55 protein-coding genes and 18 pseudogenes (1 of these 73 cut by a window edge) are annotated in these 57,671 nt (G+C 47.1%); 46 read left to right on the forward strand and 27 right to left on the reverse strand.

The window, feature by feature from the left end; genetic code table 11:
• Positions 1–5: 5 nt before the first annotated feature.
• Together JCM16161_RS04310 and trxA are read left to right on the forward strand one after the other, a co-directional pair.
• Positions 6–879, forward strand: a pseudogene (locus JCM16161_RS04310) (TatD family hydrolase).
• A 60-nt stretch (positions 880–939) separates the two neighbouring features.
• Positions 940–1,362, forward strand: a complete 423-nt coding sequence (trxA, locus tag JCM16161_RS04315) for a thioredoxin (RefSeq protein WP_054855105.1) — start codon at positions 940–942, stop codon at positions 1,360–1,362.
• On the opposite strand, the gene JCM16161_RS04320 is transcribed toward trxA, so the two are convergent.
• Complete coding sequence (locus JCM16161_RS04320) at positions 1,359–1,883, reverse strand: hypothetical protein (protein ID WP_054855106.1); 525 nt, start codon at positions 1,881–1,883, stop codon at positions 1,359–1,361. The genes trxA and JCM16161_RS04320 overlap by 4 nt on opposite strands.
• A gap of 270 nt (positions 1,884–2,153) precedes the next feature.
• Here JCM16161_RS04320 and JCM16161_RS04325 point away from each other — a divergent pair.
• Positions 2,154–3,442, forward strand: a pseudogene (locus JCM16161_RS04325) (glutamine synthetase family protein).
• Positions 3,443–3,619: 177 nt separating this feature from the next.
• The gene (locus JCM16161_RS04330; protein WP_243669263.1) at positions 3,620–5,068 is read left to right on the forward strand and encodes an ammonium transporter; all 1,449 of its coding nucleotides are present in this window, start codon (positions 3,620–3,622) and stop codon (positions 5,066–5,068) included.
• A 117-nt stretch (positions 5,069–5,185) separates the two neighbouring features.
• On the opposite strand, the gene JCM16161_RS04335 is transcribed toward JCM16161_RS04330, so the two are convergent.
• Positions 5,186–5,548 (reverse strand): nucleotide-binding protein, encoded by a 363-nt coding sequence (locus JCM16161_RS04335; RefSeq protein ID WP_243669265.1) that lies wholly within the window; start codon positions 5,546–5,548, stop codon positions 5,186–5,188.
• A 4-nt stretch (positions 5,549–5,552) separates the two neighbouring features.
• Positions 5,553–6,798: pseudogene (locus JCM16161_RS04340) on the reverse strand (translation initiation factor IF-2 subunit gamma).
• Positions 6,799–7,600: 802 nt separating this feature from the next.
• Between JCM16161_RS04340 and JCM16161_RS04345 the strand changes: the two are divergent.
• Together JCM16161_RS04345 and JCM16161_RS04350 are read left to right on the forward strand one after the other, a co-directional pair.
• Positions 7,601–8,092 (forward strand): hypothetical protein, encoded by a 492-nt coding sequence (locus tag JCM16161_RS04345; RefSeq protein ID WP_243669266.1) that lies wholly within the window; start codon positions 7,601–7,603, stop codon positions 8,090–8,092.
• Positions 8,080–8,481, forward strand: coding sequence for a hypothetical protein (locus tag JCM16161_RS04350; RefSeq protein ID WP_054855109.1), 402 nt, complete (start codon positions 8,080–8,082; stop codon positions 8,479–8,481). Before JCM16161_RS04345 ends, JCM16161_RS04350 begins: the two co-directional genes overlap by 13 nt.
• Here JCM16161_RS04350 and JCM16161_RS15230 read toward each other — a convergent pair.
• Positions 8,471–8,689 (reverse strand): hypothetical protein, encoded by a 219-nt coding sequence (locus JCM16161_RS15230; protein ID WP_243669268.1) that lies wholly within the window; start codon positions 8,687–8,689, stop codon positions 8,471–8,473. The genes JCM16161_RS04350 and JCM16161_RS15230 overlap by 11 nt on opposite strands.
• Positions 8,679–9,775, reverse strand: a pseudogene (gene pyk, locus JCM16161_RS04355) (pyruvate kinase). The gene JCM16161_RS15230 and the pseudogene pyk overlap by 11 nt, the downstream one beginning before the upstream one ends.
• Before the next feature lie 208 nt (positions 9,776–9,983).
• On the opposite strand from pyk, the gene JCM16161_RS04360 reads away from it, so the two are divergent.
• Positions 9,984–10,847, forward strand: coding sequence for a hypothetical protein (locus tag JCM16161_RS04360; protein ID WP_243669270.1), 864 nt, complete (start codon positions 9,984–9,986; stop codon positions 10,845–10,847).
• Here the strand turns inward: JCM16161_RS04360 and JCM16161_RS15235 are convergent.
• Both JCM16161_RS15235 and JCM16161_RS15240 read right to left on the reverse strand, forming a co-directional pair.
• The gene (locus JCM16161_RS15235) at positions 10,840–11,277 is read right to left on the reverse strand and encodes a hypothetical protein (protein WP_243669272.1); all 438 of its coding nucleotides are present in this window, start codon (positions 11,275–11,277) and stop codon (positions 10,840–10,842) included. The genes JCM16161_RS04360 and JCM16161_RS15235 overlap by 8 nt on opposite strands.
• 38 nt (positions 11,278–11,315) lie before the next feature.
• Positions 11,316–11,729: a hypothetical protein gene (locus JCM16161_RS15240; RefSeq protein ID WP_243669274.1), complete on the reverse strand. Its 414-nt coding sequence runs from the start codon at positions 11,727–11,729 to the stop codon at positions 11,316–11,318.
• A 125-nt stretch (positions 11,730–11,854) separates the two neighbouring features.
• On the opposite strand from JCM16161_RS15240, the gene JCM16161_RS04370 reads away from it, so the two are divergent.
• From JCM16161_RS04370 to JCM16161_RS15260, 5 genes and pseudogenes are all read left to right on the forward strand, one after another.
• Positions 11,855–12,241, forward strand: coding sequence for a CBS domain-containing protein (locus tag JCM16161_RS04370; RefSeq protein ID WP_054855111.1), 387 nt, complete (start codon positions 11,855–11,857; stop codon positions 12,239–12,241).
• Positions 12,242–12,353: 112 nt separating this feature from the next.
• Positions 12,354–13,517 (forward strand): annotated as a pseudogene (locus JCM16161_RS15245) (class I tRNA ligase family protein).
• Positions 13,514–14,920: a class I tRNA ligase family protein gene (locus JCM16161_RS15250; RefSeq protein ID WP_243669276.1), complete on the forward strand. Its 1,407-nt coding sequence runs from the start codon at positions 13,514–13,516 to the stop codon at positions 14,918–14,920. The pseudogene JCM16161_RS15245 and the gene JCM16161_RS15250 overlap by 4 nt, the downstream one beginning before the upstream one ends.
• Before the next feature lie 23 nt (positions 14,921–14,943).
• Complete coding sequence (locus JCM16161_RS15255; RefSeq protein WP_243669278.1) at positions 14,944–15,207, forward strand: hypothetical protein; 264 nt, start codon at positions 14,944–14,946, stop codon at positions 15,205–15,207.
• The gene (locus tag JCM16161_RS15260; protein ID WP_243669280.1) at positions 15,156–15,389 is read left to right on the forward strand and encodes a hypothetical protein; all 234 of its coding nucleotides are present in this window, start codon (positions 15,156–15,158) and stop codon (positions 15,387–15,389) included. Before JCM16161_RS15255 ends, JCM16161_RS15260 begins: the two co-directional genes overlap by 52 nt.
• A 130-nt stretch (positions 15,390–15,519) precedes the next feature.
• Here the strand turns inward: JCM16161_RS15260 and JCM16161_RS15265 are convergent, their stop codons facing one another.
• From JCM16161_RS15265 to JCM16161_RS15270, 3 genes and pseudogenes are all read right to left on the reverse strand, one after another.
• A complete protein-coding gene (locus tag JCM16161_RS15265) occupies positions 15,520–15,705 on the reverse strand; it encodes a hypothetical protein (RefSeq protein ID WP_243669598.1) in 186 nt (61 codons plus the stop codon).
• 54 nt (positions 15,706–15,759) lie between these two features.
• Positions 15,760–17,291 (reverse strand): annotated as a pseudogene (locus JCM16161_RS04380) (molybdopterin-dependent oxidoreductase); the annotation flags it as partial.
• A gap of 21 nt (positions 17,292–17,312) precedes the next feature.
• The gene (locus tag JCM16161_RS15270; RefSeq protein WP_243669282.1) at positions 17,313–17,708 is read right to left on the reverse strand and encodes a hypothetical protein; all 396 of its coding nucleotides are present in this window, start codon (positions 17,706–17,708) and stop codon (positions 17,313–17,315) included.
• Positions 17,709–17,809: 101 nt separating this feature from the next.
• Between JCM16161_RS15270 and JCM16161_RS04385 the strand changes: the two genes are divergently transcribed.
• Positions 17,810–18,562, forward strand: coding sequence for a xanthine dehydrogenase family protein subunit M (locus tag JCM16161_RS04385; RefSeq protein WP_243669284.1), 753 nt, complete (start codon positions 17,810–17,812; stop codon positions 18,560–18,562).
• A gap of 103 nt (positions 18,563–18,665) precedes the next feature.
• Positions 18,666–19,189: pseudogene (locus JCM16161_RS04390) on the forward strand ((2Fe-2S)-binding protein).
• 171 nt (positions 19,190–19,360) lie between these two features.
• Here JCM16161_RS04390 and JCM16161_RS04395 read toward each other — a convergent pair.
• Positions 19,361–19,918 (reverse strand): XdhC family protein, encoded by a 558-nt coding sequence (locus tag JCM16161_RS04395; protein WP_243669287.1) that lies wholly within the window; start codon positions 19,916–19,918, stop codon positions 19,361–19,363.
• A gap of 197 nt (positions 19,919–20,115) precedes the next feature.
• Here JCM16161_RS04395 and JCM16161_RS04400 point away from each other — a divergent pair, with 197 nt between their 5' ends.
• From JCM16161_RS04400 to JCM16161_RS04460, 15 genes and pseudogenes are all read left to right on the forward strand, one after another.
• Entirely contained in the window at positions 20,116–20,643 is a 528-nt protein-coding gene (locus JCM16161_RS04400) for a MogA/MoaB family molybdenum cofactor biosynthesis protein (RefSeq protein WP_054855112.1), read from the forward strand.
• A gap of 101 nt (positions 20,644–20,744) precedes the next feature.
• Positions 20,745–21,119 (forward strand): hypothetical protein, encoded by a 375-nt coding sequence (locus JCM16161_RS04405; RefSeq protein WP_243669290.1) that lies wholly within the window; start codon positions 20,745–20,747, stop codon positions 21,117–21,119.
• A 37-nt stretch (positions 21,120–21,156) separates the two neighbouring features.
• On the forward strand, positions 21,157–21,564 hold the full coding sequence (locus tag JCM16161_RS04410) for an MFS transporter (RefSeq protein WP_054855113.1): 408 nt from the start codon (positions 21,157–21,159) through the stop codon (positions 21,562–21,564).
• 8 nt (positions 21,565–21,572) lie between these two features.
• Positions 21,573–22,256 carry a hypothetical protein gene (locus JCM16161_RS04415; RefSeq protein ID WP_054855114.1) on the forward strand — a complete coding sequence of 228 codons (684 nt, stop codon included), beginning with the start codon at positions 21,573–21,575 and terminating at the stop codon, positions 22,254–22,256.
• A gap of 46 nt (positions 22,257–22,302) precedes the next feature.
• Entirely contained in the window at positions 22,303–22,749 is a 447-nt protein-coding gene (locus JCM16161_RS04420; RefSeq protein ID WP_054855115.1) for a carbon monoxide dehydrogenase subunit G, read from the forward strand.
• A 71-nt stretch (positions 22,750–22,820) separates the two neighbouring features.
• Positions 22,821–24,154 (forward strand): annotated as a pseudogene (tuf, locus tag JCM16161_RS04425) (translation elongation factor EF-1 subunit alpha).
• 6 nt (positions 24,155–24,160) lie between these two features.
• Positions 24,161–24,472, forward strand: coding sequence for a 30S ribosomal protein S10 (rpsJ, locus tag JCM16161_RS04430; RefSeq protein ID WP_054855116.1), 312 nt, complete (start codon positions 24,161–24,163; stop codon positions 24,470–24,472).
• Positions 24,473–24,791: 319 nt separating this feature from the next.
• Entirely contained in the window at positions 24,792–25,844 is a 1,053-nt protein-coding gene (locus JCM16161_RS04435) for an insulinase family protein (RefSeq protein WP_243669292.1), read from the forward strand.
• On the forward strand, positions 25,844–26,035 hold the full coding sequence (locus tag JCM16161_RS15275) for a hypothetical protein (protein ID WP_243669295.1): 192 nt from the start codon (positions 25,844–25,846) through the stop codon (positions 26,033–26,035). Before JCM16161_RS04435 ends, JCM16161_RS15275 begins: the two co-directional genes overlap by 1 nt.
• A gap of 37 nt (positions 26,036–26,072) precedes the next feature.
• On the forward strand, positions 26,073–26,600 hold the full coding sequence (locus tag JCM16161_RS04440; protein ID WP_054855117.1) for an insulinase family protein: 528 nt from the start codon (positions 26,073–26,075) through the stop codon (positions 26,598–26,600).
• The gene (locus JCM16161_RS04445) at positions 26,591–27,148 is read left to right on the forward strand and encodes an insulinase family protein (protein WP_054855118.1); all 558 of its coding nucleotides are present in this window, start codon (positions 26,591–26,593) and stop codon (positions 27,146–27,148) included. The genes JCM16161_RS04440 and JCM16161_RS04445 overlap by 10 nt, the downstream gene beginning before the upstream one ends.
• A 133-nt stretch (positions 27,149–27,281) precedes the next feature.
• Positions 27,282–28,414, forward strand: a pseudogene (locus JCM16161_RS04450) (argininosuccinate synthase).
• Positions 28,415–28,455: 41 nt separating this feature from the next.
• Positions 28,456–28,605 carry a hypothetical protein gene (locus JCM16161_RS15280; RefSeq protein WP_243669297.1) on the forward strand — a complete coding sequence of 50 codons (150 nt, stop codon included), beginning with the start codon at positions 28,456–28,458 and terminating at the stop codon, positions 28,603–28,605.
• 183 nt (positions 28,606–28,788) lie between these two features.
• The gene (locus tag JCM16161_RS04455; protein WP_054855225.1) at positions 28,789–29,271 is read left to right on the forward strand and encodes a PaREP1 family protein; all 483 of its coding nucleotides are present in this window, start codon (positions 28,789–28,791) and stop codon (positions 29,269–29,271) included.
• Positions 29,272–29,303: 32 nt separating this feature from the next.
• Positions 29,304–30,659: a lyase family protein gene (locus tag JCM16161_RS04460; protein WP_054855119.1), complete on the forward strand. Its 1,356-nt coding sequence runs from the start codon at positions 29,304–29,306 to the stop codon at positions 30,657–30,659.
• Here the strand turns inward: JCM16161_RS04460 and carB are convergent.
• Positions 30,652–33,736 (reverse strand): annotated as a pseudogene (carB, locus tag JCM16161_RS04465) (carbamoyl-phosphate synthase (glutamine-hydrolyzing) large subunit). The gene JCM16161_RS04460 and the pseudogene carB sit on opposite strands and share 8 nt — an antisense overlap.
• A pseudogene (gene carA, locus JCM16161_RS04470) lies at positions 33,726–34,780 on the reverse strand (glutamine-hydrolyzing carbamoyl-phosphate synthase small subunit). Before carA ends, carB begins: the two co-directional pseudogenes overlap by 11 nt.
• A 133-nt stretch (positions 34,781–34,913) precedes the next feature.
• Between carA and JCM16161_RS04475 the strand changes: the two are divergent.
• The 8 genes and pseudogenes from JCM16161_RS04475 (at position 34,914) to JCM16161_RS04500 (ending at position 40,636) form a co-directional block, all read left to right on the forward strand.
• Positions 34,914–36,109 (forward strand): annotated as a pseudogene (locus JCM16161_RS04475) (pyridoxal phosphate-dependent aminotransferase).
• A 58-nt stretch (positions 36,110–36,167) separates the two neighbouring features.
• A pseudogene (locus JCM16161_RS04480) lies at positions 36,168–36,976 on the forward strand ([LysW]-aminoadipate/[LysW]-glutamate kinase).
• Positions 36,977–37,067: 91 nt separating this feature from the next.
• Positions 37,068–37,244, forward strand: coding sequence for a hypothetical protein (locus JCM16161_RS04485; protein ID WP_054855120.1), 177 nt, complete (start codon positions 37,068–37,070; stop codon positions 37,242–37,244).
• A 10-nt stretch (positions 37,245–37,254) separates the two neighbouring features.
• Complete coding sequence (locus JCM16161_RS15285; protein ID WP_243669299.1) at positions 37,255–37,419, forward strand: hypothetical protein; 165 nt, start codon at positions 37,255–37,257, stop codon at positions 37,417–37,419.
• Positions 37,420–37,457: 38 nt separating this feature from the next.
• The gene (locus tag JCM16161_RS04490) at positions 37,458–38,111 is read left to right on the forward strand and encodes a RimK family alpha-L-glutamate ligase (protein ID WP_243669301.1); all 654 of its coding nucleotides are present in this window, start codon (positions 37,458–37,460) and stop codon (positions 38,109–38,111) included.
• Complete coding sequence (locus tag JCM16161_RS15290; RefSeq protein ID WP_243669303.1) at positions 38,111–38,503, forward strand: M20/M25/M40 family metallo-hydrolase; 393 nt, start codon at positions 38,111–38,113, stop codon at positions 38,501–38,503. The genes JCM16161_RS04490 and JCM16161_RS15290 overlap by 1 nt, the downstream gene beginning before the upstream one ends.
• On the forward strand, positions 38,503–39,060 hold the full coding sequence (locus JCM16161_RS15295; RefSeq protein WP_243669305.1) for a peptidase dimerization domain-containing protein: 558 nt from the start codon (positions 38,503–38,505) through the stop codon (positions 39,058–39,060). Before JCM16161_RS15290 ends, JCM16161_RS15295 begins: the two co-directional genes overlap by 1 nt.
• Positions 39,061–39,244: 184 nt before the next feature.
• A complete protein-coding gene (locus JCM16161_RS04500; protein WP_243669307.1) occupies positions 39,245–40,636 on the forward strand; it encodes a 2-isopropylmalate synthase in 1,392 nt (463 codons plus the stop codon).
• Here JCM16161_RS04500 and JCM16161_RS04505 read toward each other — a convergent pair.
• The 3 genes and pseudogenes from JCM16161_RS04505 to JCM16161_RS15305 form a co-directional block, all read right to left on the reverse strand.
• Positions 40,608–41,783: pseudogene (locus JCM16161_RS04505) on the reverse strand (aspartate aminotransferase family protein). The gene JCM16161_RS04500 and the pseudogene JCM16161_RS04505 overlap by 29 nt on opposite strands.
• A 7-nt stretch (positions 41,784–41,790) precedes the next feature.
• A complete protein-coding gene (locus tag JCM16161_RS15300; RefSeq protein WP_243669309.1) occupies positions 41,791–42,195 on the reverse strand; it encodes an ATP-grasp domain-containing protein in 405 nt (134 codons plus the stop codon).
• Positions 42,196–42,221: 26 nt separating this feature from the next.
• Positions 42,222–42,608: a hypothetical protein gene (locus JCM16161_RS15305; RefSeq protein WP_243669311.1), complete on the reverse strand. Its 387-nt coding sequence runs from the start codon at positions 42,606–42,608 to the stop codon at positions 42,222–42,224.
• 184 nt (positions 42,609–42,792) lie between these two features.
• On the opposite strand from JCM16161_RS15305, the gene JCM16161_RS15310 reads away from it, so the two are divergent.
• From JCM16161_RS15310 to JCM16161_RS04535, 7 genes and pseudogenes are all read left to right on the forward strand, one after another.
• Complete coding sequence (locus JCM16161_RS15310) at positions 42,793–43,098, forward strand: hypothetical protein (protein WP_243669313.1); 306 nt, start codon at positions 42,793–42,795, stop codon at positions 43,096–43,098.
• Between the two features lie 61 nt (positions 43,099–43,159).
• Positions 43,160–43,486 carry a hypothetical protein gene (locus JCM16161_RS15315; protein WP_243669315.1) on the forward strand — a complete coding sequence of 109 codons (327 nt, stop codon included), beginning with the start codon at positions 43,160–43,162 and terminating at the stop codon, positions 43,484–43,486.
• Positions 43,473–44,547 (forward strand): annotated as a pseudogene (gene argC / locus JCM16161_RS04520) (N-acetyl-gamma-glutamyl-phosphate reductase). Before JCM16161_RS15315 ends, argC begins: the two are co-directional and overlap by 14 nt.
• Before the next feature lie 89 nt (positions 44,548–44,636).
• Positions 44,637–45,121: pseudogene (locus JCM16161_RS04525) on the forward strand (PaREP1 family protein).
• Between the two features lie 105 nt (positions 45,122–45,226).
• On the forward strand, positions 45,227–46,381 hold the full coding sequence (locus JCM16161_RS04530) for an alanine--glyoxylate aminotransferase family protein (protein WP_243669317.1): 1,155 nt from the start codon (positions 45,227–45,229) through the stop codon (positions 46,379–46,381).
• Positions 46,378–46,539, forward strand: coding sequence for a hypothetical protein (locus tag JCM16161_RS15320; protein WP_243669319.1), 162 nt, complete (start codon positions 46,378–46,380; stop codon positions 46,537–46,539). Before JCM16161_RS04530 ends, JCM16161_RS15320 begins: the two co-directional genes overlap by 4 nt.
• A 14-nt stretch (positions 46,540–46,553) precedes the next feature.
• Positions 46,554–47,891, forward strand: a complete 1,338-nt coding sequence (locus JCM16161_RS04535; RefSeq protein WP_054855121.1) for an APC family permease — start codon at positions 46,554–46,556, stop codon at positions 47,889–47,891.
• A gap of 56 nt (positions 47,892–47,947) precedes the next feature.
• Here the strand turns inward: JCM16161_RS04535 and JCM16161_RS15325 are convergent, their stop codons facing one another.
• From JCM16161_RS15325 to JCM16161_RS04545, 3 genes are all read right to left on the reverse strand, one after another.
• Positions 47,948–48,214 carry a hypothetical protein gene (locus tag JCM16161_RS15325; protein WP_243669321.1) on the reverse strand — a complete coding sequence of 89 codons (267 nt, stop codon included), beginning with the start codon at positions 48,212–48,214 and terminating at the stop codon, positions 47,948–47,950.
• A gap of 47 nt (positions 48,215–48,261) precedes the next feature.
• The gene (locus JCM16161_RS15330; RefSeq protein ID WP_243669583.1) at positions 48,262–48,648 is read right to left on the reverse strand and encodes a class I SAM-dependent methyltransferase; all 387 of its coding nucleotides are present in this window, start codon (positions 48,646–48,648) and stop codon (positions 48,262–48,264) included.
• Positions 48,649–48,730: 82 nt separating this feature from the next.
• Positions 48,731–49,285, reverse strand: a complete 555-nt coding sequence (locus tag JCM16161_RS04545; RefSeq protein ID WP_243669585.1) for a phosphoribosyltransferase — start codon at positions 49,283–49,285, stop codon at positions 48,731–48,733.
• Positions 49,286–49,532: 247 nt separating this feature from the next.
• Between JCM16161_RS04545 and JCM16161_RS04550 the strand changes: the two are divergent.
• Together JCM16161_RS04550 and JCM16161_RS04555 are read left to right on the forward strand one after the other, a co-directional pair.
• A pseudogene (locus tag JCM16161_RS04550) lies at positions 49,533–50,587 on the forward strand (formate--phosphoribosylaminoimidazolecarboxamide ligase family protein).
• Between the two features lie 17 nt (positions 50,588–50,604).
• Positions 50,605–51,607 (forward strand): annotated as a pseudogene (locus JCM16161_RS04555) (formate--phosphoribosylaminoimidazolecarboxamide ligase).
• A 116-nt stretch (positions 51,608–51,723) separates the two neighbouring features.
• Here the strand turns inward: JCM16161_RS04555 and JCM16161_RS04560 are convergent.
• From JCM16161_RS04560 to JCM16161_RS04590, 8 genes are all read right to left on the reverse strand, one after another.
• Positions 51,724–52,398: a hypothetical protein gene (locus JCM16161_RS04560; RefSeq protein ID WP_054855123.1), complete on the reverse strand. Its 675-nt coding sequence runs from the start codon at positions 52,396–52,398 to the stop codon at positions 51,724–51,726.
• Between the two features lie 162 nt (positions 52,399–52,560).
• A complete protein-coding gene (locus tag JCM16161_RS15335; protein ID WP_243669323.1) occupies positions 52,561–52,869 on the reverse strand; it encodes a hypothetical protein in 309 nt (102 codons plus the stop codon).
• A 124-nt stretch (positions 52,870–52,993) separates the two neighbouring features.
• A complete protein-coding gene (locus JCM16161_RS15340) occupies positions 52,994–54,160 on the reverse strand; it encodes an ATP-binding protein (RefSeq protein WP_243669325.1) in 1,167 nt (388 codons plus the stop codon).
• A 35-nt stretch (positions 54,161–54,195) separates the two neighbouring features.
• Positions 54,196–54,615 (reverse strand): hypothetical protein, encoded by a 420-nt coding sequence (locus JCM16161_RS15345; protein WP_243669327.1) that lies wholly within the window; start codon positions 54,613–54,615, stop codon positions 54,196–54,198.
• Positions 54,612–55,628, reverse strand: coding sequence for a cobaltochelatase subunit CobN (locus JCM16161_RS04575; protein WP_243669329.1), 1,017 nt, complete (start codon positions 55,626–55,628; stop codon positions 54,612–54,614). The genes JCM16161_RS15345 and JCM16161_RS04575 overlap by 4 nt, the downstream gene beginning before the upstream one ends.
• A gap of 22 nt (positions 55,629–55,650) precedes the next feature.
• Positions 55,651–56,511 (reverse strand): cobaltochelatase subunit CobN, encoded by an 861-nt coding sequence (locus tag JCM16161_RS04580; RefSeq protein WP_243669332.1) that lies wholly within the window; start codon positions 56,509–56,511, stop codon positions 55,651–55,653.
• A gap of 5 nt (positions 56,512–56,516) precedes the next feature.
• Positions 56,517–57,245, reverse strand: coding sequence for a cobaltochelatase subunit CobN (locus JCM16161_RS04585; protein ID WP_243669334.1), 729 nt, complete (start codon positions 57,243–57,245; stop codon positions 56,517–56,519).
• Positions 57,206–57,671, reverse strand: the 3' portion of a protein-coding gene (locus JCM16161_RS04590) for a hypothetical protein (RefSeq protein WP_054855128.1). Its footprint extends 344 nt past the window's final position; 466 of the gene's 810 nt are visible here — the last part of the coding sequence; its start codon lies beyond the right edge, outside the window; its stop codon occupies positions 57,206–57,208. Before JCM16161_RS04590 ends, JCM16161_RS04585 begins: the two co-directional genes overlap by 40 nt.

Below are 57,671 nucleotides of genomic sequence, written 5' to 3' on the forward strand. Positions count from 1 at the left end.
CCAACATGGCAATGCTGGATAAGGAATTACCACTATGCGATAACCACGCACATACAAACCCAGTAATTGGCATAGGGCCAGGGAATTAGCCAGGAGGTTTAGGAGGGAGGGTGGTAGGTTCATAGTGATAGTCGCCCTACTCACCTGGAGCCTGGGCTTAACTCCTGGGGATCTCGATAGCGTTAGGAAGATGTATGACATTACCGTGGAGTCTGCCAGGATAATTAATGAGGAGGGAGTAAAGTCCGTGGCGATCGTCGGCCTGCACCCAGCCGAGGGTTATGAATTACTCAATAGGGGTTGGTCCAGGGAGGATGTGCGTAGGTTCATGGAGAAGGGTATTGACCTAGCGGCTGAGTACGTTAAGGAGGGTAAGGCAGTGGGTATTGGTGAGGTTGGTAGGCCTCATTGGGAGGTGCCTAATGACGTTATTGACCTATTCAATGAATTGCTGGAGTATACCTTTGGCGTTGCTAAGGATGTCAATGCTGTCGTGCACCTGCACCTGGAGAGGAATGGAGTTAACACCGCGCTATCCATAATAGACATGGTCAGGAGGGTTGGCAATAGGCCCTACAGCGTTATAATGCATCATGCGGAGCCCATTACGATCAACATTACTAGTAGTAATGGTGTAATGCCGTCAATACCATGGGGAGGAAGGGTGAGTTTGAGGAGGCCGTTAAGCATGGTCCAAGGTTTGTTGTCGAGAGCGATTTCATAGATGATCCCAAGAGGCCGGGTGCCGTGATACCACCGTGGACCCTAGTTAGGAAGTTAAGGAATTACCTAGTTAATGGTTTCATAAACGAGGAGTTCCTGCAAGCAATTTGCGTTGATAATATTTATAAGGTATATGGTGTGGACGTAATGGGTTAGTTTATCCATGCATGAACAAGCACTAATGGCTTTTAAAGGCCTGGCATTTTACTCCCTGGAATGAGTGAGGAGAGGGAGTTAATTGAGAAGATTTATAGGAAGATGATAATGACACATCTTAGGGAGTCATCAGTAAGTAAGTCCATGTGCTCCAACGGCATTGTAATGCTTAATGGCAATAGCTTCACTACATCGATTAGGGAGTGCTCGGCCTCCGTGATTGATTTCTACGCTGATTGGTGCATACCCTGTAAGATAATGGAACCAATACTTAATAAACTGGCCCAGGTATTTGCGGGTAAGGTATTCTTTGGACGTATCGATGTTGATGCCTACCCTGAGGTGGCCGCCGAGTATGGTGTCATGTCAATACCAACCACGATACTATTTAGGAATGGTGAGGAGGTTTACAGAGTGATTGGTGCCGTTGATTATAACACGATGAGGAGGTATATTGAGATTCACCTAGGAGTTAAGCCCTAGGTATTTACCTCACTAATTATTAATCGCCTACCGTCCTGGGCAGGTAATATGAATGTTAACTTATAGCTATCGCCAAAGAATATCACACTGACGTCATTACCAAGATGAAACTCCCCATCAACTCCAGCCAGTATGCAATTCTCGCAGTTCTTTGCATCATCGATTATGTTCCTAAACACGTTTATTGCATCCTTACCATTCGTCATTACTGAGACGACCACGCCCGCGTGGTCCCCATGCACGTGGTGGTCAATCTTTGCATTATATTTTGTCTTTAGCATGTCCATGAAATCATTCAATTCCTCGATAACCTCCTTAGGCAATTCCGTTATGTGATGGTGATGATGCTCATGCTCCTCCTCAACCTCCTCTTCCTCATCCTCCTCACCCTCATTACCCTCAATGCCTGTAAATCCAAACGTCATACTAATGATTAACTCAAGCACATCACCCTGGGCAATCCTCTCAATCTCCTTACCTAACTTACGCCACTCTTCAAAACCAAGCTTAATCTGCATCATATCAACGACAACTGAGGGAACCCATTAATAAAACCTTTTGTCTCCATTAATATGCACAGTTATAATACGAACGTTAAATTAAGGTTAGAATTATTGATTAACTATAATCTCTATATTTTATGCGTTAATACTAGAGAATTAATATATATTAATGGCCCTAATCTATATATGATTACGAGAAAACTAAGTATAATAAGGATAAAGCTTAAAAACCTCCTTTTGCACATTATTCGTGCCTACAAAGAACCTGGAAATCGAACCGGCAGACCTATGGAGAATCCTAAAGGCCTCGGTATAAAGTATGTTAAGTTCATAATAGTTGACATAAACGGCGCACCAAGGTCTGAAATAGTACCGATAGACATGGCCAAGGACCTCTTCATCGATGGAATGCCCTTTGATGCATCATCAATACCGTCATACTCAACGGTGAATAGGAGCGACTTCGTGGCGTACGTCGACCCGAGGGCCGTATACATTGAGTATTGGCAGGATGGTAAGGTGGCTGATGTATTCACGATGGTTTCCGACATAGCCGATAAGCCATCACCTCTTGACCCAAGGAGGGTGCTTAATGACGTGTTGGAGCAAGCCAGGTCAAAAGGTTACGAGTTCCTAATGGGTGTTGAGGTCGAGTTCTTCGTGGTTAAGGAAGATGGTGGTAAGCCTATGTTTGCTGACCCCGGTATTTACTTTGATGGTTGGAACGTCACGGTGCAGTCGCAGTTCATGAAGGAGTTAATAACGGCAATAGCGACGCGGGCATTAATTATACGAAGACTCATCACGAGGTTGCGCCAAGCCAGTATGAAGTGAACATAGGCGCCACGGACCCGCTCAGGCTTGCTGACCAGATAATATACTTTAAGATAATGGCCAAGGACATAGCGAGGAAGTACGGCTTAATAGCCACATTCATGCCAAAGCCCTTCTGGGGAGTTAACGGTAGTGGTGCGCATACGCACATCAGCGTCTGGAAGGACGGCAAGAACCTATTCCAGAGCAATACTGGAAAGATAACCGAGGAGTGCGGCTACGCAATAAGCGCAATATTAAGCAACGCAAGGGCATTAAGTAGCTTCGTAGCACCACTAGTCAACTCATACAAGAGGTTAGTGCCTCATTATGAGGCCCCCACGAGGATTGTCTGGGGCTACGCGAATAGGAGCGCCATGATTAGGATACCACAGTACAAGATGAGGATTAACAGGATTGAGTATAGACACCCAGACCCAAGCATGAACCCGTACCTAGCCTTCGCGGCCATCGTGAAGACCATGATTAAGGGCCTTGAGGAAAGGAGGGAACCGCCACCACCAACTGAGGAGGTAGCGTATGAGTTGGCCAATGCCCAGGAAACACCGGCGACGCTCGAGGACACGTTAAAGGAACTATCAAAGAGCTTCCTAGCCGCTGAATTACCAAGTGAGTTAGTAAATGCCTACGTTAGGATTAAGCAAAACGAGTGGGAGGACTACTTAACAAATGTTGGCCCCTGGGAGAAGACCTGGAATGTAATAACCCAGTGGGAGTACAATAAGTACTTAATCACGGCATAAAAATTAATGATAATTTATTTAAAATTAAATCAAAAATATATAGTAATTTATATTCATTTCATGGTGCAATATTTTTACGGTGATAATATAAATAGCATAGGGAGAAAAGCTTAAAAACTACTTAGTTACATAGCTTGTGCCCGGTGACCCATTAAAACGGTAAATAGGATAAATAAGTTGGTAATACTGAGTAGAATAACCCCAGCGCTCTTAGTCATAGCGCTGGCGACCGCGATGGTTGTTAAGGCCGACACGCCGCCAAACCTATCAGGGTATCCGCCCGCCTCCGTGCCTCCATGGCTAGACACCGGCAGTAATGCGTGGATGCTCACCGCGGCAACGCTGGTTGGTCTTCAAAGCGTACCCGGCCTAATGCTCCTCTACGGTGGCATGACCAAGCGTAAGTACGCAATAAACACAATGATGATGGTACTCTACGCCTTCGCCATAGTACTGGTCGTTTGGGTACTAGCGGGTTATATGTTTGCATTTGGACCTACGTTGGTGAAGATAGGCGGCTTTAACATACTGGGCACGCCAATGCCGGCATTAACAAGTAATATCATTGCGTCGCAGGCCAGCGTACCCGCCGCGCAGCAGTACCCTAACATAGCCATGTCGACATTGATATTCTTCCAATTCGTCTTCGCCGCAATAACGCCGGCGCTGATTGTTGGTGCCTTGATAGAGAGGATGAACTTTAAGGCTTGGATGCTCTTCGTACCACTATGGTCACTGCTCGTTTACAGCCCAGTGGCCTTTTGGCTTTGGGGCGGTGGTTGGCTTAGTCAACTTGGTGTTGTGGATTTCTCAGGTGGTTACGTAATACATGTTGATGCGGGTATAGCAGCCTTCATAGCTGCTGCCATGGTCGGTGAGAGGTTGGTTGAGGAAAGGAAGTTGCAACCACATAACCTAACCCAGGTCGCGGCGGGTCTCGGTCTCGTCTGGCTTGGTTGGAATGGCTTTAACGGCGGTGATCCGTATGGATCAACAATAGACGCCGCAATAGCGGTGATAAACACTAACCTGGCCACGGCGATCGCGGTTGTGGTATGGATGCTACTTGACATGACCTATTTCGAGAAACCCACGCTTACGGGCGCCGCATCCGGCGCGGTGGCCGGCTTAGTCGGTATAACGCCGGCTGCGGGTTACGTAAATGGCGTTGGCGCAATAATAATAGGCGCTGTATCGAGTGCCGCCGCGTGGTACTCGTTAAATATGTTCCAATTTAAGTCTAGGTTAACAAGGCATATAGATGATGCATTGGGTGTGTTTTCGGACCACGCGGTTCCGGGTATAGTCGGTGGTATCCTTACGGGAGTATTCGCCGACCCAAATATAACGAAGTACATTGACCCAGGCCTTAGGGGTGCGCTTTATGGTAATCCATTCCAGGTGGTTCTTCAGTTATTAGGCGTTGCGGTGGTGATAGCCTACGACGCCCTAATGACATACCTAATCCTAAAACTAATAAGTAAGATAACGCCGTTAAAGGCGCCATTAGAGACTCTGAGAATTGGTGATAGGGAAATGCACGGTGAGGTTGCGTACGACGAATTCGCCTTTGCGACTCAGCGATGCCGAGAGGATGGCCGCAGGCATTGTTGTCTCCGTAATTAATACAATAAATAAGAGCAATAAGGAAGATAGGGAAATGCGGACTTAAGCAATGAAGGAACTCTAATTAGAAATCAAATTAAGAATCAAAATCAGCCTCAAGTTTACCTGCACTGGCCCTTAGGTATATAGCCTTATACCCGCCTGCCTTAATCTCCTCAGTAATTTCATGTCGCACGTTACGGCAACACAGCCGTACCTACTAGACACCTTAACCACCGAGTCATCTGGCGAGTCCGTGGCGTTAGCTATTGAGAAATTATTAATAACGTAATTAAGGGCGTTACTCGAAGCCCTAGCGACCCTAGGCCTACCTAACCTGCTTAACTTTATTAATTCATTAAGTATTGGGTATGGAACCACGGGTATCACAGGAGAACTGACAAGCTCTATGACCTGGTCAACCACGCGTAAACCCTCTGTGAACATGAGTAATAATGCGCTCGTGTCGAATACCACGCACTCTACCTTTATGTTCCTCATTGCCTCACTCAAGGACCGCATTACCACCCTTCAGAATTCCATAACCAACAATCCTCCACCTATTATTCACCTGCTTAGTAATAACGGCCTTGGAGTTCTCCTCAGCAGACACGGCCTTCCTAAGCATTACGTCAAGTTTATCGCCATGGAATCCCTTAATAATGCCCATCACCGCTGCGAACCCACGTGAACCATGACCACATCCTTAGGCTTAAACGTGACCTCCCTCAATGATTGATCGCCTGGTCTCTCGATCTTATGAAACTCGAGGGTTAACTCGCTCCATACGGGTGGTAATGTGCCTGGCTTACCAACAACACTGCCAACGAGGGAGTCGGCCTTCGTTAATGCTGGGTCAAGCTCCGTGCCAATGCCCACCAAACCACCTGGTCTCGCTTCCTCAATGTACTCATTCCCAATGGCTATGCTAACTATCTTCGTAATTATCGGCTCATACTTATTACCCAACTTAAGGCCCGGCCTTATCTCAATCTCATCCCCAACCTTCGCTGAGCCTCTGATGACGGTGCCGCCCAGTACACCACCAACCAACTTATCCGGTGGTGTACCAGGCTTATTAACATTGAAGCTCCTCAGAACTAGCATTCTGAAATCACCACCCGCTACCTCCTTAGGTGGCACTAACCTATCGATTAATGTTGATACAGCCTCAATATTGACCTTATGCAGTGATGATACGGGTACCACTGGCGAGTTCTTGGCCCAGGTATTACTGAGGAATTGTCTAATCTGTTTGTAATTCTCGAGGGCCTGCTCCTTATTCACCAGGTCAAGCTTATTCTGGACGACTATTAACTTGCTAAGGCCCATTATTGTCAACGCCATGAAGTGCTCCTCAGTTTGTGGTTGGGGCACGGGCATGGAGGCGTCAATAACAAGTAAGGCGGCGTCGATGTACGATATGCCGGATATCATCGTACTTATTAAGACCTCATGACCCGGAACATCGAGTATCGAAACCTTCCTCTTCAGTACTGGTTCATCACCATTGGGCACTTACCATCCTTAAGTAAGCCATCGCTTATAATCCTAAACTCGTCCTCCATTGATGGGCATTCATAGAGGCCTATGGTTATGTAGCCAAGCTTAACGGTCATGGCCCTCTTAATCTCCTCACTATACCTAGCAACCCAAACACCGCTAAGTGCGTGTACTAACGTCGTCTTACCGTGATCCACATGACCAGCAGTCGCAATAATCGCATTTGGATACACGTATTTATTACTCATTCAAACCGAACTGGCATTAAGGGTTTAATAAGATTTCAGCACATGGGAAGAATAAGGCAAATGACGGAATAAGCTTTATATCAAGCATAATGAAACAATAAACTGCGGCTGTGCATCCAGCCACGGCGGGCAACCGGGCGAGCCCGGCAACGGCTCGCCTGAGGAAACTTCCCCACAACGCCGTGGGTCCCCGCGGGGCAACCCGCCGACCGAGAGGTCGCAGGGGGACGATGGCCCAAATAGGGACCTGTGATCTCCACGGGTGAGGTCCGGGTAGGGCCTTAGACGAATGATACAGAAGGGGAGTTATGCCGTGGCTGGGTGCACAGCCGGCCAGCCATATTTGTCAGGGTTGGGTAAGGATATTGAATAATTGAGAAATAGAAAAATAATTATTTTTAATTTTAAGGTAATGATCCACGATGAATCACAAACTTACTTCTTCTTCTCTGCCTTCTCCTCCTTCTTTTCCTCAGTCTTCTTGGACTTCTTAGGCATACATTCGCTTTTATATTGCGGTTTCTTATAAAGGTTGTAATTTAATTTACAATGTAAAAGTTAGATTATGAAAGGTGCTTAGCTACGTTGCTTCATAACATACTTAATAAAGCACTTATTCGCGTATTCCGTAAAAGGCCACGTAGATTTATATGCACTTAAGTTCATTAACCCGCATCTAATGATGTTTCTCTCTCAATGCTTCTCTCTCTTTTTATCCAATTAATTAATTAGGTTTTCGAGCATTAAATACTTAAGGTAATCATGATTAGTGATTTTTTTAAGGAGGAATTGGTATTGGGTTTTGGGTATCTTAGTCTCTTTCCTGCTCTTCATAATAAGCCCCATACTATTTATCACCGTATTAATTATCATATTGATTATTTACCTCATTTTTATAAGGCGTAGAAGGGATAGGAGGGGTACGGAGGAATCCATGGTTACTAAGGTTAAGTTACTGAGGAGCGTGTCTTCCCAGGGGGTTAACGATCTGAGGATGAGTAGGGTATGCCTTAGCATTGGTGTTGGTGATGGTATAGTGCGTATTGGCGATAGGTGGGTTTCGGCGTTACGAATTAATACCCTAGACATCTCATTACTTCGTGATTTGGTTAATCTTGGGGCGTTCATCAGCGATAGCAATAGTAATTACTTAGTTATTTATGGCGAAAGCCCTGATGAAGTATCCATTAGGCTTAATACGGCCGTTGAGTTGCTTAGGTCTCGTAATGTATTGTTTAGGCAATTATCATCGACTGAGCTGATTAATGAGGTGGTGTTGAGATGGACGAGTTGAGCGAGAGGGGTAGGGAATTGCTTAGGAAAATCCTGAGTAGGGGTAGGGTTGCCTATGATTCGCTAAGTGAGGATGAGAGGAAGGTTATTGATGAGTTGGTGAGGCTCGGTTATGTTAGGCTTTACGTGGAGCCCAATGGCAGGAGACTGGGTGACGCGCTGAGGATTATTGGCTCAACCAGCGCTTTTCGCAGTAATTTTAATTACGTGAATTACATATGCCTAGCGCTGGCATTATTAATACCATCAATACTTCTATACCTGTCAATAAGGTCATTCCTCCTGGGCTATGCATCGGTGGGGGTGTTCTTCCTAGTCCTTACTCTAGGACTTGCCTACGCGTCTTTCCTGATCATTAGAAGGAGGCGCTGTCATTTAATTAAACCCTGAGTATCCTTATGCTATAATCATTATACGTGTCTATAACCCCATGTGTCAGTAAGACCAGGTCACCCTTAGCCACCAAACCACTCCTTATCAATTGATTTAGTGTCTCCCTCTCACCCTCATCATAATCCTTAACATCACCAATGAGTATTGGCTCCACGCCCCAATGAAGCCTCAGCCTCCTGAGCACCCTCTCATCACTAACGCCCACGTACGTAGCACCTTAGGTCTATACCTAGATATGGCCTCAACGAACCTACCACCCCTCGAGTAAATAACGATCTTAGCGCCAATATCCTCGGCAAGCTGCACGATGCCAGGGCAAGCCTATCGGTTAGGTTAGCCGTCACACCCCTATCAATACGTACTTCATCCTCATACTCCGTGGCAACCCTCCTCAACCACTGCACGGCCTCCACAGGGTACCTACCAACCGCCGTCTCGCCAGTCAGGAGTAGTGAGTCGACCCCCTCCATGACTGCGTTCGTTATATCCACAACCTCAGCCTAGTGGGCACTGGCTGTTCGATCATTGATTCGAGTAATTGCGTAGCAACCATGGTGGGCACACCGCATCTTTGGGCTTCCTTAATTATTGAGCTTTGTATCCTAGGTATTTCCTCAAGGTCAAAGTGCATGCCGAGGTCGCCCCTGGCAACCATTACGTAATCGCTGGCGCAAATAACATCCTTCATGTTCCTAACCGCGTCAGGGCCCTCAATCTTAGCCACCAGCTTAACCCAATCACCACCAAGTCTCTTTAACTCAGTCCTAACCTCCTCAATATCGTCGGAGCTCCTAACATGGCTAATACCCACGTAATCCATCCCAACCTCAACAGCGAACTTAAGGGCCTCCCTATCATAATCATCAAGTATTGGCAGTGGGTAGTCCTTACCCTTAATGACCACGGCCTTTTCCTGGGAAATCGTTCCAGCAGTTAACGCCGTTAATACGGCATTACTGGCCGAAACCTTATCGACGCGCAGCCTCAATCTACCATCATTCATCACAATAATGTCATCGATCGTTATAACCCTGAAGAATGATGGACTGGGTATTGGTACGAAATCACCATCCGACTTATCAGCGAGTCTAAACTCAACGGAATCACCGACATTAAGTGTTATGGGCTTCATACCCCCTGTCCTAACGCCAGGTCCTCTCAAGTCACCAAGTACCGCAATATCGCCCCTAAAGCCTCTGGCATTCAATACCCTGGATCTCCACTCCTCAATACTACCGTGAGAGAAGTTTATCCTTACGCCATCGACGTACTTAATCAATTCCTTCAACACCTCAGGCTTCTCCGAGGCAGGCCCTATCGTTGCGATAATCTTTACCTTACCCACAGCCTTGCTTCACCACTAGGATTATAAACCTTAGGTGAATACGGGAATTACTGGGTTTACTCATTAATAAAAAAAATTATGTCATGTATTTATCCAGTAATGCTTATAGACAATACCAAGTTATCGGTAAAATGGCATATCTTAGGTGATTTGCTTGCCTAGGCTCGATATCGCACCTCGTATGGAGTTGCCTGGCGAGTCTGCCGTGCTTTATTGGGGTGATGAGAAGGTGGTTATTCCCAGGCTTAAGCATGGAGTACTCTTCCTAATGAGTGGGTATATTGGTTCCCAAATTCATGGTTGTGAATACAGGATACACCTCGACTACCTAAAGGGTAGGGTAGTCAATGAGGGCGTGATTGGTGGACTTCAGGAGCATTCAAGGCAGCTTGGCGTGGATGAGGATGGGCTTGGGCTTGAGCTTGGTTGGAACCCCGTAATAGTTAATCGCGGTGAGGAGGGCGTTTACTTCTTCAATTCCAAAATGAGGAACTGGATTGGCTACGTAGATTTTAGTAAGCCGTTTATTCAGGAGGTCTCGCTTATTATGGTTAGGAGGAACGTGCCAATACTTGGTCTTCCAGACCTGGTCATAAACCTCGATAACAAACCCGCCTACATAATTGAGCTGAAGACTACGAATAACCCGGCTAACTTAAAGGTCGTGAGGGGTAGGGAGGCGCTGCAGGCTGAGTCCTACTTCCACATGATGAGTTATCTAGGGCTTAATCCGCGTGGTGTTGCTATCATAAAGGTTGTTAGGGGCTCTGAATTTAGGGTGATCGATAATATAGACGTAATAACCAAGCACCTGGAGAGTGGTGAAAACTTCGTGAGACTCGCAAGGCATGCCATTATCCATAGGATAAATGTTAGGGGGTTCAACGACTTTCTCAGGGATGTGGATTACTCCCTTGATTATTGGCTTGGGCTTAGGAATCCAAGACCATCACCCAGTAGGGGTCTATGCTCAGGCTGTGAGCATAGGAGGTATTGTCCATATAGTGTCGTTAGGTGATTCTAGGTAACGATAATAACAGAATCACCAACACGTATATTATTGGCGCGGCTATTAATAATATGAGTAGGGAGGGTATGAATGCGTAGACGAGACCGAGGATCGCCTCAATGATCGTAAACCAAGCCCACGTAGTCCTAAACGCCCCACCCAAACATGCCGCATAGCCAAAGAGGTATGGACAATTAACTAGCTTTCTCAGGTTCGTATCCACGGAGCCCTCGACAACCCTAAGCTCGCCATTAACCTGAATACCGGCATGAGCCAATAACTTCAATAGTGATGTTGAGTATTTCGTGAGGTTAACACCATTATAGAATGAGATGTCTATCCTAATCCTCCTAATAATCTCAGCAAGGCTCATTGATTGAACAAGCCTCTCACCAAGTTCTGATGCCAGGGCTCTTTTAATGCTCAGGAAATTAACCACGCCCGTGGGCTCGCCAGTCCTTATATCAAAGGGTGATATTAAGCCACCTGGTAACTCAAGGATGATGGGTATGGCATTAATATGTCCGTGATTCCAATACCATCAGCGCTCACGGTCAGGTTAAATAACCTAATGCTTGGTGAGAAATCCATTATTCTCCAAGTATTGCTCAATGAGGGTACGTAACCCCTAAAGAATTGTATTATGGAACCATCATCCCTAACAAAGTACATAGTCATGTACGCATAAAAACCCCTTAGTAACACCGATGTGCGTCTTAAGGCGTTCATCACAATGAGGTCCATGGATAATGGGCATGCGTCACCCATACGGGAATGCCTCATTAATTCACGAATAATCACGGTCTTACTTCTCAACCCAATTATTGATAGTACAATTAGTATTATGAAGATTACGATTCCAACTATGAACTGACTTATTAAATATGCCATTACTTAATAAGGATCGCATTCTCTTTTTAAATTATTTTATCATCCTACTTTCAGCCCTATTCATAATCTTTTATCATTATAAATAACGCATAAAGTTTATAAATTATCATGTGCGGCAATTGCCGATGAGCATTACTGTTGACAAAGTAATAAAGAGGGAACCGCTCGTAATAAATGAAAATGCCACCGTTAAGGATGCGGTTGATATAATGAGTAGGGAGAACGTGGGTCTATTGGTAATAGTCAACAGCGCAGGTAAGCCAATAGGGGTTATTTCTGAGAGGGATATAATTAGAGCGCTGTCCCGTGGTAAGGACCTAAATGCCAAGGTTACGGAGGTCGGCACAATCGGTAACATAATCACTGTAAGCCCCAAGGACAGCATCTATAAGGCTGCCCTGCTAATGAACGACCATAAAATAAGACACCTAGTGGTTATGGATGGCGATAAGTTACGTGGCGTAATCTCAATTAGGGACATAATTAGTGAGGAGAGGGTTGTTTCAAGCTAGCTGAGCTCGCCGAGACCAAGCCCTTAGAAGCCGAGATTGGCAGTGGTGCTGATTAAAAAGCTTAAATATGAGCAGTAATTATTAAAAACGATGAGTTTTCTCAGGAGGTGAAATGGAATCGTTTAAATCAAAGGTTGAAGAGCTATATAGCGATTTTCTGAGGGAGATTAGGGAGATTGAGCGGAAATGGCAGAGGGAATGGTATGAAAAGGGGATATTTAATGCAGATCCAAAGCCTGGTAAGCCCAAGTACTTCATTACAGTGCCGTATCCATACGTATCAGGTTCACCACACATTGGTCATGGTAGGACATTCACCATAGGCGACATAGTAGCTAGGTATAAGAGAGCTAGGGGATTTAATGTTCTATTTCCAATCGCATGGCACATAACGGGGACGCCAATACAGTCAGTGGCTGACAGGATAATGAAGGGCGATCCAGACGATATAAAGCTGTACTCCTGGTACGTGAGTTTATACGTCGATGATCCAACAGGGTTAAGGAGATATTGAACACATTCACTAATCCATGGAACATAGCCCAATTCTTCGCCTCAGTCTACATTAGGGACTTCATGTCCATGGGCTACTCCATGGACTTCAGGAGGCAGTTCACGACTGGCGACCCAGACTACAACGCGTTCATTATTTGGCAGTACTACAGGTTAAGGAATGCTGGTTATATAACTCAGGGCAGCCACGTAGTCCTTTACTCACCGGATGAGAATCAGGCAGTGGGCGAGCATGACATTAAGGGTGGCGATGAAATAACCATAGACATACTCGAGTTCAACCTGATTAAGTTTAGACTAGAGAACTCCAGCGAGTACCTTGTTGCCGCTACGTTGAGGCCTGAGATATATATGGCGTCACAAACGTGTGGGTCCACCCAGGCATTGAGTATGTGATTGCGAGGTCAATGGCGAGAGATGGATAATTTCAAAGCCAGCCGCATGGAAATTAAGTTACCAGGGCTATGACGTAAAGGTGGTTGGTTCAGTACGTGGTGAGGAATTGATAGGTAAGTACGTGATTGCCCCACTCATTAACAGGAGGGTGCCGGTGCTACCCGCAAGCTTTGTTGACGAGAATACAGGTACGGGCATTGTTTATAGTGTACCTGCCCATGCACCCTACGACTACGTGGCCCTGATGGACCTTAAGAAGGATGAAAAGACGCTGAGTAGGTACGGGATTAAGGAGGTTGTTGAGTCGATAGAGCCCATAAGCATCATTAGGTTGCCCAATTACGGTAAGTACCTGCCAAGGACGTGATTGAGAAGCTTGGTGTTAAGGATCAGGGTGATCGAGAGAAGCTTAATGAAGCAACGAGGATTGTATATAGGGAGGAGTTTTATAACGGCGTTATGAGGGAAAACACGTTATTCCCTGGATTAAGTGTTAATGAGGCTAGGGAGAGGACGATAAAGGCATTGAGTGAGCAGGGCGCGTGGGGTAGAATGTACGAGTTGGAGCCCAGGAATGTGTTCACGAGGAGTGGTAATCCTGTAATTGCTGCGGTTATTAAGGATCAGTGGTTCCTTAATTATGGAAACCCTGAGTGGAAGGCTAAGGCGTTTAAGTGCCTTAATTCGATGAGGATAATACCCGAGAAATATAGGAAGAACTTTGAGGATGTGTTCAATTGGTTATCAATGAGGCCATGCGCAAGGAAGAGGGGGTTGGGTACTAGGCTTCCCTGGGATCCTGACTGGATAATTGAGTCATTAAGTGACTCGACAATATACATGGCGTATTACACGATAGTCCATAAAGTAAGGTCGAGTGGTCTTGATAAGAGACTTGGTGAGTTTGCGAAGAGGGTCATAGATAGTAAGGGCAATGATAAGGACGCCCTGGATGCGATAATGGCCTTCTTCAATTACGTATTCCTAGGTGAGGGTGATCCCGACCGTGTTGCTAAGGTGTTTGGGGTTGGTAAGGAGTTGATTGAGGACATGAGGAGGGAGTTCGATTATTGGTACCCGGTGGACGAGAGGCATAGTGGTCCCGACTTAATAAGTAGTCATTTGAGCTTTTTCGTGTTTCACCACGTCGCCATATTCCCAGAGAGGTATTGGCCTAGGTCGATAACATTTAATGAGTACGTGATTAGGGAGGGCATGAAGATGAGTAGGTCGTTGGGTAACGTACTTCCACTGCCATATATTCCAAGGAAGTACAGCACAGACCTTGCCAGGCTTTACTTAGCCTCAGCCACTGACCTTGATTCAACACTTGATTGGAGAGAGGATGACGTGGCGAGTGTTGCGAGTAGGCTAGTTAGGTTCTGGAATCTCACGAATGAGATCATTAAGGAGGGTAAACCGTCAATTAATATTGATGTTAAGGGTTCATCATTAATTACGCAGTGGTTGATTTCGAAGGTGAATAAGGCAGTGCGTGATTCAACGGTTGACATGGATAATGAGAACATTAGGGGGTATACGCTTAAGGCCTTCTTTGACCTACTCTCATCAGTCGAGAGGTATTTAGAGATTACGAGCGTAATTAATACAAGCAGGGATGAAGTTAGGTGGGCTCTGTGGTACGTCCTTGAGCGCTGGGTTAAGTTATTGCAACCAGTGATGCCCCACATCGCTGAGGAGCTTTGGCATAGGATGGGTAATGAGTCGTTCGTGTCCCTAGAGCCTGGCCTGAGTATGATGAGGGGTTAATAAATGACGAGTTAGACATCGCCTTGGACCTAATTGAGAGGGCTATAGAGGATATACAGGAGATACTCAGGGTTACTAAGATAGTGCCTAAGGCCGTGCACCTATACGTAGGACCACCAAGTGAGTATTACCAGGTGGCTAATGAGGCGATTAGGCTCATTAATGAGGGTAAGACGATGGGTGAGACGATAAGTCCATCGTTAATAGGCCTGAGTATAGGCGTATGGCCGATAAGGTGGCTAATATCGTCTCCAGGGTTGTTGATGGTACAATACCGAGGAGGATAGTGGGCAGGGAAATGGAGTTAAGGGTCTTTAGGGAATTGAGTAATTACATTAAGTCGAGGATTGGCACCGAGGTAATAATACAGGATGCAACAAACCCAACGTATGACCCAGGCAATAGGGCAAGGAATTCATTACCTGGAAGACCCGCTATATACATAGAGGCCGTAAAGGAAGGTCAGTAAATGCCATTATTAAAATGAGCAGGGGGTGTCAGGCGAGTAGCCGCCTTGGTGGCTCGCCATCATCCGCCCCCTGCACTAAATGCATTGAATTTACTTAAAAAGTAGACTTTAATTGATTATGTCATTGCATTTACTTAACTAATAGTGATGGGTCTATGGGTATCCTCGTGATCCTCCTACCTACGGCATTTTCCACAGCCCTTGTTAATGCCGGTAATACGCCAATCAATGGCCCCTCGGCAATGCCCTTGGTGGGTAGTGGTGCGTTGGACTTACCCTCCTCGAGGTAGTACCACTTAACATTGAAGGACTCCATTATCGTTGGTATCCAGTACTCACTGAAGGTCTGTGTTAGTGGATTACCATCACTATCATACTTAACTTCCTCAAGGGCAACCTCGCCAAAGCCCTGGATAACACCACCAACACCTGACCCTCGGCAAGCATTGGGTTAACCACCATGCCTATGTCGTCTATGGCCACGTAATCGAGGACCTTAACCAAGCCCTCCTCAGTAACCTCGACCAAGGCTATGTGCGAGCCGTAAGGATATGTATAATCACTTAAACCGAAGTAAGCGGTGTCCTCAAGTGATGGTTCAACCCCATAAGGCCATGTTCCGCCTACATTCGTCGTTAATGCATTGGCAATATCCTTAATGCTCAGGGACTTGCCTGTCTTTACGTCCCTGACATAGCCATTTTCATAAACCACATCCTCATAGTTAACGCCCATTAGAGCCGCGCCAACCCTCCTCAACCTATCCTTAAGCTTCCTAGCGGCAAGCAATGCCGCATTACCCGCCAGTCAATGTCCTACTGCCGTACGTCCCAAAACCCTCACCAATAAGTTCGGTATCACCCCATGACACTTCCACCTGGCCTATGTCGATACCGAGTTCATCAGCCACTATCTGCGCTATGGCAGTTGCATCACCCTGCCATGGGGCGCCGCACCAATTATGACGAGGACCTTACCATCAGACTTAACCCTAACCGACGCGGACTCCCAAGGTCCGAAGTTATTCTGCTCAATGTAAAATGATAAACCAACACCAACCCTCCTACCCTGCCTCCTCAACTCCTCAGCCCTCCTCTCAAAATCCCTATAATAACCCTCGGCAATGCTCAGCAGGTGTAGGTAATTACCGCTATCGTACTTATGGCCGAAGGGGTTCGTGTACGGCAACTCAGTCACCAAGTTTTTCCTCCTAATCTCCACTGGATCCATCTTAAGTTCATCAGCCGCCATGTCCATGATCCTCTCATATACAAAAGCCGCCTCAGGCCTACCTGCGCCTCTATACTGGTCGAGTGGTGTCTTGTTTGTCCTAACGCCATAAACCTCAACTAATATGTCACGGATCTTATACGGACCACCTATTAATGTGGCCGTTATATCGGCTAGGTAATAGCCGTGGGTTGCCGCGCCCAGGTCTATTATTAACTCATCAATTAATGCCTTCCATTCACCATTTCTCGTAAATCCAGCCTTAATCCTGTGTATTTGAGCCCTGCTGTGATACGTGCTTAACAAATCCTCGCGTCTAGTGGCTACCCACTTAACGGGCCTTCTGTAGATTATGCTTGCGTAAGTGACTATATAATCCTCAGGGTATGGAAACATTTTCGAACCAAAGGCACCACCGGTATCTGCCTGGACAACCCTTATATCGCTAACATAATCCCTAAACGCATCAAGGAGGAACTTACGCATGTAATGCGGCGCCTGTGTTGAGGCGTAAACCGTCAACTTACCCTCCTGATAAATGGCTAGTAATCCTCTGGGCTCCATGGCGGCGGGGTATACTCGACCGATCTCGAGCTTGGCCTCAATCACGACATCACTCCTCGAGAGCTCAATCTCCGGGTTACCAGCTATACGTTTTCCTATAACCAACATTGCTCATGCCCTCAACAGCCTTTACATCATCGGCCAGTGCCTTTCGGGGTCAACGACCGCGGGTAGTGGTTCGTAATCGACCTGTATATAGTCAAGGGCGTCATAGGCCTTATACCTGTCCTCAGCGACGACGGCAGCTATTGGCTGACCAACGTATAAAATCTCGTCCCTAGCCATTGGGAAGTTCCTAGGCCTATTCTCAACCTTAATATTCAACCCCGTTATAACACCAACAACCCCAGGAATCTTCAATGCATCCTCATAATTGACCCTCAATAGCCTCGCGTGTGGGACCGTGCTCCTTAGTATTGCCATGTAAAGAGTGCCCGGGACCTCAATGTCGTCAACATACCTCGCGCTACCCGTGATGAATTTAGGATCCTCAATCCTCTTAATGCGTGCACCAATATATGGCATTACTACGGCTTAATTAATCATCACTTTAAGTAATTACTCTCTAAGTACTTTAAGTGAATGCCTAAGTAATGCTTAATTAGCATGGCCGTAACCGCACTACCGTGTATCCTCCGAAGTTCGGTTACATAAGGGTTACATCATTAGAGGAGGCCGTCAAGGTCCTCGAGGCTGATGAGAATGCGAAGATACTTGCAGGAGGGCAGAGCCTAATGCCCATGCTTAAGCTTAGGTTAATTAGGCCATCCTACCTAGTCGACATTAATAGGGTACCTAACCTATCATACATAAGTATTGAGGATGATAAAATACGAATAGGCGCATTGGTTAGGCACCACCAGGTGGAGATAAATAAGGACCTCTGGAAGATATACCCGGCACTCCCTGAGACTGCGATACAGATCGGCGACCCACAGATAAGGAACCTCGGTACAATGGCCGGTTCACTGGCCCACGCAGACCCAGCGGCTGACTGGCCCGCAACATTAATAGCGCTTAGGGCCTCTGTAAGGATTCTCGGGCCTTCAGGGACTAGGGAGGTGCCTGTTGAGGACTTCATAACCGGGCCATTCACAACCACATTGGGCAAAGGCGAGGTCATTAGTGAGGTTGTGATACCTAGGTTAAGCGGTACTGTTAAGTCCTCATACGTTAAGCTCGAGCGTAAGGCCGGCGACTTCGCAGTAGTCGGTGTGGCGGTAATGCTTAGGCTTGGCCCCGACGGCTCTGTGGAGGACGCAGGCATAGGCATCACGGCCGCAGGGCCTAAGCCATTTAGGGCTCGCGAGGCCGAGAAGGCCCTGGTCGGGCATAAACTAACGGATGATGTTATCGAGGATGCGGCTGAGAGGCCATGAAGGAGTCAAGCCCATTAAGTGACATTAGGGGTTCGGCTGAGTATAAGAGGGCTATGGTTAAGGTAATAACAAGGAGGGCCATTAGGAGTGCCCTATCGAGGTGATGGGCATGGCAGTGACAACACTTAAGGTAGGGCCTGAGGAGAAGGTCAGGATTAGGGTTAAGGTTAATGGCGTTTGGTATGAGAGGGAGGTGGAGCCAGGAAACTACTCGTTCACTTCCTAAGGGAGGATCTTGGGCTTACGAGTGTGCATATTGGTTGTGACACCGGGCATTGCGGCGCATGCACCGTCATAATGAATGGGGTTAGCGTTAAGTCCTGTCAGGTCCTCGCGGTTCAGGCAGATGGTGCTGAAATCCTGACGCTCGAGGGCTTGGCTAAGGATGGCAAGCTACACCCAATACAGGAGGCCTTTTGGGAGAAGCACGCCCTTCAGTGTGGTTACTGCACGCCCGGCTTCATAATGGAGACTTACTGGTTGTTAAGTGAGAATCCAAGCCCAACCGAGGAGGAGATTAGGAGGGGTTTGGCAGGAAATCTATGCAGGTGCACTGGTTATCAGAACATAATTGAGGCGGTTAAGTTGGCTATTCAGAAATTGAAGGAATTAAAGACCATGCAGTAGGCTGGGAAGAATGTCATAACTTAAAATCAGTAGGTCTCCAGGAACATGACTGCTCCTGCAACCTACCCTCCAGGGCATCCTTAATGAATTTCCTCGGATCCCTCACCTCACGCATTGGCTTACCACTTGCGCTTCTCATGAACATAATTACCTCGGCGAGTATGCTAAGGGCTACCTCGCGGCGGTCCTAGCCCCAATGTCAAGCCCAACAGGTGAGTGAAGTCTCTCCAGCACGTAATCAAGGCTTAATCCCCTCCTAACCATATCAGCAATCATCACGGCAGCCCTCCTCTGACTCGCGAGTAGGCCTATGAACTTAACATTGTGCTTAAGGGCTATGTAGAGGGCGTCTGCGTCATAGGGTTTACCACCCTCATTCGCTATTATTACGACGGAGTTCTCATCAATGATTCTCTCGAGATCCCTAAGGTCATTACTTATGAAGTAGGCATTGCTAAAGGTGTCCTTATTAATATCGCCATTTCCGACGACAGCCACGTAATAACCAATGGCATTGCCGACATCGACCAAGGCCTTGGCTATAAGACCTGAGCCAACCACGATAATGGTCGGTCTTGGTTCTATCGGTTCCAGAATAACTTTGGCGCCATTCACCACCGCCTCAATAGCTTTGTTCTCAGTTAATGCCTTATTAGCTAATTCAAGAACCTCCTTATTAGTCACGATACCAAGTAGGGATTTTCCATTAATTATTATATCAGATAGCACGTTATCACCAGAGATAATTTTAACAATGACGATCTTACCACCCTCCGAACCTACCCTGGTTAGAGCTCTGAAGAATTCACATGAAGACATCGGCGTATTAACCGATCAGGTTAAATAAGTGTTTTTACGCAGTTAATGAATAATTAAGCGTGGGTCGGATGAATTCCTTAAATACCAAAGTATAGGCGTTCTTCTTAATGAGTGTGCCAAGGACAATGCATAGAGAGGCCGGTCCTAAGACGGCTAACTTCTTCGTAATAACGGTGTCCACGTCAAGGTTTAACGCCAAGGTAAGTGGACAGCCATACACTGATGAGTCGGGGGATCTGGCGGAATCCATGCTTAGGCAGGCGGGGCATAGAGTTGTTGGTAGGGAGTTGATTAAGGATGACTTAGTAATGATACGGTCACTCGTCGACTCACTTCTTCTTCGTGACGATGTTGACGTAATAATACTCACTGGCGGTACAGGGCTCGCCAAGAGTGACGTTACGATAGAGGCCATTAGGCCCCTCTTCGAGAAAGAGCTTGAGGGGTTTGGCGAGTTATTTAGGCAGGTTAGTTATCAGAAGATTGGCACTGGGGTCATAATGACGAGGGCCACGGCTGGGGTTGCTAGGGGTAAGTTAATAGTAGCCCTGCCCGGCTCGCCAGATGGTGTAAGGACTGGGCTTGAAATAATACTTCAGGAATTGCCCCACATACTCTACATAATTAGGTCTTAGGGTAAATACTGAATTTACTTAATTTAATTAAATATTTAATTAAAATGCATGTTTTGCACTAATTATTCATTATTTAACGTCTTTACCTCTCAAAGCATTTGATGATGCCATTAATTGCCGTAATACCACTGGCTGGTTCGGGTTTTATGATTTATTATACGTATGAGAATGCCAAATACGTTAATGCGTGCTTACCTGGCATATTTCATTGCGATAGGTTTAATTTCATAGTGCCGAGGAGGACTCGGTTATTGTTATCCATTGGGGCTGCCACCAACCTATTCCTAATAGGGCTCTTAATAATAATGAATGCATTAATGATTGCCCTGGCCCTATCAATCATCGGGCTACTAATTGGTGTTTATGGCATATACCTGATTGGTCTGGCACAAGGCCTATTGCATGTATTGTTTAACCACAGACGTTATTCTATTATCGATTACCCTATTATTAATAGTCAATCCGTGATTGCTTAACCATAAATATTCAAGAATCTAAATTGGAATTAAACGCATGAGAAACCTAGTGGTGGCGTTGTTTAGTGTGGTGGGTACGATATCGACTTGGTTCAACTTCCTAGCCTACAATGTTATCGCATCAATAATACTAATTAGGTCAGCATTACACCTAAGCCTATTACTATCCTTCACAACGATATTCGTGGCATTCCTCTCGAGGCCTGTCGGAGCCTACGTCTTTGGCTTAATTGGTGATAAATTCTCAAGCAAGTCATCACTGGCGCTAACCCTAATCATCATGGGCATCTCAACAATGTTAATATCGACGATCGAGAAGACGTGGTATGCAACGTATGAATTATTAATACTTAGGATAGCTCAGGGATTAGCTCTTGGTGGTGAGTGGGCCTCGGCTTCGATCCTTACGTACGAATCCGTGAAAGGCAGCGCTGGTAGTTTTTAACGAGTTTAGTGCAGCTCGGCGTACCGCTTGGTATGTTATTGGTGGGCCTTATGGTTATTCAATGGCGATTGGCATTATTGACGGGGTCGTTATTAAGTCTTTTATCGGCAGTCGTAATCTTAACGCTTGCTCAGGGCGTCAGGCCCATTAATTGGAGACTCGCTCTCCGTATTGAGGATGTTAGGAAAGTCGTTAGGGCCATTGGGGTTAAGTTCGGTGAGAGTTCGGGCTTCTACGCATACACCTCCGTAATCCTCATATACTTCAATGCGCATGAGGTTTCTGACCTATTAATTACGTCCACGATATCCCCACTAATCTTCACATTAATAGTGTCGGCCATCATGACCAGGGTGAAGCCTACTAAGGTGTTGATGCTTGGTTATGCGATTTTCTCGCTAATAAATGCGTTCATGTTTAGAATAAACCCATTACTACTCTTTGCGTTCTTCGGTATGGCCGATGCAATGGCATACACACCGCAATCATTATACCTAGTATCACTGTTTAGGGACGATATTAAGCATATTGGTGCTGGGGTCTCGTACCACGTGGCCAGCTCATTGGGTGGTTTAATGACTTACTTAATATCAATATTAATATCGATGTACGGCCTTAAGGCAGGGCTTGTAGCAGCACCAGCCCTACTCCTCATGTCCTGCATAGTCTCAATGATAGCCTTGCTGGTATAGAGTCATTGGAATTACTTATAAATGAGTCTGCACTGAATTAATTCGTATGGCGAGGGTTCACTATGGTGGTTTCTTTGAGGTTGATAGGCCTAGGGATGCGGTTTATAACTTCCTCGTTGACCCGAGGAACATAGCCTCAGTAATACCTGGTGTCGAGTCCGTCGACGTTATTGACCCGGACAACTTCAGGGTTAGGGCTAGCATGGGTGTTGGGGCTATTAAGGGCACGATAAATATAACCGCCAAATTCACCGAGAAGAAGCCGCCGGAGAGCGCCAAGGTCATTGGTAGGGGTACCGGCATGCAGAGTACCATGGACTTCGAGATTGGCTTCAGGCTTGAGGAGCCAAGCCCAGGTAAGACGAGGGTTAATTGGTACTTCGACGGTAACATAGGCGGCTTAATAGGTTCAATGGGCGCCAGGGTACTAGACCCGGTGGCCCAGAGGATAGTCCAGGACAGCGTAGAAAAACTAAAACAGAGACTTTCGTAATAAGCCCTAGCCTCGTGGCTTGTGGAAACCTAAAAATTTATTAACTCATTCATAACTCCGTCTTGATAGGTATGAGCCTAATACTGAAGCCTAAGGAGTCGGCTTTACAAAAGCCGCACCTTAACCTAGCGGTTATAGGGCATGTGGACCACGGGAAATCAACGCTTGTAGGCCACCTACTCGTGGTTACCGGCTACGTCGATGAGAAGGGCTTCAAGGAGCTTGAGGAGCAGGCAAAGAAGATGGGTAAGGAGGACTTCGTATATGCGTGGGTAACCGATAGGTTAAAGGAGGAGAGGGAGAGGGGTGTCACCATTGAGGCGATGCACGTAGGCTTCGAAACACAGAAGTATTTCTTCACAATCATAGACCTGCCCGGCCACAGGGACTTCGTTAAGAACATGATAGTTGGTGCGAGCCAGGCAGATGCCGCACTGCTGGTTGTATCAGCGAGGCCTGGCGAGTTCGAGACGGGTATTGGCCCACAGGGCCAGACCAGGGAGCACCTGTTCCTAGCCGCTACGTTGGGTATTAGGCAGCTAATCGTGGCTGTTAATAAGATGGACGTTGTTAATTACGACCAGAAGAGGTATGAGCAGATTAAGGCTGAGGTTAGTAAGTTCATGAAGTTACTGGGTTATGACCCATCAAAGGTACCCTTCATACCCGTCAGCGCATTGAAGGGTGACAATATTAAGGAGAAGAGCAATAACATGCCATGGTACAACGGACCAACACTACTAGAGGCATTAGATGCTCTACAGCCACCACCAAGGCCCGTTGATAAGCCATTCAGATTACCAATACAGGATGTCTACACAATAACTGGTGCTGGTACGGTAGTGGTCGGTAGGGTTGAGACTGGAGTGCTGAAGGTTGGTGACAGGATAGTCGTAATGCCACCTGCCAAGGTCGGCGATGTCAGGAGTATCGAGACGCACCACATGAAGCTTGAGCAGGCGCAGCCTGGTGACAACATTGGTATTAACGTTAGGGGTATCGAGAAGGAGGATGTTAAGAGGGGCGACGTAATGGGTCACCTGGCTAATCCACCAACGGTTGCTGAGGAGATTGTGGCTAGAATTGCCGTTCTATGGCATCCAACGGCGATAGGCCCAGGCTACACGCCGGTGCTTCACATACACACGGCGACTGTTCCGGCGCAGATAGTCGAGTTAATCGCTAAGCTTGACCCAAGGACTGGCCAGACGGTGGAGCAGAAGCCACAGTTCATTAAGCAGGGTGATGTGGCGGTTGTTAGGCTTAAGCCGCTTAAGGATGTGGTTGTTGAGAAGTATAGCGAGTTCCAGGGCTTGGTAGGTTCGCCCTCAGGGACATGGGCAGGACAATAGCCGCCGGCCAGGTAATCGAGATCAAGCCTAAGAAGGTTGAAATTAAGGCGTGATGATTAATGCCGAGAAAGGCGCGAATACGCATTTGGGGAACGGATAATAAGCAGGTTGATGAACTTGCCAATGAAATAGTCGGCATAGCCAAGAAACTTGGCGTTAAGGTCTCAGGACCAATACCACTGCCCAGGAAGAGGCTCCTGGTAACCGTGAGAAGAGCACCAAGTGGTCAGGGATACCACACGTACGACCACTGGGAGATGAGGATTTACAAGCGATTAATAGACATGGACGCTGACGAGAGGGCCATTAGGCAGTTAATGAGGTTGAGGGTTCCCGAAAATATTAAAATCGAAATAGAACTAGTGGATTAGTCACTCTTACCTAACGGTCCTAAACCATCAACGTAAAATTCCTAATATTTCAATTTCTTATTTCTAATGATTATTTAATCAGCCCTCAGCCTATCGTCACAGCCAACCGCTAGGCGGGCTCTAAACTCATCATCTAATCACGTAATTACGTATTAAAGGTAAAAAGCCTTTCCCTGACGATAAATGGCTTGGTTAACTATACCGTGAAGAGACTATGATACTATCCAACCCTCAGCATAGAACCGACTCTTCACCACTCCGCGAACTCGGCACTCATCACTCATAATCCTTTTATGGCTACCCACTTATTACCCTTTGTATGCTGCACGTCTCAAGGCTAGGCAATGGATTAACGGTAATTGCTCACCATATGCCCGTAGACGTTGCCGCCATTTACGCATTCTATAATGTTGGCGCCAAGAATGAGTACCCAGGCATATTCGGGGGCTCACACTTAGTTGAGCACATGCTCTTTAGGAGGATTGAGGGGTTAAGAGGTAGTGTCGATGAGCTGGTAGAAGGTGTTGGTGGTTATTTTAATGGATTTACTAACTACGACTACACGGCTTACGTCGAAGTATTACCCGTGGAATACGCTGAGTTGGGCTTTGAAATTGAGAGTAAGAGGATGATAAACGCGGTTTTTGACGATGGTGAATTCGAGTTAGAGAGGAGGATCGTACTCAGCGAATTCGACATGAATGAGAATGACCCAGATTTTAGGCTCATGTATAGGGCATCGATGATTGCCTGGGATACACACCCGTATAGGTACGCGGTCATTGGATTGAGAAGTGACCTAAACAGGGTGTCTAGGGATGAGTTATTTAGGTATTATAGGCGTTATTACAACCCTGGTAATGCCGTGCTGGTCGTGGTTGGCGGATTGGGTGAGGATAAGGCCGTTGAGTTAGCCAATAAGTATTTCGGCGGTATAGAACCTGGTGGTGAGTCGGGAGTTGTTAAACCCTGGGATGATGGATTACAGGGTAGGGTTAGGGTTGAGCTAAAGGCGTTGAGCGGCGAGACGCCCAGGTTATTAATAGCGTTTAAAGTCCCTGGGGCGCACGACATTGATGGCTTAAGGAAAACAATTCTAACAGACTTCATAATCTCCGGCGATAGGGCATTCGCCTATGGCCTAACGAGTAGGGAACCCATGGCAGTTCCAAGATCCTCAAGGCTTTATAGGCTCGTTGAGGAGGGCCTTGGTGATGCGGTCTATAGTTATTACGAGGTTACTTACATGAATAACTTATACTCAATAATAATATATAATGTCAAGGACCCAGACAAAGCAATCATGAGGGTTGAGGAATTACTAGCAGAAAGACCGAGCGAGATGAGCTGGGCTTTGCCAGGGAGAGGATAATGGCTAGGCTCGTCTTCTCCACAGACTCGCCAAGTAAGTTAGCTCAGATTTACGGCTTGTCGCAATTATTCATGGGTGATCCAGGTAAGTTAATATCCGTAATCGAGGACTCGACGAAATTGGGCGCCAGTGAGTATGTTGATTTTGTGAATAATCTATTGAGTAGGTCGATTTCGGTCATTTACGGGTGATGGCTATGGTGCTAATAAATTATTCATTAAATCGCCTGTGAAGGATGTGACCGTACTTGACATTAAGTTGAACCTGGGCTCACTGCAGGAGGCTTATCCTGGCGTTGCGAATGTCCTAATACCGCTATGGAGAATGAGTAATTACGCCAGGGAGTTGGAGAGAATGGGTGTTTCATTCTCCTTCGAGAAGGGGTTTGACGCGCTCACGCTTAGGGTTAAGGCTAGGTTCTCCGTCGTTAATAGGGCCGTGAAGCTGATAGAGGACATGCTCCTAAACCCAGTCATTGATAGGTTAAGTGATGCCATTAGGGAGGCAAAGACGAGCATAAGCATTAATAGGGAGGACACCTCGGTCAGGTCAGTTGCCGAGGCTCTGAAGGTGTTATTTAATGACCACCCATACTCTAGGCATCCCCTTGCCTATGATTATAGCCTTGATGGTATAACAAAGGATGATATTAAGAGGGCTGTTGACGCTTTGAAGGTCTTGTCATTGACTGTTGTTGCCCCTGAGAATACGATAGATATTAACCTGCCATATGCAGGCTATGCCAAGTGCCCATAAGTAGGTTTGGGAGTGGTGATGTTGATGTGAGGCTTGAGGGTAAGGTTCAGGCTACAATAACCATCGCCTATCCAAGCTACGGCATTACGGACCTAGAGGGTTCCTTTAGGGTTACGGTTATGAATACCATACTTGGGGGTATGGGCTTAATATCGAGACTTTACAGGGAGGTTAGGGTGAAGAGGGGCCTTGCTTACTATGCGTACTCCATGTATTGGCCATTGGGTAGTTCGGGTGTGCTTATCGCAATGGCTGGTGTACGTAGGGAGGTCATTAAGGAGACTATCGACGTTATGCTTACCACAATAAGTAATCAAGTGATTTCTGAGGAGGAATTGAATATGGCCATTAAGAATAGGATTGGCAGGCTTAAGGTAAATGCTGAGTCGCCAGAGGGTATGGCAATGCTTTATTCAGTGATACCAACCTATGGCTTACCAACTAATTACTATGAGAGGTTCATTGATTACATAGGTAGGTTAAGGCCTGAGGACATATCGAGGGAATTAAGCAATTTATCGAGGCCCGTCATTGCCGTGGTTGGCTAATTATATAGGTTATTGAGGATAAGGCTTATTAATACATAGTGCTTAAAATGGTCGTGAATTCCCTAAACCGGCACGCAGGAAGCCAGGTAAAATCGCACTTGCCTACTCAGGGGGTCTCGATACAACAGTAGCCATTCATTGGCTCAAGGAGAAATTCAATGCGGAAGTTATAACGGTAACCGTGGATGTTGGGCAGGACGATGATTTCAAAGACATTGAGGAAAGGGCGTATAAGGCTGGAGCCATTAGGCATTACACCATTGATGCAAAGAGGGAGTTTGCTGAGGGTCCCGTGGCAATGGCGATAATGGCCAACGCCCTGTATGAAGATAAGTACCCATTGGGTACGGCATTGGCTAGGCCATTAATTGCGAGAAGGTTGTTGAAATTGCTAAAAGGGAGGGTTGCGATGCCATCGCCCATGGATCCACGTCTAAGGGCAATGACCAAGTTAGGTTTAATGAGGCATTAATGGCCCTGGCGCCCGATATCATGATTATCGAACCGGCGAAGATATGGGGCATGAATAGGGCTGAGGAGATCGAATACGCGAGAAAGCACGGTATTCCAATACCCAATATACATAGCAGGTTCAGTATTGATGATAACCTATGGTCAAGGAGCATAGAAGGCCATGAAATAGATGACCCCAGTGTTGAGGTTCCTGAGGACGCCTTTAAATGGACAGTACCACCCGAGAAGGTTGATAAGCCGCTCACACTTGAGATTGAATTTAGTGAGGGATTACCCGTTGCTATTAATGGTGAGAAGATGGACCTGGCAGGCCTAGTATCGCTACTAAATAGGGTTGTTGGTATGCACGGCTTTGGTAGGATCGACCATATCGAGAATAGAGTTGTTGGTTTTAAGTCCAGGGAGGTTTATGAAGCCCCAGCCGCGTTGACGATAATTGAGGCTCATAAGGACCTGGAGAAGCTCGTCTATACACCGCTTGAGTATAGGTTTAAGAAGATCGTTGACCAGGTCTGGACTGACCTAGTATATAACGGCTTATGGCATGAACCACTGCGTGAGGAGCTTGATGGGCTTATCAGGACCATGAATAGGTGGGTTAGCGGTATTGTTAAGGTCAAGGTATTCGGCGGATTAACGATACTTGGTAGGGAAAGCCCATACGCAAGCTATAGTAAGGACCTCGTAGATTACGTAAGTGGTTGGTACCCAAGTGAGGAGGAGGCAAGGGGCTTCATAAAGATGCACGTACTACACTCATTAATGGCCTATAGAGCCAGACATAGAGCATAAAGGGACTATTGTTAATAAGGATACCTAATTAAAAGCACCATATGGGTTTAGAGAAGGTTAGAACAACGCACGTGGGTAATTTACCAAGACCACCTAACTTAACTCCTCAAAACCTGGATAAGGCCATTGAGGATATTGTTAAGATACAAGTTGAGATTAGGCTTGACGAGGTTAATAATGGGGAAGCATAGACGCCAATTATTCATTAGCGATTTAACTGAATTACCGATTTGCCTCAGGTTGCCATAAACCCCTGTAAGCCCTTAAATCCGCAAGACGAAGGTTGAGGAACATAGTACTCGTGGTAAAGGGCTCCTAATGACTCAAATATTAAATATATGCTTAGATTTTCATTATCTAGGAGGGAAGTTCATATGCAATTAGCAAAGCCTTGGTACGACCCTAAGGAGTACAAAAGGATTAGGATCGATGAGGCCAGGAGTGAGTTAGAACTCGCCAAGAGATTTCTTAATGAGGGATTGATCAGAAACGCCGCCGGCAAGGCATTTCAGGCGTGGAAAGCTCTCGTAGCAGCATTGGCAGTTGATAAGAGGGATGAGCTGAGTAAGGTCTTTAGCGGTAAGGTTAGGTTGAGGGGTAGGTTGGAGCGCGTTGATAGGGTTGATTGGGTGATAGCGGTTATGCCGACGAGTTACCTGAAGGATGTGGCTATGATCATTGGTGGCAGGGTTGATTTGCTCACGGATAAGGCGCTGTGGATTCATCAATACCAATACAATGGGCCCGATCCTGAGAGGGTACTTAGTCCTTATAAGGATGATGAGACCGCTAGGAAGGATATTGAGACACTGATTAGAGAGACTGAGGAGATCCTACGTAGTATGGGTGGTCAATGAAATCCTTAAAACATAGCCCCTAGCCTATCAATGTGTACCGCAGGGAACTACTCGGGGCTGGGAGTGTCGATAAGATAAGCTATATTTCGTCAGTCGTTGATGACGCTGAGATCTTTAAGTACGTGATAATCGCACTCATAGTTCACGTTAATGAGCTTGAGAGGATTGGCGTTATTAATAGTGATGCGGCTGGGAGGATTAGGAACGCCCTTAGGGATATTTGGCGTGGTGGTTATGAACCAGGTAAATTAGGTGGTTATGAGGATGCGCATGAGTATATCGAGGCAGAATTGATCAGGAGATTGGGCAGCATAGGTGGTTGGGTCGGCATTGGTAGGTCTAGGAATGACCACGTGGCAACAGCAATTAGGCTTAGGCTTAGGAGGGCCCTACTCGACCTAATACTCACCACGCTCAGGCTTAGGGAGATCGCCCTGAATAAGGCCGTCGAGGAATACGATAAATTGATCATAGGCTCAACCCATAGGCAGCCGGCCCAGGTAACGACGCTCGGACACTACATGCTTTACTTAGACGACCTATCCAGGGACTTCCTCGACGAATTAATGCACGCCTATGAATTAGTCAATAGGTCACCACTGGGTTCCGGACCGCTTGCCGGTACCATGGTTGGTATTGATAGGTTTAGGGAGGCCGCTGAGTTGGGCTTTGACGGCGTTGTTGATAATACAATATACGCAACAGGCTCTAGGTACTTCATAATATCCGCAGCATCAACAATAGTTAATTACCTGGTGGAGGTCGGCAGGTTCATTAATAACCTCGAGATGTGGTTAATGCCCCAGCTAAGTTACGTGAATGCAGACCCGAGCCACCTTGCCACGAGTAGTATCATGCCGCATAAGAGGAATCCGGCCACCCTGGAGGTTTTTAGGGCTAGGATTGGAGAGGCCGTGGGCCACTTAATGGCTATGTATTCAATACTAAGGCCGGTGGAGTCTGGCTACCAACTTGACCTGCAGGAATTAACTAGGCACATGTGGTCAATAGTTAAGATAGCTCTTGAGGGTCTCTTAATATTCATGGACTTCATCAATAGTATTAAAGTTAATGAGGATGGCATTAAAGAGTCGCTGGGTAAGTACGTAGTTACTGCCGCTGAGTATGCAGAGACCATTGCAATGAAGGAGGGAAGGCCGTTTAGGGATGTGTATAATGAGGTTGCTAGGGAGCTAAGGAGTGGCGTTAAGGTTGGCCTTGATGTTAATGAGTCATTAATGAAGCCTGTGCATGGTTCATCAAATCCACGCCAAGTAATTGATGACGCCAGGACCAGGCTTAATGAAGTTAGGGAGTTAATGACTAGGGTTAATTCGATGGTGAGTAGGCTTAATGAAATTGAGAATAAACTACTCACCACTAACTAAGCTCGGCCTCAAGTAATTCCTCAATGGCGTACTTACCACCACTCCTCAACCATTCAAAGGCCCTCGTTAGCTCAAGCCCAAGGCTTGGGTGTAGTATTATTGGCGTTGCCGTGTCCGCGGCCAACCTGCGCGTAATGTAGTCCTTATTCACCGTGTCGCCTCCTGTCATTAGTATGTCCACGGAGCCCTGCTTAAGCATGGCCTTAACCTCCTCGGTATCGTCGAGAACCACGAGCCACTTACTAAGGCGATTTCTTATTTCGTCGATTGCCTTGATGTATTGCTCATCGTATGTGTAAACCAGGGCGTTTTTCCTCGGGACCCTAGATGGCGTGGTCGATAGCCAGGCCTTAAGTAATGCCTCCTCAAAGGCCTTACCACTCGATGCCACCTCACCCGTGCTATACATCACAGGCCCAAGCCTTGGGTATGAACCCCTAACCCTACTCCAGGAGAATTGACTTGCCTTAACCCACCAGCGCCTTGGCCTAAGTACCATGAACTCCCTATCCATGCCCAGGCCGTTTAATGCGGCTTTAACGGATAAATTCATTAGGTTAACGCCGGTTGCCTTGCTTGTGAATGGCATTGACCTGCTCGCCCTCACGTTGGCCTCGATTACGTATATCCTATCCCTGACGATAAACTGTATGTTGAATGGCCCCACAATGCCCAATGCCTTGTTAATCCTCAATGAGCTTCTGCCATTTTAATCCTCCAATTATCGTTTAACTTATAATCAGCACCCCTTGGTGGTATTACCATGGTACTATCGCCAGAGTGCACGCCAGGTGGTTCGATGTGTTCCACGGGCACTACGATCACGGAATTACCATCACCAACACCATCAACCTCAGCCTCAACGCCATCGCCAATGAACTTTGACACAACCACGGGATGTTCGGGCTTATCCTGGTCGCCTTATTAACGTAATTAAGTAATTCCTGCCTATTCCTGGCAATACCCATGTAGGTGCCACCAAGCACGTAACTGGCCTAACAATTACTGGGTAATCAAGCCACCTCTCCACAAGTCCTATCAATTCCTCAATAGTTGACGCATAGGCCCAGGGTGGTTGATCAAGTCCTAACTCATCAAGTAATCTCGAGAACTTGGACCTATCCTCGGCTAGGTCCACGGACTCAGGCTTGTGCCCAGTATCCTGACGCCATCGATTAGCCAGGACCTAGCCTTACCATAAAGTCTCTGCCCAATTTGGCCGCCTGCCCATAACACCACGAATTTGGGCTTCTCCTTAATTAGTATGTTCCTTAGGGTTTCTGGTGTTAATTGGTCAAAGAAGAGTTTATCCGCGAAGTCCCAATCCGTGGACACGGTCTCCGGGTTATAATTCAACACACCAACTCTATAACCAAGTCTCTTGAGCATGAGGACCGTGTTAACCACGGACCAGTCAAACTCAACGCTAACGCCAATCCTGAAGACACCGGCACCCGTAATCACGGCATCAACACCGGGCCCCGTATAATCATCAACCTCGCCACCGTGGGTTAGGTATAGGTAATTCGTGGCGGCCGGCCACTCGCCGGCCAATGTATCGATTTGCTTAACCACGGGTAACTTACTCGGTGGGTCATTACCGAGGGCTCTCCTCAATTGTTCCTCACTAAAGCCAAGCACATAAGCCTCCTCAAGTGGTAATGGTTTGCCTTTCCTTAATCCCTCGTAGAAGTCCACAACCCTTTTAATTGCGTAGAGGAAGAACTTATCAACGCCGGTCCACTCATTAATATCATCGACAGAGAAACCCTCCCTAAGAAGCACAGCCGCATATAGGAACCAGTAAGGCTTCCTCTCCCTAACCATTTTTACAGCCTCCTCAATGCTTGCCTCATGGTATATCCTACCACCCACGAGGCCCGGCTCGCCGATGTCGAGCATCCTCACCGCCTTCTGCCAGGCCTCCTCAAGCGTCCTCCCAATACCCATGACCTCGCCGATACTCATCATCTCGGGGCCCAGGGACTCATTAACGTTAAACCTATCGTTTTCCCACCTCGGTATCTTAACCACTATGTAATCGAGACTGGGTTCGAAGGACGCCACGGTCTTGCCAGTAACCCTATTAATCAACTCACTCAGCCTATAACCAAGCGTTAACTTAGCCGCTATATACGCCAGTGGGTACCCCGAGGCCTTGCTGGCTAGGGCGCTTGACCTGCTCATTCTTGGGTTTGTCTCTATGACGTACATCTCGGGCCTGGATTAATCGCAACCTGCACGTTGCACTCACCGATTAGATTTATCGCGTTTGCGACGCCGATCGACATCAATCTAGCCCTCTGGTATTCATCATTTGTTAATGTTAGGCAGGGCGCGACAACCACGGAGTCACCCGTATGCACGCCCATGGGATCTACGTTCTCCATGCAGACCACGGCCACCGACTCCCCGTACTTATCCCTCATCACCTCGAACTCAATCTCCTTCCAACCACCAATGTACTTCTCAATGAGCACCTCCTTAATCTCGCTCATGGCCAATGCCTTGTGGTACCTGCTAATCAACTCATCATCATTATGGGCAACAAAGGCGCCCGCACCGCCGAGGTTAAAGGACACCCTGGCGAGCACCGGATAACCCAATTCCCTCGCCGCCGATAAAGCCTCATTCAGCGAGTACGTGGTCTTAGATGGTAGCACCGGAATGCCGTGCTTACTCATTAGGTCCTTAAACAACTGCCTACTCAGGGCTGACCTAATACCCTCTATAGGCGTTCCAAGGACCTTAATGCCATACCTACTGAGAATCCCCAAGTCATTGAGGTTTATGCATGCAGATAACGCAGTCTGACCACCAAAGCCGCAGGCTATTGCGTCAGGCCTCTCCCTCTCAATGACCATCTCCAGGAACTCAGGCTTTATGGGCACTAGGTAAACCCTATCCGCAAACACTCGCGTAGTTTGTACAGTGGCCACGTTTGGGTTAACAAGAACCGTAGTCAAGCCCTCCTCCTTATACGCCTTAAGCGCCTGTATCCCCGAGTAATCAAATTCCGCAGCCTCCGCAATCTTAATCGGCCCACTACCGATTATTAGGACCTTCCTAACGTCCATGATTAATCACCATCCTCGCAAACTCATCAAAGACCCAATTAGCGTCTAAGGGGCCGGGCTTAGACTCCGGGTGGAATTGCGTCGTTAGTATTGGTAGTCTCTCGTGGATTAAGCCTTCCACTGTGTTGTCGTCAGGCTGTATCGCCCACACCTTAAACCCGGTCCCCTTAATGCTCTGTGGGTCGACGGCATAACCATGGTTGTGGGTGGTTATGTACACCCTACCCCTAATGAGGTCGAGCACCGGCTTATTGATTGCCCTGTGCCCATACCTCATCTTGTAGATCCTAGCCCCAATGCCCAGGGCAATTACCTGGTGTCCTAGACATATCCCCAGTGTTGGTTTTCTATCCCTAATTACATCAGTGACGACATCACTTAAGTACGTCAATAGGTTTGGGTTACCTGGGCCATTACTAAGGAGGACCCCATCGCAATCATTTAGGGCGTTCCTCCACATATGGCATGGGTATCTAACGACCCTAAAGCCCCTATTTAGCAGGTTTCTCACGATGCTCATCTTGACACCACAATCAATAATTCCAATACAGGGTTTATCATCATCGCCATAGTAAATGGGCGCGCTTGGCGATACAAGCCTTGTGAAGTCAATGTCGTCATACCTAGCGCATCCCTGATTAGTTTTAAGGCCCTGTCCACGTCATCAGCTATGGCGCCCATCATCACGCCGACTTCCCTCAACTTAACCGTTAACGCCCTAGTATCAACCCTGTAAATGCCAGGTATACTCTCCCTCCTGAACCACTCATCAAGGCCCATGACCGATGTGTAGTGGCTTGGTATTGTTAGATCAAAAATCACGGCGCCACTCACTTGAATCGCATCGCTTTCCCACTGATCCGGCGATGTACCGTAATTACCTATCAATGGGCTTGTGAACACGAGTATTTGCCCCTTATATGATGGGTCCGTTAGAGACTCAGGATAACCAACATTGGCTGTCGTGAAGACTACCTCGCCAACCGCCTCGTTATTAGCGCCAAAGGCGTAACCACGATATACACTCCCATCCTGAAGAACCAAGTACCTCCTTTTCAGACCGAATCATTCACACGGTCTTGCTATAAATATTTTTATAAGCTTTGCCCTTAAGACACTTACATGGCCGTACTGAATACATAATGTATATATATCTGTTTAAAATACCCAAATACTAATGCGCGGCTTCTCCCAGTCAATAGCCTTCCTTAGGGAGAGTCCAACCAGGAGGATTGATGCTATAAGGGAGAGGTTAAAGCGTGAGAGGAGGGACATCATTAACCTATCAGCCGGGCAACCTGGGATACCACCACCTATCGAGGTTAGGTCATTACTGGCTAGGCAGTTGGTGGAGGATAATAGTATGGAACTTTACGGATATACACCGAGCCAGGGAATTATTGAGTTGAGGGAGCAGTCTCAGAGGACTTGAGGAGGCTTGGTGGTATTGATGTTAACCCGGACAATATAGTGATTATAACGGGCGGCCAGGAGGGTATGTTCGCCACATTCATGACCATACTAAACCCCGGCGATGAGGTCATACTACTGGACCCAACCTACTTTGGTTATAAACCCATTATTGAGTACTTCGGTGGTAGGATAAGGAGGCTTGGCTTGAGCTTGGAGGATGGATTTAAGATCGATGTTGAGAGACTTAAGGAGTTAATAACGGATAAGACCAAGGCATTGGTTTTAGTGTCTCCGGATAACCCAACAGGCAATATAATTGATAGGGACACTGCGAAGGCGATAGCCGATCTTGCGGTGGATAAGGACTTCTGGATAGTGTCCGATGAGGCATATAGGACGTTGATTTACGAGGGGGAGCACACGTACATCTATAGGTACGCGCCTGACCACGTAATCTCAATAAACACATTCTCAAAGGACCCTGGAATACCAGGTTGGAGGTTGGGCTTTATTTATGGACCAAGTGATGCAATACCCAAGTTGAAGCTCGCTGCTGAGGAGATGACGTACTGCCCACCCGTTATTGCCCAAAAGTTCGTGGCAGCATACCTAAGGTCTGAGGTCAGGATGAAACACCTAAGATATATAATTGAGGAGTATAGGTCGAGGAGGGATGCCGCAGTTAAAGCGTTGAGGGAGTACTTACCTGAGTCAAGGTTTATAGTTCCAAAGGGCTCCATGTTTATATTCGTCGATCTATCGAGGTATATAAGGGACTCCGAGAAATTCGCTGAGGTACTTCTTGAGAAGTACGGTGTTACCGTAATACCTGGTACATACTTCAGCGATATTTACAGATCAGCGATCAGGATATCCTTCGTAGTGGAGAGTATTGAGAGGATACGTATGGGCATTGAGAGGATTAGTGAGGCTATTAATGAATTGAGAGGTTCACTATAATCTCACCATATCCTTCATAATGGCAATATTTATAATATTGATAATTAACTCCTCAGTAATGCTCATAATAATCAAGGTGGGCGGATCCGTGATAAGGAAGGGCATTGATAACTTCATTAAGGAAGTGCCTGAATTGATTAATAATGGCCATAAGGTAGTTATAATACATGGCGGTGGATACTTCATAAACGAGTTAATGGAGAGAATGGGGCTCAAGCCAGGTTTGTTACAAGTCCCAGTGGGGTTACGAGTAGGTACACGGACCTGGAGACCTTGAGGGTCTACGTGATGGGCATGATGTACCTAAACAAGGAGTTGGTGAGTAGGTTGCAGGGTGTTGGGGTTAATGCCATTGGTCTTTCTGGGGTTGACGGTGGCTTACTAAGGGCTAGGAGGAGGGAGTCCATGATAATAATTGATGAGAGGGGTAGGGAGAGGGTTGTTGATGGTGGTTATACGGGTAAGATAGAGAGTGCTAATAGGGACTTCATAATGAGGATGCTTGAGGAGGGCTTTACACCGGTAATAGCGCCAATAGCCATGGATATTAAGACAGGCGGGGCGCTAAATGTTGATGGGGACCAGGCACTCGAGGTTTTATCAACATCCCTAATGCCTAACTTCGCAGTGATTCTCACGGATGTCGACGGGGTCCTCGTGAATGGTAAGGTAATTAACAGAGTAAGCGCGGTCGAGGCTCGGGAATTATTTAAGAATCCCGAGGTTAGGGGTGGAATGAAGAGGAAGGTCTACACGGCGGCTCAATTGGCCAGTAGGGGCGTGTATTCAATAATTTCTAATGGAGTGGTTGATAGGCCAATAACCTCGGCAATTAATGGCCTTGGTACACACGTGGTGCCGGGGTAATCCCTATGAATATATACTTTAATTATTTATTTATAAAATCTCCCGCTATTGGCCGCAATGCTTAAATAGGCTATATTTACGTAGTAACTCGATGCCAGCAAAGCTTTCCTGCCAGGTCTGTGGGGCAGACATAGAAATACCGGATGACGTACTCGATGGCGAATTAGTTAGTTGCCCAAGCTGTGGTCAGAAGTATCAAGTGGTTATTCAGAATGGCTTAATACAACTGAAGATAATTAAGGTTGAGGAGGAGGATTGGGGCGAATAACTGCTGAGGGGTGGTTCTGATTGAAGTCGTACACTTCCTCTACGATGCCATAAGGCTTGACGAGAAACTGCTCATTAGGGAGTTCGATAACCTGGGCATTAACTATAGGCTTGTGAATGCCGAGGACCTACTCTTCGAATTCCCCGGGGTTAATGAGGTCGCCATAGCTTCATAAGGACGGTTAGTCAACACAGGACCCAGTTATTATCGCAGATGTACGAGGCCATTGGCGGTAAATCAATAAACCCATACGCATCAATAATGATTGGTAATAATAAAGCCATTACCCTTGCGATTCTCAACCGCCTCGGAATTCCAATACCAAACACCGTGATTGCCCTATCAAGTGAGTCGGCGGTTAAGGCACTTGGTATCGTTGGTTCACCAGCAATTGTTAAACCTGTCCACGGTTCCTGGGGTAGGTTCGTAAGCCTAATCGGTAGTACAGAGGACCTAATGCTCCTAGCTAGGCATAGGAGTTCCATGGAGAACCCTCAATATGAGACGTACCTGATCCAGGAATTCATTAGGAAGCCGGGTAGGGATATTAGGGTGACGGTGGTTGGTGACGAGGCAGTGGCGGCTATTTATAGGTATGCGGTTAATGATGATTGGAGGACGAACACCGCGAGGGGCGGTAAGGCGGAGGCCGTAAGGATTGACCCAGAGCTTGAGGATATAAGCGTTAAGGCCACCAAGGCCGTTGGTGCTTATTACGCCGGTGTTGACGTTGTTGAGTCTGATGGAGGTTATAAGGTGCTCGAGGTCAACACAGTCCCCGAGTTTAAGAATGTGCAGAGGGTCACAGGCGTTAATGTGGCTAGGCGAATAGCAGAATTAGTGGTGAGCATTGTTAAGAGGGGTTGATGATGTTCACCGACGAGACTAAATTAAAATTGCTCATGGAGGCCCTGAACATCTACTCGCCCACAGGTGGTGAGCATGAACTTGCGGAGTTCCTAATGGAATTAATGACGATGAATGGTTTCGAGGCAAGAATTGACGAGGTGGGCAATGTGGTTGCCGTTAGGGGCAGTGGTGAACCTGTTCTTTGGCTTCATGCACACATGGACACAGTGCCCGGCTTCATAGAGGTTAGGCGTGAGGGAAATAAGGTAATTGGTAGGGGGGCTAGCGATGATAAGGGCCCGTTAATGGCGATGGCGATTGCCTTCATGGAGAGTGAACTAAGCAGGGGAACACTCGTACTCACCGCTGTCGTGCATGAGGAGGGTGATAGCCTAGCACTAGGCACTTAATGGTTAGTAATCACGTGCCAAGGCCAACGGGCATAATCGTCGGCGAGCCAACAGGGATTGATAGGTTAGTGACTAAGTATAGGGGTGGTACAAAGCTCGAAGTAAACGTGAGGACGAGGGGAGGGCACGCGTCAAATCCCGACCTTGACTCAAACTCAATACTCATTGCCATGAACGTGTATAGGGACCTATGGAGTGCATTGATGGCTGGGACATCGTATGAAAACTTCCTGGTAACACCAACAATCATTAATTGTGGTGAGGCGGAAAACATGATACCGAGCAATTGCAGGTTAATTCTTGACGTAAGGATACCCCCTGGTAGGTCATGTAGGGATGTTGAGGATGCGATTAATCAGTTACGGGTAAAGTATGGCGAGTTAGTTACTATCAACATGAGGTGGTGCACTGAGCCAGTCGAAGTCCCTGTAAGCAATGCCAGTGCCAGGGCCGTGTCCAGGGCAATAATTAAGGTGCTAGGTAGGGGACCCATCCTTGCCAGGAAGTGGGGCACAAGCGATATGAACGACTTAGCCTCATTAACAAAAAAAATATAGTTGCCTATGGCCCTGGCGATGGTGCATTTTCCCACTCGCTTGAGGAGTACATACTTATTGATGATTATCTCAGGGCCATAGATATATATAAGCAGGCGGTGATTGAATTTATGAATATTTATAAATAGATAATAGTTAGATAATTATTTATTATTAAGGGTAAAATTTATAAATTATTTATTTCATGAAGAGTTGGGTGGTTCCCATTGAAGTGCCTGCCTATCAAAACCCTCCATCCCAGGGTAGGGATGAGCTACTAATGCGTTTATTGAGGCGTGAAGGCATCGATTATGAGGAGTTAGAGGATTCCATCCTAAGGCAATGGCCTTTACCGCCAAGGTTAATAACTGACGGTATTAATATCGACCCAGAGCCCCCTAGCCAATTATTCATAACGGATACCACCTTTAGGGATGGACAACAAGCCTTCTATATTTATTACTCAGTAAACGATGCCATTAGACTATTCAAGTTATTAGCCGACCTTGATAATGGGAGTGGTAGGATAACCAGGAGCGAGTTCTTCCTATATACAGGTAGAGATAGGGGACTCGTTAAGGCCGTTAAGGACTTGGGCCTTGAGTGGCCTAAGGTGATTGGTTGGGGTAGGGCCAGGATTGATGACGTGAGACTCGTTAAGGAGGCTGGCCTTGATGAAATGGTAATGCTAATGTCGATATCGGACATTCACATTAGGTATAAGTTCAATTCCACGAGGGATAGAGTCGTAGCTAAGTACCTAGAGGCTGCGGAGTATGCGTTGAGGGAGGGTATTAGGCTTAGGTGTTCCCTTGAGGATGTGACAAGGTCTGACGTGGTCGGTTTCGTAATACCCTTCGTAGAGAAACTACTTAGGCTTGGGGAAAGGTATGGCGTTGAGATCACAATAAAGCTACCGGACACGACAGGCATCGGCGTACCCTACCCATTCGCGCCACTTCCCTATAGCATACCGAAGCTCGTGTGGGTCCTTAGGAAGGCATTGAAAATACCAAGTGAGTTGCTAGAGTTTCATGGGCATGGAGATTACTACATGGCTGTTTCCAACGCAGTCTCTGCCTGGCTCTATGGGGCGTCCATAAACAACGGGACGTTATTAGGGATTGGGGAGAGGGCTGGTAATGTACCCATAGAGGCCCTGGTGATTTGGTACGCCAGGATCAAGGGCTCCTTTGATGGTATGAATCCCAGGGTAATCAGTAAAATAACTGAGGAGTTTAGGAACCTCAATTACCAAGTGCCCAGGTACCAACCACTTGTTGGTGAGAATGCCTTTACGACATCGGCTGGTATACACATTGATGCGCAGTTGAGGAATCCAATGACTTACCTATCGATGGATCCATCCATAATTGGTCGTGAGGCTAGGATACTTATTGGGCCATACTCAGGTAGGTCGTCAATAGCTTACTGGCTGAGGAGACGTGGTGTGGATCCCACGCCCGAGCTTATTAACGCTGTTTATGAGAGGGTTATGCGAATCTACGATGATGGTTTGAGGAGGGAGCCGTTGAATGATGAGGAATTGAATAAAATACTTAACGACATTATAACGAGTCGGACAATGCATTCTTAAGCGCCCTAATAGCCATTTCCAGGTCTTCATCGGTTATGCAGTATGGCGGTAATAACCTCACGGTGGTCCCACCGGCAACGCTGGTTAGTAACCCCATGCCTATTAACTTATCAACGTATGGATCAGCCTCTTCCTAAGTTCAACACCAAGCATTAACCCCATACCCTTAACCCTCAAGACCGTCTTTAAACCACTGAGTTCATCCTCAAGTATCCTCATGAACCTATCACCCATGGTCCTCGCCCTCTCGGGCACATTATCACTAATTAAAACCTCAACACCCGCCTTGGCCGCGGCCATGACGAGTGGATTACCCGCAAAGGTGCTGCCGTGCTCCCCAGGTTCGAAGACGTCGCCAAACTCCCTCCTGACAACCGCCACCCCAATTGGTAACCCACCAGCTATTGATTTGCCCGCCGTGAATATGTCGGGCTCCACACCGTAATTCTCAAAGGCCCAAACACGCCCAGTCCTGCCAAACCCTGTCTGGACCTCATCGAGTATAAGCAATACATTCCTCTCCCTAGTCACCTGCCTAAGGCCCTTAGGAACTCAGGCTTTGCTGGGTTAACACCGCCCTCACCCTGTATTGGCTCAACAATCACCGCCGCTAAATCCTCAGTCACTAACTTATCCACCTGGTCAACTGCGTTAAATGGCGCGAACCTGACCCTATACGGCATTGGTTCGAAGGCCTTCCTATACTTCTCATTACCAGTTACTGAGAGTGAGCCCATTGTCCTACCGTGGAATGAGTTGAGGAATGCCAGGAACTCCGCCTTTTTACTAATTTTCCTCGCTATCTTGAGGGCGACTTCCACGGCCTCAGTACCGCTATTCTGTAGGAATACCTTGCCGAAGCTGCTCGGTACGACCTTCATGAACTCTCTAATGAACTCAGCCCTCACCTCGTTATAGAAGGTTAGCGGTACAGTGATTATTTTATCAAGCTGTTCCTTAATGGCGTCTATGACCCTCGGGTTCCTATGGCCGAGGAATGCGACGCCGAAGCCCGTGTGCATGTCCAGGTACTTGTTATTACTTGAGTCCCAAACGTACTGCATGTAACCCTAACTATGTTTACGGGCTTTTTACTATAGTACCTAGCCAGGTACTCATCCTCGAACTTAAGTAGGTCATTACTCATTGGGTAATCACCTCCTGACAGTATTTATCACATACTCAGCTATTTTACGCGCAATATTAACGCCCGAGACGCTCATTAGGCCCTTAAACTCGGGTATCGCGTTGACCTCATTAACCACGTAATCACCATCATCGCTGTACAGAAGGTCAACACCCGCGTAATCAAGGTCGAGGGCCTTAACGGCTTTAATAGCAGTCTCATGGGCATCGGCGTTAAGCTTAACCGCATGCGCAATACCACCCCTGGCCACGTTACTTCTCCAATCATCGGAACTAGGCTTCCTAACCATTGAAGCAACCACCTCATCACCTACGACGAAAACCCTGTAATCCGTTCCATCACCAATGAACGGTTGGACAATGGCAATCCTCGAGTACGGATCGCCCATAGACTTATGCCTTAGTAGCAGCATTAATTCGTCAGTATTGTTAACTAGGCTTACGAGCTACCCCAGGAACCGTGGATAGGCTTCACAATTGCTGGGTAATTAATGCCGTCACCTTGGACATTGATTGAGAGCAGGAGCTTTGTGGGTACCGTGGGTACGCCCGCCCTAGCCAGTATTGATATTGCAATGGCCTTATTCCACGAATTCTCTATGGCGAGCCCCTTATTTATAGTCCTCACACCATGTATATTCAAGATACGGGCTACCAAACCAGCCTTTGAATGGCTCATGGGCCTAACGAGGACCACGCCAAAGTCACTACCATTATTAAGGCTCAGGGAGACATTATCAATGTTTATTAAAGTAACATTGGCGCCGAGATCTCTAAGCTCCTTCAGTATTAACTTCTCCTCAATCCTCATTGTGTCATATAGCATGGAAACCGTTCCATACTACCAAGTCACAACCCTAAATACACTATATAAACATTTCCCTAATTAACAATAACATGCTTATAACTCCCGAGATAATAAAGAAAATATTTAAAAGCCTCGTAATAACGATAAGCACCGGTGAGTCGTCATTGAAGCGGGGACCACGGCTAATCAAGAACTCACGCTTGTGCTCAGTAAATACGGGCCGGTGGAGCAGAGGATACATAATGAATTAGTTAGTAAAGGGTTTAAGGTAGCCATAGTGAATACCAGGGATTATGAGGTAAGGCGTGGAGGTGGTAAGGCCGTCCTCCTCCTTGACGATGTCTTTGAGGCCTTCACAATCTCCGGACTGTTCAGCGATACATTGAATCCGCGTGACACCTACGTATTGGCCATCAACAGGGTCCTCCTATTCAGGGAAATCTCAAGGTTGGGCTACCCAACCCCAGATTTTGTTGTTGCGTTGAACCTAACGTGGTTGGTAAGGTAATTAAGGCTTTGGCAGGGCATACCTAGCGACGCCATCACCATCGCTCGGCCTTGATGGCCTAGTGACCACGTGGGAGGGCGGTAAGTCGGTGGCTGAGCATAGGATGTACATGGCAAACCCCCTGGCGAGGATTAACCTGATAATTAAGGCGCCGGATAAAGTCATTAACGCCCAGGTAATTGGCGATGAATGTATTAACTGCGGTGACCTAAGGCCCTGGCTCCTAAAGCTTTCAAGGGATATTAAGTGCCTAATGTGCACATACGTAATAGGCACTTATGGCGGTGAACATGTGGTGCTCGGTATTGAGCCTAGGGTTGAGTTAACAATGGACATGGTTAGTAACGTGGTGAGGACTATAGTGGGGTGGTACAATGGCGAGTGGTAGGTATAGGGCATGCGTCGTCGGAGCCAGTGGAATCACCGGTGGCGAGCTGCTTAGGCTTCTGCTTAACCACCCAGGCATTGAATTGGTATGCGCAACATCGAGGGAGTTTAAGGGGGAGTACGTATTTAGGGTTCACCCAAACCTTAGGGGCAGGACTAACCTAACCTTCATTGACTCAACAATTGATAATGTGCTTAAGAAGGACGTTGATGTCGTATTCCTAGCGCTACCCCATGGACAGAGCATTGAGTGGGTACCCAAGCTTTACGAGAATGGGTTAACAATCATTGATTTATCGGCCGACTTCAGGCTAAAGGACCCAAACGCCTACGTTGAGTGGTATGGTTGGGAGAAGCCGCACCCATACCCAGACCTGCTCGGTAAGGCCGTTTACGGCATGCCGGAGCTCCACAGGGAGGAATTGAAGGGCGCCAAGTTGATAGCCGTACCGGGATGTATGGCTACCGCGGCCATAATATCCCTGGCCCCCGTGGTTAAGGCGGGCCTTGTGGATACTGACAAAATAGTTGTTGACGCCAAGATCTCAAGCTCAGGCGCTGGAGCCCATGCACCAAGCTCGATCTGCACCCATTTAGGACATACGTGATTAGGCCTTACGAGGTTGTTCACCATAGGCATACCGCCGAGATAGAGCAGGAACTAAGCCTATTGATTAATAGGCAGGTACGTGTAGCCTTCACGCCACATGCCGTAGACCTGGTTAGGGGTATACTAACAACGTCACATGCATGGCTAACAAAGCCAATACAGGAGCCGGAGGTTTGGAGGGCGTACAGGACGATGTACGGCAATGAGCCTTCATCAGGCTTGTTAAGGACAGAGCCGGCTTCCAAAGGTACCCGGACGTCAAGTACGTAATAGGGTCAAACCTCGTCGACATAGGCTTCGAAATAGATAGTAGGTTAAACAGGCTTGTTGTGCTCGCCGCAATAGACAATTTAATGAAAGGGGCGTCAGGGCAGGCGATACAGGCAATGAATGTTGCCCTGGGATTTCCAGAAACAACAGCGTTGGACCAAGTCCCGCTATACCCAGTATAGCATGCCTATACTGAGATTATTTAAAGCACTACGACTTAATTTCAAATACGTACGAGAAGCTTTATAGCTAAGGGAAATAAGTAATCCACGTGGCAATACCTGAGAGCCTAATTAACGAGGCCATGAAAAGGGGCATTGACATAATTGACTTAATATCAAAGGCTTTAAACCTCGACCCAAGTGAGCGGTCTAGGGCGCATCTTGAGCTTGCCGAGAAGTTCCTTAACGAGGGTGAGGCATTGATTGATAGGGACCCCGTGCAGGCCAGCGAGAAACTCTACAAGGCCGCTGAGGAGCAATCAAAGCAATGGCGGTTGCTCTGGGCTTAGATGAGGCAAAGACTGCCGAGCTTCAGGGTAGGTGGACGGCAACGTTATTGTTTGATGCCGTTGATTCAATAAGCGAGAAACTTAACAACAGAGAGGTTAGGCTTTGGTGGAGGGCCGCGTGGTTCCTACACGTGGAGGGATTCCACGAGGCGAGATTAAAGTCGAGGCAGGTTAGGGAGGATGTGGAGTATATCGAGGATATTGTAAGGTTAGCCAGTGGTGTCGTAAAAGGGTTCAGTCATTAAGGTAGTCGTTCGTTATGACCACCACGTAAAATTCAAGGTGCGGGTCTCACTAATTATTAAACGTTTAATAAAATATAATAGTCAGTCCCCCGATAATGCGGTTTAATGTTTGTGACCGATACGTTAATAACGACCCCAGGGCCCACGGAGATACCCCACAGAATATTGCTTGCAATGGCAAGGAGGACAACAAATCCAGACTTAGATCCGGAATTCTTTAGGCGTTATGATGAAGCCAGGTCGATGTTGGCAAGCATGGTTGGTGCTAAGAGGGATAACGTGATTATATGGGTTGGTGAGGCCATGAGCGGTCTCGAGGCGGCCGTCGCAAATCTCGTGAGGAGTGGTGATAAGGTAGCCGTACTTAGTAATGGCGTCTTTGGGGATGCTTTTGCGGACCTGGTATCGGCTTATGGTGGGATACCTATACTGTATAGGGTTAATTACTCAACAGTACTTAACCCAGACAAAGTAATTTCATTCTTGAGAAATGAGGCTAGAGATGCCAGGGTTGTCACGATGGTACACTGCGAAACTCCAAGCGGTACATTGAATAATTTAAGGGAGTTGGCGAGCGCCGTCAAGTCTGAGGGTAAATTGCTCGTGGTAGATGCTGTGTCCTCAATAGGAGGCGTAGAAATCGACGTTAATTGGGGCGTGGACATCCTCATTGGCGGTAGTCAGAAGGTGCTTAATCTACCCGCCGGCCTAACAATACTCGCCGTTAGTGACGAGTCTTGGGACGTAATGGATAAGGTTAACTACAGGGGCTTTTACCTAAACATTAGGCTTTGGAGGGGCGCAGTTGAGAAGATGGAGTTCCCATACACCCACAGTGAGCCCCTGATTAATGGTTTGCTGGAGTCACTAAGGATGATCTACGAGGAGGGCTTAACGAATGTCTATAGGAGACACAGGGCTATAGCGCGTGGTGTTGTTAGGGCCATCGAGGCCATGGGTCTCGGGTTAGTCCCAGAATCGGAGGATTATTCAAGCCCAACGGTCACGGCCTTCTATGTACCCAACGGTTTAAACGACACGAAGATCATAGAGGCCGTGAGGAGATATGGAGTCTTTATAGCCGGTTCATGGGGGTCGCTTAAGGGTAAGGTGCTTAGGATCGGGCACATGGGATATACGGCTTCTATAAATGCCATGACAAACGCTATAATGGCCCTTGCAAAGGCCCTAAATGACTTGGGTTACCACGTTAAGGTTGGTGACGCCATAGAGGCGTTTCTAGGCGGTGTCGGAGCATGAGCATCTTCGTTAGAGAGAGTACGGGCCTTGTTAGGGAGGTTGGCCCTTATAAGCTGTTGTTAATGAGTATGGGCTATAATGGCTTCCTCACAATACCATTTGTTTATTTAGCGGGGCTCTACATATATGGTGCGGGCTCTATAGCCTACTTAGCCTAGTAATCTCATGGATAATGTTCATACCTGGGGCGCTGCTGTGGTACTTCATAACTAGGCAGTACCCAAGGACTGCCGGTGATTACGTTTATTTCTCCAGGTTAAACCCACCGATAGGCTTTGCGGCGTGGTTCAACTTCACAGTAGGTGAGATGCTATATGACGCGGTCCTCGTATACTTCGCAGCGGCCCAGTTGGGTATGGTAATGCAGGCGCTTAATAATCCATTGGCAAATGCTGTGCTTAATCCCAGGAATGAATTCATAATTGCGGTTATGCTAATCACGATTTTAATAATGGTTAACATAGTCTCAGCTAGGGCAGGCCTAATGATGTTTACTATCATATCCCTAACAGCTCTGGCAACGTTCATGGCATCCGCAATCTACGTATTATCATTACCGAGAAAATTCATTGAGGGAATGCTTGGATCAGCATTTATTGAGGCCGTAAGTGAAGCTAGTAAGGCGTCAGTGACCGGTGGGCTGTATGGATTATTCGGTATGGCTGCCTTCACAACGGCTGTTTGGGCATACGTGAATTACCCAGTAACCATTGGCGGTGAGATTAGGAGGGATAGGTTAACGGCATTGCTTGGGGTCATCGGCATGTTCATACTAGGTGGGTTATTCTTCACGTTATTTGTTGCGGCATTCCTGAAGGGCTTTGGCCTAAACTTCTACGTGGGCGCGGGCTACATGAATTCCAACGATATTGACAACGGCTTCCTCTTAATTAATCCAGCCGTGGACCTGGCACTATTACGTACGCCTCTATCCATCGCGTTGGCCTACTCCTCGGTGCTTTGGTACATAGCCCCAGTAACTGGCGTGATAATCCAGGTATCTAGGTACCTACTGGCGTTCTCGATGGACAGGGTCTTACCCCGTGCACTTTCATACGTGAGTCTAAAGACGCACTCGCCCATCGTGGCCCACTTAGTTGACTTGGTGATCACCGTGGCTTTAATGTATATACTGATCCTAACTCCCTTCAGCTCAGCCTTGCTTTATGCCATAGACTTAGATGCATTAATATTATTAATCTTCACCTTCATTGCATCAATACTACTGGCATTAGTAATGCATATGAAGGGTACCACAAAGTTAGGCGTGGATAGGAGAGCCCTGATCGCCTTAGACGTTACATACCTAGCCGTTCTATCGATATTCGCCTATTACTGGCTAACCCAGCCGCAGTATTACCTATTCATCACCGGAAACCCACTTCAATTACTCGCCGAGTCGTCGATAATATTCGTAATTGGCCTAGTAATATTCATTGTGACTGACTACGTTAGAAGTAGGCAGGGTATACCACTAAGGTTGGTGTACATGGAAATTCCACCTGAATAATCAGGTTTAGTCATTATAAACATAAAACCTTTTTATAACCACATTCGCCATACGTTTTAATAGGGCTTCCATCCTTTGAACGCTACGTAATCACCCCTGTCATAACCATCTATTGGATATTCAATCGCCTCGTTTGAGTACTTGGGATGTCTTGTTAATGTTTGGGCCACCTTAACAATCACGAACCCCGCATTCCTTAGTAAATTCATTATTTCCTCAACGGTATGCCACCTGGCCTGCCTTACATATTCAATGGGGTATGGGTTGGGAGGCTTAACCCTGGCAATGTATGTATTGTCCCAACCACCCAATGACTCGGCCAACTTATAAAGTAACCCATACGAACCCTCGGCAATTACGTCAGCAACGACTATATGGCCGCCAGGCTTAAGAACCTGTAAGCCTCCTTAACGGCTTTAACATCATCGGTGACGTAATCAAGGACGCCATTTAAAAGCACCGTATCAAATTCACCATCAGGGAAAGGTAGGTTTTCAGCAACACCGATCTTAACCCTTAGACCTCTTGTCTCGGCAACCCTGGCCATGTCGGGACTAGGTTCAACGCAATCCTCAATCCTAATGCCATACCTAGTCCTCAGGATGAATTCGAAGAGCCCCGAACCACAGCCCACACTCAATACCCTACCGGGGTTGGGCTCGAGCATGTACTTAATCAGCAATACCTCTGATTCAAGGACATACTGATTACTGAGGAACCATGAGTCGTACTTGCTGGCCTCAAACAATATTATCACCAAGTTATTAATAAATAATAACCTATTTATTAGCGTTACCGTCCGAGGTAACGATCGAATATTACCATGTTTCTATACTTCATCACTCAACAAATATTGGCAGTTCACCTATATACTGAAACTCGCGTTCGTTAACCCACGGACCCTCGATCCATACAGCCGCCCTACACACTACATTGGCGCCAATAATATTCATGAGCCTCTCCAGGGCTCTCATGGTGCTTCCCGTCGAAATAACATCGTCAAGGAGACAAACACTACGGCCCCTCAGACGAGTGGCTGATGTGGAGTCAAGGACTAACCGTTGAGGCCTTTTCGTCGTTATTGAACTTACATCAACGCTTATGTAGTCATTACCCATGTAGGCCTTAATATCCTTACGCACAACCACGAAGTGGTTGATCCCCAGTCTCTTCGAGACCTCATAGGTCAGGGCTACGGACTTAGCCTCAGGCGCGACGATGATCTCCGGACTGAATCGCCTTATTAATCTCGCCAATTCCTCCGCAGCAGCGCCTATAAACTCGACATCACCAAGCACTAAATCAGCGTCTGAGGCTATGTACGCTTTAAACCTCTCATTACCAATAGTGATATGCCCAATATAGATCACGGGTAACTCCCTCCTGAGACCCATCACCTCTATGAAATGGGTTCTCCTACCGTCATATTTAACGATTCGTTTATGCGCCGTCATTATTGAATTCCTTTATTTAAAAATTTATTTAAAAGTAACTCCTCCTAATCCTCGGGTATTTAATATCGTTATTGTTTAATTATTTCATTGAAAGCATTGTTTAATTATTTATTTAAATAAATAACGATATTACCCCATGGGCATTAACGGATAACATTTATAAGGATTTTTATAATAATAAATTGTGATGCAGAACTACTCCATAGCCGTATTGGCCAGCCACTCAGCCCTTGACGTGCTTGATGGTGCTAAAGATGAGGGATTTAAGACAATAGCCATAGCCAAGAGAGGTAGGGAGTTGCCTTATCGTGAATTTCCCATTGTTGATAGGCTAATTATCCTTAATGACTTTGTGGAGATTATAAGTAATGATGTCATTGCCTTACTTAGGCAGGAGAATGCGATCTTCGTGCCCAATAGGTCATTCGCAGTCTACGTGGGTTATGACAATATTGAGGGTAAGTTCCCAATACCAATATTTGGCAATAGGTACTTACTGCGTTGGGAGGAGAGGGTTGGTCCCCATAATTACTACAAGTTACTGGATGAAGCTGGTATTAGGAGGCCGAGGACGTTTAATAGCGTTGATGATGTGGATAGGCCCGTAATGGTTAAGCTCCCTGAGTCTGTTAGGAGGGTTGAGAGGGGCTTCTTCATTGCCAGGGATAGGGATGATTTGCTAAGGAAGGCTAAGCGATTGGCGGAGAAGGGTTTAATCAGACTTGAGGACCTTAACAACGCTCCATAGAGGAGTTTGTGCTTGGCGCCCACTTTAACGCCAATTACTTCTACTCAAGGGTTAGGGGTAGGCTTGAGTTGCATGGCTTTGACAGGAGGATACAGAGCAACCTCGATGGTGTCTATAGAGTGCCTGCCAGGGATCAGCTGGATCTCGACGTTGATGTTAGGTATATCGAGGTTGGTCATGAACCAGCAACCATTAGGGAAAGTCTCCTGGAGAAGGTGTTCGAGATCGGGCATAGGTTCGTTGAGGCCAGTAATAAATTAGTCCCACCTGGCGTCATAGGACCCTTCACGCTCCAGTTCATAGTCACTCCAGAGCTCGAATTAGTTGTTTATGATGTGGCCCCTAGGATTGGTGGTGGGACGAATATCTACATGGGCGTTGGTAGTCAATACAGCAAGCTATACTTTGGTAAACCAATATCGATGGGTAGGAGGATCGCCATTGAGATTAGGGAGGCAATCGAGCAGGGTAGGCTTGAGGAGGTGGTTACGTAATGAGGGAGATAATTGATGTGGAAAGACTACTGAGGAATTACGACTTAGATAGAATAAGCATAGCAACAATAGCCAGTCACTCAGCGCTGCAGATACTAAGGGGCGCCCATGAGTATGGATTTAGGACCATAGGAATAGCGAGACCAGGGCATGGCTGGTTTTATAGGCAGTTTAGGTTCATAGACGAGGTTTGGGAGGCGGACTTCGCGAACTTCGAGTCCATCGTACCCAAGCTACTTGAGAGGAACGCCATATTAATACCGCATGGTAGTTACGTTGAGTATGTTGGTTGGAGAAGGGCCATTAAGATGGAAATCCCGACCTTCGGGAATAGGTACCTGCTCGAGTGGGAGCTGATCAGAGGTTGAAGATGAAGCTTCTTGAGTACGCAGGCATACCAACGCCTAAAGTATTTAATGACACTAATTACGCCAAGTACCCTGTAATCGTTAAGCTCTACGGCGCCAAAGGCGGTAGGGGCTACTTCATAGCGAAGGATAGGGAGGAGTTAACGAGGAGACTTAATGATTTAAAGGACGACTACATAATTCAGGAGTACGTAATCGGCGTACCAGCTACTACCACTACTTCAATTCCTACGTCTATAACAGGCTCGAGGTGTTTGGCATGGACATTAGGTATGAGAGCAACGTGGACACAAGGATCCCAGGCCTTGCGGAGCCTACGTTCACGGTGGTCGGCAATATACCCATGGTGCTCAGGGAGTCCCTATTACCTACCGTACAGAAGTACGGAGAGCAATTTGTAAAGGCAGTCAGTGAATTAGTGCCTCCCGGCATCGCCGGCCCCTTCAGCCTCGAGTCAATAATAACCGATGACATGAGGATAGTGGTCTTCGAATTTTCCGGAAGGATTGTGGCGGGTACTAACGTGTACATGGGCGTCGGTAGCCAATACTCCGTGCTCTACTTCGATAGGCCAATGGACATGGGCGAGAGGATAGCCCATGAAATTAGGGAAGGCATTAAGAGTGGGAAGTTAACGAAGCTCCTTACGTAATTATTATAATAATTGTTATTAACATTATGGAAACAGCATCCGCAATTGCTTGAATTAGCGCTATCCTTACGGCGAGCCTTGGTGGATATATCGATAAGTAAAAGGGTAATGAGTGCCTAGTTAAGCCTATAGTCAAGCCGCCCACCATGCTTCCCAAAAGTAGCGAGATTAGTAGAATCTTCGTGCTTAATAAGCCCTTTGACAATAATGATGAGCCACGAAGTATGCCGATGATGGGGAGCTATGGCCGTAACCAAGACCGTAATAGCCGCTGGACTTAATAGCGTCGATAATGGCCCGATTACCTCGACCATGTACCCCGTAAGCAATGTAAACGCTTTAACTAACTCTAGAGTTAGCACTATCGCTATGATTACCATAAACCTAGGCAGCACGCGCAGGGTGACCTTAACGCTTCGTATGAGGCATATGTGTGATAAGTGCGTGATACGGCCACTATTCATGGACCCTGTATACCCACGCGCTTCAATGCTAATACGTTTAATCCTACCGTAGATTAGGCCCATTATGGAGAAAAGCACATACCTAATATAAAGCAGCGCCAGGTACTCAGCACCGAGCATAGGCCCCAGCGCAACCAATACTATGGGGCCAACATGAAGTAATGCGCCGAACCCCCTTAAGTAGCCTGAGACTAGCACGTAAAGTATAATCCCATCATCACTTAAGTAACCCTTAGTGTAGTAGTCATATATTATCATGTGCTCCGCCCTGTATGCGTTGACCATGGCTGAGATGACCGCTGGCGCCAGGAATGTTGGTAAACCCACGGGCTTAAATAACGCTTGATCACACCATCAATACGCCTCATAAACCCACCCTCATTTAATAGGCAGGCAATGAATAGGCCTACGATCGACGCTATTAGGAATAAGGAGGTGTACTTCATTAATTCCTCAATAATCTCTGCCAGGGACCCCAAGGCGAACACCCTACGGGTTACCCAATTCGTAACTCTTAACCTCTGCGCCGCACCAATTAATTAAGTGGCCTATGTATGTAGGTGCTGGGTCGAATGCATTAACCTCGGTCGGGTACACCACCACCCTAATCCCAGCCCTCTTAATGGCAGTGCATAATTCATGTAAATCCTCAATCACACTCCTCCGTATAGGTACGTTGGCCTTGCCGTCAGTCACCAGCACGGCGGTTACGGAGACACGCCCGCTCTTGATTTTAAGATCCTTTGCAATGTCGAGCAGTTTAGCGAGGGCCGCAGGTAATGGCGTTGTCCCACCCACGCTCAATTCATTAATCATTTTATAGGCGGTCTCATAGGCCTGGTGGGCCTTAGGAGTATCTCGGCATTAACGCCCTTAAACGTAATCACTGATAGAAGGCTCCTCCTAACGTAGGAGCCCTCAATTATCCTCCTAACAATACCCTTAGCGATGCTATCCTCCTCATAGCCGCCATGCTGCCACTAAGGTCCAGCAGTATTATGATTAACGAGGGCGAGTCCGCAACCCTAAGTCTAATTCTATAATCCTCAGGCTCTATATTAAGGGGTAAGTACGGTCTCCTAAGCACCGCCGTGTTTATCGTTGCGAAGATATCTATGTCCTGAACATCATCAGGGCCGCGGGGCAGCACATAGCCTATGGGTACGCCTCTATGACCAATTACATAACGCCTAACACCCCTCGAGCCCCTACCCATGATATCCTTAATTATGTCTCTAATGAGTACGTTGCGGTAATCACCCTGAATCCTCACCTCATCAATACTATACCTATGACTAGGACTACGTAATGAGTTTAACCCTAAACTGCCATGGCTAGTCCCATCCATGGCATTATTAATGTTGTTATATGACGAGCCACCAAATGGCTGGGGTCGTGAGGCATCCGATCCATTGCTGGTTGAGTCGCTGGGTCTTTTGCCCTCTAGTAAGTTATGTAGGGCATTCCTGAAACTGTCGTAATTAGATGATTCATTAAATGGTCTTGCCCTTACCCTATGCGGTAGGGCTAACTCCATGGCCTTCTTAACATCCTCAAGCTCAACCCTCCTCCTACCGTTAAATGCCGCCAACGCCTTAGCAGCCCTAACAACCACTATTTCGGCCCTGTGAGTTTTAATCCCCATTTCCGTAATGGTCTTTGCGATAAGACGTAGTAGATCATCGTCAATCTCGACATCCCTAAGTAGAGCCCTTGCACCCTCAACCCTCCTCCTCAATTCCTCCTCTAATGGCTCGAATTTCCTATAGAACGATATTGGGTCACGGCGGAACTCCTCAACCCTCCTAACAATCTCGACCCTCTCCTCAGGATCCCTACTCGCCTCAACCCTAACGTAGAGACCGAACCTATCCAGTAACTGAGGCCTTAATTCACCCTCTTCCGGATTCATACTGCCGACCAGTACGAACTTGGCCGGGTGCTTGAACGATAATCCCTCCCTCTCTATTATATTCCAGCCTGAGGCGGCTACGTCCAGCAGCAGATTGGCTATGTAATCGTCGAGTAGGTTAACCTCATCTATGTATAAGATATTCCTATTGGCCTCAGCCAATAGGCCAGGTTGCAACGCCCTAATCCCCTCCTTCAACGCTCTCTTTATGTCTATGGTACCGACGAGCTATCCACGGTTATACTAAGTGGTAAGTTCACAACCCTCATCTTCCTCCTAACCACGGGTAACTGCTCACCCCTGACATAGCGTGAATAGCATATATCACACATGTGGGTTGGGTCGTTAGGGTCATCATTGAAGGGGCAGTCGGCGACGACCTCAATTTCAGGAAGCACTTGCGCCAGTGACCTAACCATTGTGGACTTACCCGTACCCTTATCACCAACGAGTAGTACGCCGCCTATGTCAGGGTCTATGGCGTTTAGTATCAAAGCCAACTTAGCATCCTCATTACCAACTATTGCCGTGAAGGGATAGTAAATCCTATACCTTTCCTCGGTATTATTGTTCATAAGCCCAGCCTCTATTTCCATCTCGACCTCTGAGGCAACGTCCTGTATTGCTTTCAACTCCTCCTCACTCGGCCTCCAATAACCGCGCTTGTAGCCTCGTAGAGCTTCTCAGCCATGTGCTTGAGCGCCCAGGGGTTGGCGCGCCTAATTCTATCCCTAATCTCCTTATCCATTAAGTACCTCCTCGTGAGTTCATGCCAGACCCACTCCTCAACGTCGCCCGTCGTTGCCTGAAGCCCTAGCGTGTGGTCAAACCTTTCAGCTATTTGTAGTGCCCCTGAGTAACCATGCCTCAGCATTTCGCTTATCCACTTTGGATTAAGGAGCCTCGTTATCATGCCCCTCCTAATCGCTAACTTATTATCAACCACCTCAATCACCTCCCTAGTGGTATCCGTCCAATAGGCCGCGGGCTTCCTACCACTCACGTGCCATACAGCCCTGATTAGTCCTCCGTAGAATTGGTAGTAATCGTCTATGTCCATAAGCTCGAACTGGTGGGTATCCCTTATTTTGGTTACCAGGTCTGTAATCCTTAAATGCTCCTTAAGCAGCTCTGCGGCCTCAACACCATGAATACCCTCACCATATGCGTAACCCATTCTGAATATATAGACCTCCGCCAAATCCTCCTCGCTCTTCCAGGCGCCGGTCTCTATGAGTGGTGCAATCTGCACTCCGTACTCCCCAGGTGGGGGTCCGAATACCGTGGGTGAGTCCTTTAGCGGTCCCTTCCTATGCTTCTTGACGTAGTTCCACTCCTCGGGTTCCTCTAATGATGCGATTAACTTCACGGCCCTGTCAATTAGATCTATTAGGTTTGGGAACATATCCCTAAACACGCCGCTTATTGTTACCAGGACATCGATGCGTGGTCTACCGAGCTCCTTAAGCGGCACTGGCTCGAGCTCCACTTCCCAAAGGCTCTTCCTCCTTAATCTAACGCCTAGTAAGTGAAGTACCTGGGCTATGGGCTCGCCCTTAGTCCTTATGGTCTCCGCCGCGAATACGTCAATGGCCACCTTCTCCGGGTACTTGCCGTACTCCCTAACGTATTTCTCAATCATCATCTTAACGGCATTCTCAGCCTCTTCATGGCGAACTCGCTCGGGAATGTCCTTGGGTCGAAGGCGTGGAGGTTCCTACCCGTGGGAAAGACGTCTGGGTTGAACACGGCTCATCGCTGGGGCCTATATCGGCATAGCCACCGTTCAACGCGTTCAGTAGGCCCCCAACCTCGTCGCTGCTCATTATCCTCTGAGCCACGGTCCTCGCATAATTAAGTGCCGCCGTTATGCCGCCCCTAACATTGTCTGGGTATTTCGTTAAATCCACGGAGCCCCGCTCCAGATACTCCTTGACTAAGCCCCTCACCTCCTCCTCGATCCTGTCCAGAAGCGCGCTCCCACTTCTTAGTAGGTCCTCGTAATTAAGGCCCCTCGCGGCTGCCAACAGCCTATGTAATGATGGAACTTCTCTATCGTACCTAAGCATGAACGTTAGGTAATCCACCACCTCATCGAATGACCACCTCCTACCAAATACATGAAGGCCTTTAGGTATCAACGTTCTCTTTAACTTCGTTAATTCCACGTGTATATCATTAACATCATCGCCCTCTATATGGAGTTCCCTGGCCTTGTTAAGTATTGATTTTTTTAAGTTCCTCAGCCCTTTCAATCTGCCAAAAATTCGGGCCTCCCCATACTCCTCAATCATCCTCTCTAGATCCACGTAACCCTCGTAGAGATCGGCAGTTGTGAATGGGGGAACCGCATGACTTATCAATACGGCATAACCCCTCCTCTTAGCTATCATCGCCTCCCCCGGGGTTGCCGATACGTTATATATGTAAATGTTTGGTAAATCACCAATGAGTATATCAGGGAAACATTCACTACTTAGCCCAACCTCCTTGCCTGGCGTGAACTCGAGAGTTCCGTGGGTGCCCACGTGAATTACTGCATCAGCCTTAAACACATCCGCAATCCAGTGATAGAACGCCAGGTATTGGTGATGGGGAGGTAATTCCCTACTGTGGTATACCTTGCTTGGATCCTCGTGCCAACCCCTCGTTGGTTGTAGCCGACTAAGACATTGCCCAAGACGACTATGGGTAGTGCAATCCCATCCTTATCGACCATGACGCTGCCTGGTGGCTCGCCCCATTCCCTAATCACCTTATTCCTGACGCTCTCCGGTAGGTTGTTGAAGAACCTGAGGTAGTTATTAACGCTTAATCTCAAGCCCTTAACTGCGACGTATTGGGGTGAGTTGACAATCCCATTACTTATCAACTCCTTAACTAGGTCCGTCGGTACGGAATTCACCATGTACCCAGCGCCTTTCAGAGCCTCAAGTATAACCTTAACACTCTCTATAACGTCGAGGTAAGAGGCACGGCCTAAGTTGTGCTCACCAGGTGGGTAATTATAAATTATTATTGCAATCCTCTTCTCGCTGTTCTTCTTACGTCTCAACCCAATCCAGTGGTTAATCCTACCGCCAATGCGGCGAACCCTATCCTCTATTGACAAGTAGGTTAATAAGTCCCCACTAAGTACGTTAGATTTACCGACAACGCCTATCCCGCCAATTGGTATTGGCTCAGCGACACCCTCTATCTCAGGCATCACGACTTGGAACATTAAGTCGAAGAAGTTAAGTCCCTGGGGCGATTTACGCATGAATTGATATCATCGGCATGCATAATAAGGCCTCTCAGCACTATTGCATTCAATTTCTTATAAACCTCCACCGCAGCATCAGGAAATGATGGCTGCCCCTTATATGTGAAGTCAAGGATTACGTCCGGGCTCAATCCATGGCTCTGAAGCTCCCTAAGGGCATTAGCATGCAGGCCGTACCTTGAGTAGGCAATTACGAGGTCGGCATCTACGTAATCCCTAAGCAACCTTAAGATCATTACCTCCTCAAACGTGGTTGGGTAATGAAGTATCACGGCTAATAGGGGTTTTGAACCACTAACGTTAGTGGGTCTTGAGAGCACAGTGAGATTTTCATCAATGAAACCAACGTCCGGATTGACCCTAGGTTCCTCGTACGCCGTTGGTATACCATCAATGGTATTTAGTAAGTAGAGGAGCAGGTTT

The sequence above is a fragment of the Vulcanisaeta sp. JCM 16161 genome (assembly GCF_001316285.1).

Bases quoted from the DNA above. Each gene is read 5' to 3' on its own strand.
- JCM16161_RS04335 (WP_243669265.1), bottom strand. From the start codon at position 5,548: ATGAGGAACATAAAGGTAGAGTGCGTGGTATTCGACACGAGCGCATTA.
- JCM16161_RS04530 (WP_243669317.1), top strand. From the start codon at position 45,227: ATGTTTGTGACCGATACGTTAATAACGACCCCAGGGCCCACGGAGATA.
- JCM16161_RS04485 (WP_054855120.1), top strand. From the start codon at position 37,068: ATGCCAGCAAAGCTTTCCTGCCAGGTCTGTGGGGCAGACATAGAAATA.
- JCM16161_RS15240 (WP_243669274.1), bottom strand. From the start codon at position 11,729: ATGGCATATTTAATAAGTCAGTTCATAGTTGGAATCGTAATCTTCATA.
- JCM16161_RS04545 (WP_243669585.1), bottom strand. From the start codon at position 49,285: ATGGGTCTCAGGAGGGAGTTACCCGTGATCTATATTGGGCATATCACT.
- trxA (WP_054855105.1), top strand. From the start codon at position 940: ATGAGTGAGGAGAGGGAGTTAATTGAGAAGATTTATAGGAAGATGATA.
- JCM16161_RS15265 (WP_243669598.1), bottom strand. From the start codon at position 15,705: ATGGAGTCCTTCAATGTTAAGTGGTACTACCTCGAGGAGGGTAAGTCC.
- JCM16161_RS15295 (WP_243669305.1), top strand. From the start codon at position 38,503: ATGGTTAGTAATCACGTGCCAAGGCCAACGGGCATAATCGTCGGCGAG.
- JCM16161_RS04350 (WP_054855109.1), top strand. From the start codon at position 8,080: ATGGACGAGTTGAGCGAGAGGGGTAGGGAATTGCTTAGGAAAATCCTG.
- JCM16161_RS15305 (WP_243669311.1), bottom strand. From the start codon at position 42,608: ATGCTATATGACACAATGAGGATTGAGGAGAAGTTAATACTGAAGGAG.
- JCM16161_RS15290 (WP_243669303.1), top strand. From the start codon at position 38,111: ATGATGTTCACCGACGAGACTAAATTAAAATTGCTCATGGAGGCCCTG.
- JCM16161_RS04575 (WP_243669329.1), bottom strand. From the start codon at position 55,628: ATGATGATTGAGAAATACGTTAGGGAGTACGGCAAGTACCCGGAGAAG.
- JCM16161_RS04455 (WP_054855225.1), top strand. From the start codon at position 28,789: ATGCAATTAGCAAAGCCTTGGTACGACCCTAAGGAGTACAAAAGGATT.
- JCM16161_RS04370 (WP_054855111.1), top strand. From the start codon at position 11,855: ATGAGCATTACTGTTGACAAAGTAATAAAGAGGGAACCGCTCGTAATA.
- JCM16161_RS15275 (WP_243669295.1), top strand. From the start codon at position 25,844: ATGGCTAGGCTCGTCTTCTCCACAGACTCGCCAAGTAAGTTAGCTCAG.
- JCM16161_RS15280 (WP_243669297.1), top strand. From the start codon at position 28,456: ATGGGTTTAGAGAAGGTTAGAACAACGCACGTGGGTAATTTACCAAGA.
- JCM16161_RS04535 (WP_054855121.1), top strand. From the start codon at position 46,554: ATGTTCATACCTGGGGCGCTGCTGTGGTACTTCATAACTAGGCAGTAC.
- JCM16161_RS15320 (WP_243669319.1), top strand. From the start codon at position 46,378: ATGAGCATCTTCGTTAGAGAGAGTACGGGCCTTGTTAGGGAGGTTGGC.
- JCM16161_RS04405 (WP_243669290.1), top strand. From the start codon at position 20,745: ATGATGCCATTAATTGCCGTAATACCACTGGCTGGTTCGGGTTTTATG.
- JCM16161_RS04400 (WP_054855112.1), top strand. From the start codon at position 20,116: ATGAGTGTGCCAAGGACAATGCATAGAGAGGCCGGTCCTAAGACGGCT.
- JCM16161_RS04420 (WP_054855115.1), top strand. From the start codon at position 22,303: ATGGCGAGGGTTCACTATGGTGGTTTCTTTGAGGTTGATAGGCCTAGG.
- JCM16161_RS15270 (WP_243669282.1), bottom strand. From the start codon at position 17,708: ATGCCATATATTGGTGCACGCATTAAGAGGATTGAGGATCCTAAATTC.
- JCM16161_RS15300 (WP_243669309.1), bottom strand. From the start codon at position 42,195: ATGCTGCTACTAAGGCATAAGTCTATGGGCGATCCGTACTCGAGGATT.
- JCM16161_RS04410 (WP_054855113.1), top strand. From the start codon at position 21,157: ATGAGAAACCTAGTGGTGGCGTTGTTTAGTGTGGTGGGTACGATATCG.
- JCM16161_RS04490 (WP_243669301.1), top strand. From the start codon at position 37,458: ATGTACGAGGCCATTGGCGGTAAATCAATAAACCCATACGCATCAATA.
- rpsJ (WP_054855116.1), top strand. From the start codon at position 24,161: ATGCCGAGAAAGGCGCGAATACGCATTTGGGGAACGGATAATAAGCAG.
- JCM16161_RS04585 (WP_243669334.1), bottom strand. From the start codon at position 57,245: ATGCGTAAATCGCCCCAGGGACTTAACTTCTTCGACTTAATGTTCCAA.
- JCM16161_RS04435 (WP_243669292.1), top strand. From the start codon at position 24,792: ATGCTGCACGTCTCAAGGCTAGGCAATGGATTAACGGTAATTGCTCAC.
- JCM16161_RS04500 (WP_243669307.1), top strand. From the start codon at position 39,245: ATGAAGAGTTGGGTGGTTCCCATTGAAGTGCCTGCCTATCAAAACCCT.
- JCM16161_RS04320 (WP_054855106.1), bottom strand. From the start codon at position 1,883: ATGATGCAGATTAAGCTTGGTTTTGAAGAGTGGCGTAAGTTAGGTAAG.